Source organism: Sulfitobacter aestuariivivens, from assembly GCF_014763045.1.
GTDB classification, from domain to species: Bacteria; Pseudomonadota; Alphaproteobacteria; order Rhodobacterales; family Rhodobacteraceae; genus Sulfitobacter; species Sulfitobacter aestuariivivens.
In genome coordinates, this window is the sequence record NZ_JACTAG010000002.1 from 55,787 (window position 1) to 112,284 (window position 56,498).

Genomic DNA, 56,498 nt, shown 5'->3' on the forward strand with positions numbered 1-56,498 from the left:
ATAGTCCAGCAATTCATCGATCACCGTCTGGGTCGCAGCCTCATCATTGCCGGCCATGAAAACCAGCACATGATAGCCCCGCTCCTGCAAGGACTTGGACAATCGTTCGATGGCCTCGGGGTAAAACTGGTTCTGCAGATAGGCCACCACCAGACCGATGATACGGCTGCGCCCGGTGATCAGGCTGCGCGCCAGAACATTGGGCCGATACCCCAGCTCGCGCGCCACCTCGCGCACTTTTTCTGCCGTTGCCTTGCTGACAGAGGCACCCGGCGTGAACACCCGGCTCACCGCTGACCGGCTGACCCCGGCCTTTTCAGCCACATCAAGAGAGGTAATCTTGCTCATCAGCCCGCAGTCCAGCCTCCGTCGATCAACATGGACGTGCCAGTGATCATTGCGCTGGCATCGGATGCAAGAAACAGCGTCGCGCCCATGATGTCTTCCACATCAGCCACGCGCGGCAGTTTAATCTTGTCCATGATCCAGGCCAGCCGCTCGGGGTTGTTGAAGGTCTGCTCGGTCAAAGGCGTACGTACAAACGTGGGGCAGATCGTATTGATCCGCACGCCACTCTTGCCCCACTCGATGGCCATTGCCTTGGTCATGCCTTCCAGCGCGTGTTTGGACGCGCAATAGACGGCCCGGTCAACCCCGCCCACATGCCCCATCTGGCTGGAGATATGAATGATCGAGCCGCCTCTGCCCCCCTCAATCATGCCCCGCGCGGCGGCGGCGGACAGAAAGTAGGCGGCGCGCAAGTTGACGTTCATCACCGCGTCATAATCCTCGGGCGTGGTTTCAAGCGCAGGGGAATGACGCGCCAAACCGGCGGCATTCACCACGATATCAAAGGTGTCCTGACCCGTCAGGGCCGCCGTCATCGCATCAAGGTCCGTGATGTCCAACGCCAGCGGTTCCGACGACCAGCCCTGCCCGGCGATGGCACTGACGGCGCTCTGCAACACATCGGTCCGGCGCGCGGCGCACACCACTTGGCAGCCCGCCTCAGCCAGGGCAGCGGCGCACCCAAGTCCGATCCCTGAGGATGCACCAGTGACAAGCGCACGCTTGCCGGTCAGATCAAAGGACGGTGTCTGTGGCAATTGGGTCAAAATGCAAGCCGCCCCTTCAATTCGGAATAGTCGACCATGACATGGGTCTGAAACGCGTCACGTGCGCAAAGCATATCGTAGTACGCCTGCAAACCGAAAGGCACGTCGCGTGGCAAATCGATGGTGAAATAGCGAAACAGCAAATGGCCGGCCCAAATGTCCGCAAGACTGATCCGGTCCCCCATCAGCCACTTGTTGTCTCCGCGCTGGCGCATCGCCATGCCAAGCAATCCTTCATAGGTGCGAAAGTCGACCCTGACCTGATCCATATCCCGCTCCGCCTCCGGCGTCCGGTAGTAGCCCCAGAACACTGGCAGCAGGAACGCGCGGGACAGCGTTCCCTTCGCCCATTCAGCCCACATATCAGCCTGCGGCGTGACGCAGAAATCCGAACGGGGATACTGCGCCACCAGATAGCGCAGAATGGCCGCACTCTCGAACATCACCGTTGCGCCGTCTTCCAGTGTCGGGATCAGCCCCATGGGGTTCAGCGCGCGATATTCAGGGGCATCATTTCCACCAAACTTGCCGCCCACATCGCGGCGCTCGACAGTCAGACCAAGTTCAGCCGCCCCCCACATAACGGCCTGAACATTGGATGAACTTGCCCGGCCATGAACAATCAACGTCATAAGGCGCGACCCGTTTCTGGGTCAAATCCGGGGCGGGCCTTGTTGAACTCCCGCATCCGGGCAAGAACATCAACGTCGATCTGGTGGTACATCTGCAGCAGATCCACAAGCACCCAGTTCTCCCGGATCAATCCATCCTCTACCCGCCAGAAATCAAGGCTGCGCATCTCGATCTTCTTGCCCGTCGGCGCGATGCCCAGCCACCCGTCATGCGTGATGGACTGGTACATGTCAGGCCAGCCGGTGACAGCCGCAAAATTACGGTCTCCGAAGAAATGATAGGTGATCTCGTCCACATAAAGACCCCGATCCGGCATGCCGTTCAGAAACGGTATCTGGTGCCATTTGCGAAATCCTTCGATGCCACGCCCGGTGCCGATCCCCGACGGGCCGTACCAACTCATGCGCGGATGCCAAAAGCGATCCATCTCCATCACCTCAGGTCCTCCCTGTGACGGATGCCGCTTGAGGTGCTCCAGCATGTCGATGATGTGCTGACAGGTGGCGCGCCCCTGATCCGCATCATAGGGTCCCGGCACGATCCCGTCATTGGTCGCCGGTCCGGGAATATGCCACTCGCGCCCCAGTGACGGTACCATCGGCCAGGCTCCGGCCTGCATCATGACTTCAGGAATGTCCCACAACGCCTGCATCTCGACGATCTTGCCCTCCACGATGCGGTAAAACTCATGAAACCGTATGTGGACCAGATGACCGGTCGCCGGGATATCCAGCCACGGCGCGTGAAACGTACCGCAGTAGTAGCCGCCGCATCCGACCCAGTCATTTCCTTCGGGCGTCGGGCCGGCCATGACAATCGTATCGCGCCGTTCCAGATCAGGCACGGCACGCGCCAGCGGCGCGTAAACCGCATCGACGTAAGCCTCCACGCCAGAGATCGTCTCGAAAGGATAGGCCAGCCGAAACACCACATCGTCCGCACAAAGTTCGCGTAAAACCAGCCGTACCCGGTCAAGATCGAAATCATACATCGCCGCCCGCAATGGGGCCATTATCGCCTTGTGCTGTGAATGCAGATCCATCTTTTCTCTTTTTCTGGCCAGAATATTCCCAGAGAGCTCGAGAGACAGCGTCTCTCGAAGATCGGTGCGGCCCTCAATGGGCCGCGGCGATCTACTCCGCTGCCTCGCGCGCGGGCGCGCCCTCCCCGTAGGGTACGTTGATCCCGCCATACCGACGCACCCGGACATTGCACTGCTCGGCGTGGCCTACAAAGCCTTCCAGCATGCACAATCGAGAGCCGTAAGCCCCCATCTCAGCCGCGGCCGCATCCGTGGTGATCTTCTGATAGGAATGCGTCTTGAGGTACTTGCCAACCCAAAGCCCGCCTGTATACCGCCCCGCCTTCTTGGTGGGCAGCGTATGATTGGTGCCGATGACCTTGTCGCCGTTCGCCACATTGGTACGCGGCCCAAGAAAAAGGGCACCATAGCAGGTCATGTTGTCCAGAAACCAATCGTCCCGATCTGTCATGACCTGAACATGTTCCGAGGCGATGTCATCCGCGACCTGCAACATTTCGTCATAGGTGTCGCACACGATGACCTCTCCGTAATCCTCCCAACTGGTGCGCGCGGTTTCGGCGGTGGGCAGAATTTTCAAAATTCTGTCTACCTCCTGCATTGTTTCCTCCGCCAGTTTTCTTGAGGTGGTCAGCAACACACACGGGCTGTTGTAGCCATGCTCCGCCTGGCCCAAAAGATCGGTCGCGCAAAGCTCGGCGTCCACCGTTTCGTCCGCAATGACCATGGTTTCCGTTGGGCCCGCAAAAAGGTCGATACCCACGCGGCCAAAAAGCTGGCGCTTTGCTTCGGCCACAAACGCGTTGCCGGGGCCCACCAGCAGATGCACCGGGTCGATGGTCTCGGTTCCGATGGCCATGGCGCCCACCGCCTGAATGCCGCCCATGACGTAAATCTCATGCGCACCGCCCAGATGCATGGCGGCAATAACGGCCGGGTTCGGTTCGCCCTTGAAAGGGGGGGTGCAGGCGATGATGCGCGGCACGCCCGCGACACTGGCGGTCGCGACAGACATATGCGCGCTTGCCACCATCGGGAACTTGCCCCCCGGCACATAACAGCCCACCGATTGCACAGGAATATTCTTGTGACCTAGGATCACGCCGGGCTGCATTTCGATCTCGATATCGGTCATGCTGTCACGTTGCGCCTGAGCAAAGCGGCGCACATTTTCCTGCGCGTATTTGAGATCTTCCATGTCCCGCGGACTGACGCGTGCCATGAGCGCATCGATCTCGGACTGGCTGAGTTTGAAAGAAGGAGGGCTGTAGCTGTCGAACTTCTCAGACAGGTCGCGCACGGCTGCATCTCCGCGTGCGTCAATGTCTTTCAGTGTTGCCTCGACGACCGCACGGGTCTTGGCATCATCTTCCCCGCGCTCTGCGTCTGACTTGCCACGTTTGAGATACTCAATCGTCATATTGTCCTCACACCTGTTCAGGCCGCGGTGCGATTTCCTCGCCGCGGTCGTATTTTTCCCAGCCATGGCCATCAAAGACGTCCACGCCCAACTGCGCCAGCACATGGGGGAAGTCGACCATCACCCAGTTGTCTTCGATCTTGCCGTCGCTGACTTTCCAGAAATCCATATACCGAATTTCGATCCGCTTTCCGGTGGGGGCGACCCCCATGAAAGTGCCTGAATGCGTGGCTTCCTGCCGGCCAAAGGCAGCAGCCCATTCGCCCATGTACATCCGGGCTTCATCCACGCAGACCTTGTCGGAGAACGCGGCCTGAAAGGGGCGTTGCCAGTTGTCCTGAAACGCCTGCAGCCCTTTCTTGGTGCCGCAGCCCTGATTGCCCATCCACCGAAAGGTGTCGTGAAAGAACGCACCGATGCCATCGATCGTATGATCGTTCAGACCATCCACCATGCCCTCGATCACGGCGCGGGTTTCGTCCGTCTTGGTCATGTCCGTGTCGCGCGTGAGAACGGCTTGTTCGGGGCGGGAACCTTTCATGATAAACCTTGTCGTTCAGTTGGAAACTGAGGATTGGGGCTTGCCCCAGACCCCAGAATATTTTGGGCCAGAAGATGCAGCATGGCTTACCCTTTGACAGCCCCCGCCGTCAGCCCGCTGACAATCTGGCGCTGGAAAACCATCACCAGCAAGAAGAGCGGTGCGGTGATCGATACCGCAGCAGCCACCGCCTCGACCTGATCGGTGGTGGTCGTTTCGCGGTTGAAGTAGCCCGCAATCGCCGGGACCATTGTCTGATTCTGCGCATCCAGCAGCAGGGACGTCACCAGAAAGTCGTTGTACCCCAGCAGGAAGCTGAAGAGACCCGTAGTGATCACCCCCGGCCACATCACCGGCATGATCACACGCCGGAACGCCTGGAAATGGCTGCACCCATCGACACGCGCCGCCTCGTCCAGCTCGGACGGGATGTTCTGGAAAAAGCTGCGCAGCATCCAGATCGTGAATGGCTGGTTGATCGATACCAGCACCGCGATCACCGCCCAGGGCTGCCCGTACAAGGTCGGGGAAAGTTCGCCAAAGATCGGCCGCAGGATCTCAGCCGAGTTGATAAACCACGGCAAGTACCCCGCCACCAGAACCGAGTGCGGCAGCGCGCGGAAGATAAGCGCCAGGATCAGCAGCCAAAACGCCAGATCGGAACCCGACCGCGCGAGGCCGTATCCCGCCAGTGTCCCCACAGTCAGCGAGATGGTGACAACGCCGGCAGTGACCAGCATGGAGTTGAGGAAGTTGCGGTAAAATTCGTTCTCGCCCCAGACGGCCTCGTAATGCTGGGTGGTCAGACCCAGCACCGGTTCGCCCAACGGCCCAAGGATGCTGTTGATGGGCCCCAGAACAAGCGGCAGCGCCACAAAGAAAACGAGAATGAAAGCAAGCGCATAAACGGCAGCACCGACAAGCCATCCCAGCACGATAAGCCCTGGGGGCGAATATTGCACGACCATCTTTGGCAACCGGGTAAACGCCCAGCGCAGTGCAAAGAACAGCACCACCAGCCCGACGATGATATCGATGATGGACAACCCGTTGCCCTGTGCGCGTGTGACCGGGCCGACAAGCACGGCCCAAGGGCTGTCGGCAAAGGCGTCGCGCGGCGACTTGAAGCTCATCACCGTGATCCAGAAGATCGGAAAAGCGGCGACGAGACACCACAGCACGAGAAAGCCGTTGGACGCGAGTTTTAGACCCGTGGATTGTTGCAGAGCCTTTGGCGTGGACATCAGTGCGCCCCTCCTTTGTGGTCAAGCCAGGTGCGGCGCAGCGGCCAGATCAGCAGGATCACGATCCCGATCATAGTCAGCATGGCGGATGCGCTCGCGCGGCTGATCGCGCGGTTGCCGGCGTCATCGGGCACCAGGAAGTCATAGGTTAGCCACTGGAGCGAGATCACATGGGCCTGGCTGCGGAAACCGACGATTTCCTCGAAGACGCGATACACATCCATCAGATGGATGATGGAGATGAAAATGATCAGCGGCATCAGATGCGGGATGATCACATGGCGCAGGCGCTCCCAGCGGCTGGCCCCGTCGATGACCGCACTCTCGAGCGTGTCCATGTTCACTGTTTGCAGCCCGGCATAAAAGATCACAAAGGCGAAGGGCGCATTGTTCCAGACTCGGAAGAAATACATCAGCAACTCGATGGTCCAGGCCTGGGCGAACATGGAGATGTTGGTCTGGGTCCAGCGCTCCAGCAGCGATGTCAGAATGCCATCCCCCACAAAGAGCCAGTAGATCGCCAGCGACCCGATGACGGGCGTGATGATGAAGGGCAAAAGCGATATGAAGATCACCGGCCCGCGCACGGCGCGCACTGCATTGTTGACCGCCAACGCCAGTGACAGGCCCACAACCAGCACCAGCGGCAGCGTGAGCAGTGTAAACATCAGGGTAAAGCGCAGCGCCTTCCAGAAATCGATCTGCAGAATGTCGCCCCAGTTGCCCGAACTGATCGCATCACCAACCTTGTCGAGCTGCAGCACGTTTCGATAGCTTTGCAGACCGACCCATTCGGTCTGGGTGACGGTCTTGCCGTTCTCGTCCAACACCGGCACCGTCTTGACCTCGGTCACGCAGGTCTGACCAATAAACCCCGGCGTGCAGGTCTCGACCTCCTGCTGCTCAACGATGGGCTGGGTGATCTTGAAGCTCTCAAAAAACACCGACACCAGCGGCAGGGCAATGAAAATGAACATCATAAAAACCGAAGGCCCGACGAAAGCGGCGAATGTCTTTTTGTTCATGACTCAAATCCCCCTGTCAGACAGCCTCGGCGGTCTTGGCGGGCGGCTGACCGCATCAGCCCCCTGCAAAAAGCGCAGCGTGAGAAGGGCTGGCCGGAATGCCCGGCCAGCCCTGGTTGGTTTATTCCAGGATGCCCGCTTCCTTGGCAGACGTTGAATAGGCTTCCTCGATCGCCGCCAGCGTGGCGGCTGCATCGCGCTCACCAGTCAGATACGCGGGCAATTCATTGCCCAACGCGGTGTGCATCAGACCCATGCGCACGGTGGACGGATAGGCGGGCGGCGCCGGGTTGGCGGTGGCGGTGGCAATCGCCCCCTGCGCCATCTCGGTGGGTTCATAGCCCTTCACCAGCCAGATGGCAGCGTCATTGGCGCCCTTGACCATCTCTTCGTCCAGACCTTCCATCGCAACACGGAAAGCGGCATCCGCTTCCTCGTCAGAGATATTGGCCGCGATCACGATGCCGTCCCACCACAGCGTGGTGGCCGGTGCGCCGCCATCCATGGCAAGCGGGGCCGAAGCAGATTTGACCTTGCCGACGACCTGGCTTTCCGCCTCGTCGTTCATGGCACCGCCGCGCGAGGCCCAGAGGTTCGCCATGGCAATCTTGCCCTGCTGGAACTGCTGCTGCACATAGGTGGAATCGCTGACCAGCACTTCGGGATCGGTGTAATCAAGCGCCGCCTTCATCGTCTCCAGCGCAGCCATCCCGGCCTCGTTGTTGACAACGGCACTGTTGTCATCTGCAAAGAACGTGCCGCCATGACCGGGGTACATATTGACGAATTCCTGCGCGAGGTTCCAACCGGATTTCATGGTGGCCCCCAGAGGCACTTCGATGCCCGCTTCCTTGAGCTTGGCAGCCGCAGCATATACCTCGTCCCAAGTGGTGGGTACTTCGATGCCGTTCTCTGCCAACAAGTCCTCGCGGTACATCAGATGCTGGGTGTTCACCATCATGGCAATCGCCATGATCTTGCCATCGATGCGGATCAGCTGGTTGGGCTGCAGGTTCTGGCCATACTTCTCAACCAGATCGTCCAGCGGGCGAATGGTGCCGGCGTTGAGCAGCGGCGTCAGCGTGCCGTTGGACACCCCGCCGATGTGATATAGCGACGGATTGGCCTCGAAGGCGGCTGGCTGCTTGGTGCGGAATTCCTGATCCAGCTCGGCCTGAACGTTGCCGCATTCGGACATCGCGTCCGCGACCGCTTTCCAGGCTTCAAAGCCCGCCGACAGCATCTTGACCTCTGTTTGGTTTTCAAAAGCGCAGGCCGACCATGCTGTCGTGCCCATGAGGGATACTACCCCTGCCAGTGCTAGTTTCTTCAACATTGATGCAAACTCCCTGTTTTGCGTATTTGGCGGATGCATCTTGCAAGTCTGCATCCGGGTTTGGCCGCCCCGACGGGGCCAGCAGATCAATCGCGCGTCAGACACGTTCCCCCGAAGCGCGGTCGAATATGTGGCAGATGTCGGAAGGGACAGCGAAAGATATCTCGTCCCCGATCTCTGCACGAAATTCTTTGGTGGTCTTCACCGACACCAGCTGTCCACCGGCCTTGACCGCAAGCATCACGGCATCTCCCAACAGCTCGACCGTGTAGATGGGCGCGGTGATCTGGCCCTTCTGGCCAGCTTCCGCCAGACCCGCGTCTTCGGCGCGGAACCCCAGCGTCACTTCACCGTCAGCTGCGGAAAGCCCATTGATTTCAACGTTCTTCCCCGTGAATGTTCCGTCCTTGATGGTTCCGTCCATCAGATTCATCGCGGGCGATCCAATGAAGGACGCCACAAAGGTATTGGCCGGATTGTCATAGATGTCAGTCGGCGTACCCACCTGCTGCACCTTGCCCTGCTTCATGACCACGACCCGATCCGCCAGTGTCATCGCCTCGATCTGGTCGTGCGTCACATAGACGGTCGTTACTTTCAATTCGTGGCTCAGGTTCTTGATCTGTGCGCGTGTCGATACGCGCAGCTTTGCATCAAGGTTCGACAGCGGCTCGTCCATCAGGAACACTGATGGCGTACGTACAATTGCACGGGCAAGGGCCACACGCTGGCGCTGCCCCCCCGAAAGCTCTGCCGGTTTGCGATGCAGGAAATCGTCCAGCTCCACCATGGCCGACGCGCGGCGCACCCGCTCGTCATGCTCAGCAGGATCGGCCTTGCGCACCTTCAGCGGGAAGCGGATGTTTTCATAGACGTTCATGTGCGGATAAAGGCCGTAAGACTGGAACACCATCGCCACATCGCGGTCCTTGGGGTCCAGATCATTCACGACCTTGCCGTCGATCAGGATGTCCCCCTCGGTGATGTCCTCCAACCCCGCAATCATGCGCATGGTTGTGGTCTTGCCGCAGCCTGAAGGCCCCAGAAGAACCAGGAATTCACGATCCGCGATGGTCAGGTCGAAGCTGTCCACCCCGACAAAGCTGCCCCAGCGCTTGTTCACATTGCGCAGTTGAATTTCAGCCACGGATGTCCCCCCTCGTTGTGCCCCGACGCATCGGTGCCCCTTTACGGTGGGTCAATCCGCCGCGTTAAGCAAGAATTTTTTGCACACGTGTGCAAAAATTTCTGATGTTCAGAAAAGAATTTGTATAAACAATGGCTTGGTGCCGAGTTTTTGAGCGAGCACAAACCTCCGTTTCCACTCAGATCGGTCAAAGCGATTCGGTGTTTCCGCTGCTATTGGCGCAAGATCCCCTGTGCCGCTGCAACGATACCCTCGCGGGATGGCAACGTCGCACCGTAAGCCTTCCCGGTGGCAATAAAGCTGTCTTCGGCCGTCAGACGGGCCGCCGATGTAATGCCATTTTCGGCCATCAACGCCATCAACGCCTCGGCCTGACCACCGGTCCGGCGACATTCATCCACGATCAGAACCGGCCGGTCACCGATGGCATCCAGCAACGCGGCGTGCGGCAGGGGTGCGATCCACCGCAGGTCGATCACACGCGCTGCGATGCCCAGCGCCTCAAGGTCGTGCTGCGCCTGACGACTAAGGTAGTGGCCGTTGGCGTAGCTCACAATCGCAAGGTCCGCACCGTCGCCATGCACACCCACCGTATCCAGTGCAATACGCTCATCCGGCGCGGGATAATGGCGCATCCATTTTCCGTCGCCCGGCTCCAGCAAATCTCGCATCGGATAAAGCGCGATGGGTTCCAGAAACACCACCACGCGCTGCTCTTCCCGGGCAAGCCGCACACATTCCCGCAGCATCTTTGCCGCCTCGTCTCCGGAGGATGGGCAGGCGATGATGACGCCCGGTATGTCGCGCAACACCGCGATAGAGTTGTCGTTGTGAAAATGCCCGCCGAACCCCTTTTGGTACCCCAGTGCAGAGATGCGGATCACCATCGGATTGGTCCACTGACCGTTTGAGAAAAAGGGCAGCGTCGCCGCCTCTCCGCGCACCTGATCTTCGGCATTGTGCAAATACGCTAAAAATTGGATTTCAGGCATCGGAATGAAGCCATTATGCGCCAACCCGATGGCCAGCCCCAGAATGCTGGTTTCATCCAACAGCGTGTCGATCACCCGCGCCGGTCCAAAGCGGGAATGCAGCTTTTGCGTGACGCCATAGTTGCCGCCCTTGCGACCAACGTCTTCCCCCATCAAAAGTGTCTCGTCATGGGACAGCAGAATGTCATGCAAGGCCCAGTTGATCAGGCGCGACATCGGCTGTGGCTGATCGAGTTGCGCCGCATCGCTACCAAAGACTTCCCTGCGTCGCGCGACATCTGGCCCGTTTGTGGACGCACATATGCGCTTGGGCGGGATCAACGACGCCATGACCTCATCTGCTGTGCGCAGGCGCGGCACATCTGCCATCTCGCGCGCGGCCTCTGCGACATCGCCAAGCGCGCCTTGATGGATATCGCGCACCTCATCCGGGCTGGCGGCACCGGACCGGACAAGCCAAGCGGCGGTGTACAGCAGCGGATCGTGCGCCTCTTCCGCCTCGACCTCACTTTTTGGCAAATAGGACGTGACCACATCGGGCCCCGCGTGGCCGTACAGGCGCACCGTCTTGAGATGCAAAAACGCAGGTTTGCGGTGGGTCCGCACCCACTGCGCTGCCTCTTCTGCGACAACCATCGCCGCAAAGACATCGCGCCCGTCGGCTTCAAAATACCGCAGCCCCGGGCGCGCACTGACCGACGCCTTGACCCAGCCGGTCGGCGTCTTGGTCGAGATGCCGATGCCATTGTCCTCGCACACGAACAACAGCGGCAGCGGGATCCCCTGAACGCATGTCCAGCCTACTGCATTCAAGGCACCCTGCGCCGTGGAATGGTTCAGCGATGCATCCCCAAAACTGCACATTGCTATCGAATCCGGCGGCAGGACCGCATGTTCGGGCCTGTTGCGGCGCGCCAGCCCGATGCCATGGGCCGCGCCCACAGCCTTGGGCAAATGGCTTGCGATGGTCGACGTTTGTGGCGGGATCATCAAGGACCGCGAGCCCAGCACCTTGTGGCGCCCCCCACTGGTCGGATCGCCCGACGCACAGGCAAAGCTGAGCAGCATGTCGCGCATCATGCCTGCCTGCCCCGCTTTCGCGGCCCGCGCGATCTGAAACGCCGCATCGCGGTAGTGCAAAAAGGCGATGTCATCAACACGCAGCACCTGCCCCAGCGCCGCCATCCCTTCATGCCCCGAAGAGCCGATGGTATAAAACCCCTCGCCCCGCTTTTGCATCGCACGGCTTTCGATATCCAGGGCACGCGACAAAACCTGTGACCTGAACACATCCAGCGCCACGCCCTGCGGTAACGCGTCATGCTCACCACTGATTTCAGGAAAATCCTGCGCCGCCACACGGCTCAGAAAGTTTTCATGAACGATAGAAACGCGGTCCAAAGTGACGCCGCTCCAAAAAAGATTTCAGGCCTCCGGCGGGGATATTTCACGCCAGAAGATACAAGGAAATAGTATAACTGTATCTTCTGGCCCGAAATATCCGGAGGGGGCTTGGGGGAGGAAATCCCCCATTCCGAACTCTAGAAAAAGGCCTGCAGGCCCGTTTGCGCGCGCCCCAGAATCAACGCATGCACATCATGTGTGCCCTCATAGGTGTTCACCGTTTCAAGGTTCATCATATGGCGGATCACCTGGAATTCGCCCGAAATCCCGTTGCCCCCGTGCATGTCGCGGGCATTGCGGGCCACATCCAGCGCCTTGCCGCAGTTGTTACGCTTGACGATAGAGATCATTTCAGGGGCTGCATTGGCGCCATCCATCAAGCGGCCCACTTGCAGTGAAGCCTGCAGCCCCAGCGAGATTTCGGTCATCATATCGGCCAGCTTTTTCTGAAAAAGCTGGGTCTGTGCCAGCGGCTTGCCGAACTGTTTGCGGTCCAGACCGTACTGGCGCGCGGCGTGCCAGCAGAACTCTGCCGCCCCCATCGCCCCCCAGCTGATACCATACCGTGCGCGGTTCAGGCACCCGAAGGGGCCCTTGAGGCCCTGAACATGGGGCAACAGCGCGTCGTCCCCCACTTCGACGTCCTTCATCACGATCTCACCCGTGATCGAGGCACGCAAGGAAAGCTTGTTGCCCACCTTCGGGGCCGAAAGCCCCTCCATTCCCTTCTCAAGCACAAAGCCGCGGATCTTTCCGCCGTGCTCTTCTGATTTAGCCCAAACCACAAAGACATCCGCAATAGGCGCGTTTGAAATCCACATCTTTGAGCCGGTCAGCTTGTATCCATTCGCCGTCTTGACCGCCCGTGTCTTCATGCCTGCAGGGTCAGACCCTGCATCCGGCTCGGTCAAACCGAAACACCCGATCCATTCGCCAGAGGCAAGTTTCGGCAGGTACTTCTTGCGCTGCGCTTCGGATCCATACGCATAGATCGGGTACATCACGAGGCTGGCCTGCACCGACATCATCGACCGGTAGCCGCTGTCCACGCGCTCCACTTCCCGCGCGACCAGACCGTAGGACACATAGTTGCCGCCCAGTCCACCGTATTCTTCGGGAATGGTGACGCCAAGCAGTCCCATGTCTCCCATTTCGCGGAATATCGAGGCGTCTGTTTCCTCATTGGCAAAGGCGTCAATCACCCGTGGCTGCAGCTTCTCCTGCGCATAGGCATAGGCGCTGTCGCGGATCATCCGTTCGTCTTCGGTCAACTGATCCGACAGGCGGAAGGGATCGGACCAATCGAATGATCCCAGATCGGGGGCATCTTTGGCACGCAGTACGGGGGCTTCGGCGTTCATTGTGTCGTCCTTTCGTCATCGCGGTAAGGTTGGCGCAGTATTGCAAAAGCCGCCGGGAACTTCTATCGCTGCTTTTTCCTGCTCACATGAGAAAAACTCATATGATTGCCCCGCGCCGGTTCCTGCCTTCGATCTCTTCACTGCGTGCGTTCGAGGCCGTAGCGCGCCTTGGCAGCGCCACCCAGGCGGCACTGGAACTGTCGCTGACCCAAAGCGCTGTCAGCCGACAGCTCAAGGTGCTGGAGGAACAACTGGGTGTGGCCCTTCTAAATCGTCAAGGCCGCCAGCTTGGGCTGACCCAGGCAGGAAGTGACTATGTCGTGGATGTTCGCGATATCCTCAACCGGCTGGCACGGGCATCGGCGGCGGCGCGCAGTGACCGGACCGGGGGCCTGTTGAACCTGGCAATACTTCCGGCGTTCGGCATGCATTGGCTGGCCCCACGCCTGCGCGATTTCGCCGAGGCCCATCCGGAAGTCACCGTCAATCTCTCCACCCGGCTGGAACCCTTCGCGCTTCAATCCAGCCCCTTTGATGCGGCGATCCATTTCGGCCACGAAGATTGGCCCGGGGTCAGCTATCTGCCGCTGATGCCTGAAACCGTCGTGCCCGTCTGCGCGCCGGATCTGTTGGTTGCCCCCCTTGACGACCCGCGCGAGATGCTGCGCCTGCCGCTGCTGCATCTTGAGACACGCCCAAAGGGCTGGGGCCGCTGGCTAAGCGCTAATGACGTCGAAGACAACGTGCCCGAAGGGATGGTCTTTGACCAGTTCTCCACCATGGCGCAGGCGGCTGTGCACGGTCTTGGCGTGGCCTTGCTGCCCACCTTCACAGCGGAGCCTTATTTACGCAGCGGTGATCTGGTCCTTGCCTCTGAACAGACAACCCACAGCATCGGCAGCTATTATCTGGTCTGGCCTGCGGAGACCGAAACCAAAGCGGCGCTCAAGTGCTTTGTGACCTGGCTGAAAACACAGCTTGCCGGCTGAACGGGCTTTTCGGCAGAAGCGATACGCGCATCGTTGCGCAAAACGTCATCACAGCGGTTCGATCAGCTCAGGCCCGCTCGCGCGATTGGAGTTGACTGCGCGGTCCACACGGTGCCATTCCAGCACATCCTCTGCCGCGGCCTGCATCAGCGTGGCCGCTCCCTTGCCCGCCTCACCCAGCCACAGCGGCCAGTTGTCCGGTTCCACAATGACCGGCATCCGGTGGTGTATCGCGGACATGCCTTCATTGGCGCCGGTGGTCACGATCGCACAGGTGGGCAGACGGCTGCCATCCTCCTGCTTCCAGTCCTGCCAGAGGGCTGCAAAGGCCAAGGGCGATCCATCTGTCCGGGTAATGTACCAGGGATCGCGCCCGCCGTCGGCATCCTTGGTCCATTCATAAAACCCCGATGCCACGATCAGGCCGCGCCTTTCCCGTGCAGCCGCGCGAAAGGCGGGTTTTTCAGCAACGGTTTCTGCCCGCGCATTGATCAACAGCGGCCCGCCGTTCGGTTTCTTGTACCAGTGCGGGATCAATCCCCAGCGCATCGCAGACAAGCGGCGATCCCCGGTTTCGGTGCTGGTGATGATATGCACATCCGTCGTCGGGCAGACGTTGTAGTTTGGAACGAATGGCAGATCATTCGCAGGCGCGGCAGCAAATACCTGCACCATCGCGTCATGCGGCAACGTCACGGCCATGCGTCCACACATAAGCGGATCCTTCCCTTGGTGATATCAAAAGGACATAGGATATCCGCCCCACAGGTGCAAAGCCACCGCTTGCCCCGCCGCAACCCTTTCTGGCACACATGCCGTGACACGGGGCCAATTTGCCCGGGAGGTGTAGGCCAGATGATCAAGGATATCCTGCCAATCGGCGCATTGCTCTTAGGGTCTGCCTTCCTGCTTTTTGGGGGCGGCATTCACGGGCTCATCTTGCCCGTCCGGGGCACGATCGAAGGGTTTGACAGCCTGTCACTGGGCCTTTTGGGCACGGGCTGGGCGCTGGGATATGTGGCCGGGTGCATTCTGACGGCAGGCCTTGTGGCACGGGTGGGGCATATCCGGGCGTTCGGGGCGATGTGCGCCATCGCAGCCGTGACCGTGTTGTGCAACGCGATCATCGTCACCCCCTGGGCGTGGATCGCGCTGCGGGGCATCACCGGGTTCTGCTTTGCCGCAACCGCGATGATCGTCGAAAGCTGGCTGAGCGAACGCACCGATCCGGGCAACCGGGGCCGCATCTTTGGCATCTATACAATGGTCAACCTTGGGGCCAGCACGGCGGGCCAGTTGATGCTCACAATGGGCGATCCCGCGGGTTTCGTATTCTTTGCCCTTGGCGCGATCTTTTATTGCCTCGCACTGGTCCCAACCGCGCTAAGTTCCGTCACCACGCCTACACCGCTGGTATCCGTGCGTCTGAACCTGCGCGCGCTCTGGCGCAACTCACCAGTGGCCGTCTTTGCCGTCTTCTGGGTGGGGCTGTCAAATGCGTCTTTCGGAACGCTGGCGGCGGTTTATGCGCAAAACGTCGGGCTGGTTCTGGCCGCGGTAGCACTTTTTACATCGATCCCCATCCTAGCAGGCGCCATCATGCAAATCCCGGTCGGGTTGCTGTCGGACAAGATGGACCGGCGCCGCGTCCTGCTGGGCGTCGCCGTGCTGGCCCTGATCGCGGATGCCGCATTTCTGAGCTTCGCGCCTGAGGCCCGCATCGCCAACTTCGCGCTGGCCGCCCTGTTGGGTGGGTCGATCTTTGCGATGTATCCGGTGATCGTCGCCCATGCAAATGATCACGCCGAACCCGGCACCGCGATCCAGATATCCGGCGGGCTGTTGCTGATCTTTGGCATCGGCTCAATCGTCGGCCCGCTGGTCGCGGGATGGGCGATGGGCAGCATCGGCAGCCGGGCGCTTTACGGGGTCACGGCCCTCGCGCACCTGATGATCATCGCCTATACACTGTGGCGCATGCGCCAGCGCGACGGCGTAGCGACGGCGCATAAATCCACCTTTCAGCCGATCAACGCAGGCCGCACATCGAACCTGCAAACCGCAGAGCTTAGCCAATCGGGGCCAGCACCGTCTGCCAGCCCCGAAAAAGCACCCTAAAGCACTTTGCAAAAGATCACTTTGTCATCGCCCGCAGCCCAGTAGTCGCGAATACGGGCCTCTTCGTGATATCCCAGCCCCGCATAGAAACCGCGTGCCTGCGCGAAATCCTGCGTGCCCGACGTCTCGACGATCAGCAACCGCACGCCGTCACCGCGCAATCGCGCCTCAGTTACCGCAACAAGGCTGGCACCAACGCCCTGCCGCTGCAGATCCGCCCGCACGCCCAGGGCCAGCATGTTCCAAACACCTTCCGCCAAAGGTTCCGGTCGGGTAAAGCTCAAAGCCACCGGATCGCCGGCCCGGGCCGCCGTCAACCAAAAACCGCCCTCCGGCGCTGCCAGCATATCCGGCAGCATATCAGGCGGAAAAAGTTGGGTGTCCTCCAACACGACGGTCAGTCCGGGAATGTCGTCAGATGTGGTGGGGCGTATTTCTGTCGTTGTCATATCGTATCCTATCTGTTGTCCATTTGTGCGCGCACGCAGGTGATGCCCAGCCGCGTAACCCGGTAAGGGCGTCCGCCGGTGGACTTGATAAAGCGCCGTTTTCTCAGGCGGTCGAAAAGATCGAGGGAGCAATCGCTCAGCACATGACCGTCGCGGGTGATGCAGGTCACATCCTGCACCTTGCCGCTGGGCAGGCGTTCGAAATGGATCGCACCCCCTTGGGCGAGCACATGCAGCACACGCTGCTCGCGTTTCGAGATGTTCATTGGTTCGTCTCATGTCTTGAAAAAACACATCAAGACCGCCCGGCGATCGCGCGGGTGGTCTTTTTTGTGATCAGACCAACAAAGTGGTCCTTTTAGGCGCGCACACGCTCAGACATGAAATCTCCGTCACCCACAGGATAGATCGGGGTGGTTTGGTTGACCTAGCGTTCGGCGGCGCCGGGGTCAATCGCGTCACCAGTCTGCGCCATCGACGTGAGGCTTTTCACCAACACCTCGAATGCGGCAGCACCGATCTGGCTGCGCACCTCCGCTTCGATCTCGCGCTTGACGGTGTCGGCGACGCGGGCGGCCGCCTGCCCCTTGTCCGTCAGCACCACGCGTTTGCGCCGCGCGTCGTCACGGTCCGCAACCCGCGCAACCACGTCGTCGGCGACCAGATCGTCCAAATGCTGCTGTACCGCCTGCTTGGTCAGCCCCGACTTTCGGACCAGCACATTCTGCGCCACCCCGTCTGCGCCGATGTATTGAACCAACGCCCCCCGTGCCTCGACCATCCACGGACAGCCACGCGCGGCCATCGCAACGTTGAAACGGTCTTTCCAGGCCGCAAACGCCTGATGAAGGTGCCATCCCAGATGATCGATTGGGTCTCGTTTGCTCATCGCATGTCCATTTAGTCAAGTCGCTTGACGAATCTTCTCGTGCTGCTATTAGTCAAGATACTTGACGAAACGGCGTCAGGCAACATGACCAAGCTGACGCCCTCCATATTCCAAACGAAAGGACACGCCCATGGGACTCTTGGAAAATATCGTGCTGAGCGTACTGATGCTTGGCAACACACACTACGTCGACGTCGGCCAGAAGACAGACGCGGTGATCTATTACCCCTCAGCCACCCAGGCCCACATGACCCTCCCGGGTCAGGACCCCTGGACCGGCGCACTGACAATGCTGGAAGATGGCTATCATGTCGCCTGGAAAAATGGCCCTGAGGGAAACTGGCAGATCCGCCATGCACAGGGGGTCTTCACCTATGTCGGACCCGATGGGAACGACGCGGGTACGATCACCAAGATCGTGCCGGGCAATCCCGAAGGCTACTGAAACGACAAGGGCGCGGCCCCTGGCCACGCCCTTTCATTCACTTCTTCTGCAGGCTTACTTGACCGTGATGCGCCCATCGGTAAATGGCTTGTAAGGCGCATTCTCAGCCAGATATTCCGCCGTGACATCCGCCAGATCGGGGCCGAAGTCATAAGGGTTCATGGCAGACTTGAACATGTCGTAGCCGTCGCCGCCGTTGCGGACATAGTTGTTTGAGACAACACCATAGACCTTGGCCGGATCAACCGCCTCACCCCCGATCATCACATCACTGACACGGCTGCCGGCAGGCTGGCTGCCGTCAAAGGCAAAGGTCATGCCCGCAACCTGCGGGAAACGGCCTGCGCCCTCTTCCACTTGGCTCACACCGTTCTCCAGAGCGGCGACAAGTGTCTCGCCCGTCACCTGGAAGGTCGACAGCGTGTTCTGGAACGGCAGCACGGTCAGCACCTCGCCCATAGTCACTTCGCCTGCATCGATAGAGGCGCGGATGCCCCCGCCGTTCTGGATCGCGACATCAATGCCCTGATCGGCCACCCGTGCCAGCATCGCATCGGCAATCAGCGTCCCCATTGAGCATTCCTGCGCCCGGCAAACCTCGCGGTCACCGCCCAGCGGCTCATCGATCGAGGTCACGACCTTGTTGCGGATCTCCTCCAGCGGGCCAGCCGCTTCGGCGATGCGCGTCACCGTGCCTTCATCCTCGGTCACGGCAGCGTCCATGATGATGGGCTCGCCCGCCGCTTCCGTGATGTTGCCCTCGTCATCGAAGGTCACATTCAGCTCCCCCAGAAACTTGCCATAGGCATAGGCCTGCACGATCGCCGTATTGCCCACCATCGTGGGGTAAGGGCCGGCCGCGCGATCACTGGTGTTGCTCAGCAATGTGTTTGAGTGGCCGCCGACAATCACATCCACCCCGGTGGTTTCCGCCGCAACCTTCTGGTCTGTGGCATAGCCAGAGTGGCTTAGCACGATGATCTTGTTGACACCCTCGGCCGTCATCTTGTCGACCTCGCCCTGCACAGCAGCAACCGGATCCGAGAAGGTGATGTTATCACCGGGGCTGGCCAATTCATGCGTGTCCTCGGGCGTGAGGCCAATCATACCAATCTTTTCGCCACCGCGTTCGATCACAACGGACTTGGCGATCTGATCTGCCAAAAGCGGCTCACCCGAGATATCGGCGTTCGACATCAGAATCGGGAATTCCACCGCATCCACAAAACCACGAAGCACTTCGGGACCATCATCGAACTCGTGGTTGCCGACGGTCATGCCGTCATAGCCCATCTGGTTCATCATCTCGGCGGCCAGCTTGCCCTTGTAGTAGGTGTAGAACAGCGTGCCCTGAAACTGGTCGCCGCCGTCCACAAGAATGGAATTGTTGGTGCGGCTGCGTGCGTCCGTAATGGCGGTCATCAGACGCGCAGAGCCGCCGAAACACTTGCCCTCTCCATTATCTTCGGCAGAGCAGGGTCCGTCATACTTCGAGATCGGCTCGAACCGGGCATGGAAGTCGTTGGTGTGCAGGATGGTCAGGTTATAATCCGCGGCGGCCATGCCCGTCGTCAGGGCAAGGGCGGCAGAGGCGGTCAGGAATCGTTTCATCGGTTTTCCCCCGTTGGAAAGTTATGCAGGCATCGTGGCGCGCCCGGTGCGGGGAGTCAAAGCGGATGTGGCCCGGTTGACGCAACGACGGACCTCATACGCAGTGATGCGTCCAACAAAGTGGCAGTGCCAAATGCAGTTTTACCTTGCAACACCGGATGCACTGCTCGTGCATCAAGCCGTCAGGGCATATCCGGGGGAACCGCTGTCTTCTCGACTTGTCGACTTATTTTGAGCTAAATTTCCTTCAGGAGTGCTTAAGACGATGAACCAAGGCCGCCAGGAACGTAGGCTGACGACAATACTTTCATTGGACGTCGTTGGGTATTCCCAACTGATGAGCAAGGACGAGAGCGGCACGGTGGCAACGCTCCAGCACTTGCGGCGATCTGAAATCAATCCCCGTGTCGACACGTATAATGGGCAGGTCATCAAACTTGTCGGCGACGGCAGCATCATCGAATTCAGCAGCGTGGTCGATGCCGTCAGCTTTGCAGTAGACGTGCAGCACGCCCTCGCAAGATCGCAATCCAAAAAGCCAGAACAGGACCGGGTCCTCTTTCGCATCGGCATCAATGTGGGCGACGTCATCGTCGATGACAAAGAGATATACGGCGATGGCGTGAACGTGGCTGCCCGGATCGAAGGTCTGGCAGACACCGGGGGGATATGCGTGTCTCAGACGGTCTATGATCATGTGAAAGACAAACTCGACCTGACCTTCCAGCCAATGGGCCCCCAGCAGCTGAAAAACATCCCCGTTCCGGTGCGGGTTTATCGGATAGAGCTGGACAGCCGTTCCCGCCACCTGACTACATATCCGGCGGTGACAACTGCCGATCCTGCTGCTGAACCGTCGAAGCCAAGGCGCTACAGCTGGGTGGCAGCAGCCCTGTTTGTAGTCTTGGCTCTCGCAGTCCTTGCATATGTGTTCCGGCCAGACGGCGCGTCCAGACCGGTGGTTGCCGTTCTGCCCTTCCATGACATCAGCCCACAAGACCAACGCGGTCTGCTGAGTGACCCGCTCAGCGATGGGATCCTCGCCTATATCGCCCGCTTTCCCGAACTGACGGTGATCGCCCGCGGCTCCAGCTTTCGATATCGCGACACGGACCGCGATCTGCGTGAAATCGGTGCGCAGCTTGACGCAGACTATCTGCTCGAAGGCAGCCTGAATTTCGATGGGCAAAGGATCATCGTGAACGCCGCACTGGTCGATGTCAGCAAGAATACGCAAGTGTGGGCGGATCAGATCACGGACGATATTGACGATCTGATGGTCTTGATCGCCGATATCGGTCAAAGGGTCGCCTACCAGGTAGAGGACTATCTTGGTCAGGTGCGCGTCGCGCAGCCAGGACCATTCAAGGCGGATGCGCTGCTGATGACCATGAAAGCACGACGCGCAACGATGCGCGGTCTGTCAAAAGAGAGCAACGACGCTGTCATTCAGATGAACCGCGAAACAATAGAGCTATATCCCGACGAAGCCTGGGGCCACCTGGCGATGGCCTTTGCACTTCGCACCCAGGTCCGCTTTGGGTGGGCAGATGATCCCGAAAAAACGCTTGCCCAGGCCGTCCGTCATGGAGAAACCGCCGTCAGGCTCGATCCGGGCAATTATTCGACCTACTTCGCGCTGGGCCGGGTGCGGTTGCAGCAGGGTGACCATCCCCGCGCAATCGAAGCCCTCGAAAGGGCCCTGTCGCTCAATCCGTCCACAGCCGATGCCCTGAATGCGCTCGCACAGGCGCATTTCTATCAGGGAAGAAACGAAAAGGCCCTCGAAATCCTCGCTGAATCGGCCCGTATCGACCCGCTGCCCTCATTTGTGCATTCGTGGATATTGGCGTGGGTGCTGTGGCAGGATGAGCAATGTGAAAAGGCCAGCGAAGCTTTCGGCAAGATCGCGTCACCGCCGCCTGCATCCCAGAAACTTGCCTCGGTGATCGAAACGTGCCTTGGCAATACAGAGGCAGCGCAGGCAGCTCTTTCTGCCTTTCTGGAGGCGACGCCGGACTGGACAATCGCAAAGGAAACCAAGCTGCAAGAAAACGTCTGGACCTATGAAACCGGTCGCGAACGCTGGATCGAAAATCTCGCTGAGGCCGGACTGCCAAGCGGCTGATCACCCGGTTTCTTCTGCTCATTGCCCGTCCAACGCCGTAACCCAGGATCCCTGTGCGAAACGCCGGACCCACCCCTTGCCTGCACCGATGAAACCGCTTGACCCCACCCCGCACCAGATGCATCACCCTGACATGTTGATCTTCAAAATATTCCGCACCGAAGAATGGACCGCCCTGCGCAAGGACGGCGTGACCGATGGCGCGCCGATTGATGTGGCCGATGGGTATGTGCATTTCTCCACCGCCGCGCAGGCCGAAGAAACCGCGGCCAAGCACTTTTCGGGTCAGGATGGTCTGTACCTTTTGGCCGTGGATGCCGGTGCATTGGGCGATGAACTGAAGTGGGAGGTATCGCGCGGCGATGCGCTGTTCCCACATCTCTACCGCAAACTGCACCTCAAAGACGTCGTTTGGGCCCAGCCGCTCCCCTTGGCAAACGGCGTCCACCAGTTTCCCGCAGGTCTGGCAGAGGCCGAGGCGTGACCGGGTACATCGACCCCGAGCGCGCGCAATTCGATGCCTTCAAGGCGCTGAACCGTGATCAGCCGATCCAGATGCTGAATCTCGTGGCATTCAATGACCGCGCCGCCTACCCCAGCGATCACGCGTTGGCCGATACCGGCCTTACTGGCGCACAAGCCTATGCCAACTATGGCGCTGAAACCGCACCGATTCTGGCCCGCGTTGGCGGCAGCATCGTGTGGCGGGCCCGGTTCGAGACGACGCTGATCGGCCCCACCGATGAGGTCTGGGATGCAATGTTCATTGCGCGCTACCCCACAGCACACGCCTTCCTTGCGATGGTGTCGGACCCCGCGTACCAAAAGGCAGTCGTGCACCGGCAGGCCGCTGTGCGCACCTCCCGCCTGATCCGATCCGAAGGCCTGACACCCCTGGAAAGCTTTGCATGAGCGCGCTGATCGAACGGCTGGGCCTGATGGCCCTGCACAGTGTCGATCCTGAAACGGCACATGGGCTGGCGGTGCGTGCCTTGCAGGCGGGCCTCGCACCATCCCCCGGCCCCATCAGCACCTCCCGCCTCACGACGCAGATCGCTGGGATCGACCTGCCCAACCCGGTGGGCCTCGCCGCCGGCTTTGACAAGAACGCCACTGTCATCGCCCCCCTGTCGCGCGCAGGCTTTGGCTTTATAGAAGTGGGGGCCGCCACGCCCCTGCCCCAGCCCGGCAATCCCAAACCACGCCTGTTTCGCCTGACCGAAGATGCCGCCGCCATCAACCGCTTTGGCTTTAACAACGAAGGGGCTGACGCCATCGCCGCAAGGCTTGCGACCCGTGGCGCGGGCGTGCCCGTGGGGCTTAACCTTGGCGCCAACAAGACCAGCACGGACCGGGCCGCCGATTTTGCAAAGGTGATGGTCGCCGCGCGCGATCACGTGGACTTTGCCACCGTCAACGTATCCTCCCCCAACACGGAGAAACTGCGCGATCTGCAAGGCAAGGCCGCCTTGGCCGGTCTCCTTGAAGGGGTCATGGACGTGCGGGGGGCCACGCCGGTCTTCCTCAAGATCGCGCCTGACCTCAGCGACGCGGAAATCGCAGATGTCGCAGAAGTCGCGGCGCACGCGGGCGTCGCGGCAATCATCGCCACCAATACCACGCTGGACCGCGACGGTTTGACCAGCCCCCACGCGGGCGAAACCGGAGGGCTCTCCGGCGCGCCGCTCTTTGAGAAATCCACCCGGGTGCTGGCGCGGCTGTCTGCACAAACGGATATCCCGCTGATCGGCGTGGGCGGCGTCGGATCGGCAGCACAGGCCTATGCCAAGATATGCGCCGGGGCCTCGGCGGTCCAGCTTTACACAGCACTGGTCTTTCAGGGCATGTCGCTTGTCTCCGAAGTCGTAAACGGCCTTGAAACGCTCTTGGCCCGGGACGGGTTCGCACACGTCAGCGACGCCATCGGCTGCAAAAGGGACGACTGGACATGATCACGATCTGGCACAATCCGCGCTGCTCCAAATCGCGCCAGGCACTTGCCCTGATCGAAGCGGCAGGCATAGACGTGACGGTGCGCAAATATCTCGAAGACGCGCCCGGGGTGGCAGAGCTTGAAACGGCGCAGCAGGCCCTCGGTCTCACCAGCGCCATCGACATGATGCGCACCGGCGAAAAGGTGTTCCGGGAACTGGGCCTGTCCAAAGACACCCCTGATACCGATTTGCGGAGTGCCATGGCCACGCACCCCATCCTGATCGAACGGCCCATTGTCTTCAATGCAGGCAATGCCGTGGTCGGCCGCCCTCCTGAGGCCGTAAAAGCCCTGCTCTAGGGTCGGGCCCGGCGGTTCATTGCCGCACCGGGGCCGCTGCCGCCTCCAACGCCGGGTATTTCCAGGCCAGTGTCGCGGCCCGCACCACAAAGGAAATCATCAGCGCAATCCACAGCCCGTGATTGCCCAGCGCGGGAACCAGCACAGCGGCGCAAGCCACATAGACCGCGAAAGAAATCGCCATCATGTTGCGCATATCCTTTGTCCGCGTGGCACCGATAAAGATGCCATCGAACATGAATGCGGCAACGCTGATCACCGGCACGGCAACGATGTACGGCAGGAACACACGCGCCATCGCCTGTACGTCTTGCGCCTTGGCCATCGTGTCAATCAGTGCGGGACCCGCGACCAGAAAGAACAGCGACAACAGCGCAGAGACCGCAAAGGCCCAGCCAGAGGCCACAATCGCCGCGCGTCGCAAGACCGCACGCCGCCGCGCGCCCATCGCCTTGCCCACCAGCGCTTCGGCGGCAAAGGCAAACCCGTCCAACCCGTAGGCGGTAATCATGAAGAACTGAACCAGCACCTGATTGGCAGCCAGCGTCACATCCCCCATCGACGAGCCGATAAACAGAAACGAGATAAAGATCCCTTCCAGCAGCAGCGACCGCACCAGAATATCGCCATTCACCCGCACCATATGCAGCCAGCGCGCGCCATCGAACACGCGGTCCCATGTGCGCCACAGCACATCCCTGAAAACTGCCCGGCAGAACCACAGGCCCATCGCCGCTCCGCTCCATTCGGCCAGAAAGGTCGCGATGGCCACGCCCTGCACACCCCAGCCCAGCCCCAGCACAAACCACAGGTCCAGTACGATGTTCAGCCCGTTCATCCAGACCTGTATGACCAGAACTGCACGGGTACGTTCCTGCGCGATCAGCCAGCCGGTGATCGCAAACAGTGCAATGGCCGCTGGTGCTGACCAGACGCGAATGGTCATGTACTGACGCGCGAGGGTCTCGACCTCCGCCGACGCGGGCGACGCCTTGAAGGCCAGCCAGAATAGCGGCACCTGCAACAGCATCACGGCCAGCCCCGCCCCCGCCCCGATCAGCAAGCCACGGGTCAGCAGCGCCGCCACTTCGCCGTCATCCCCGTTGCCTGCCGCCTGCGCCGTCAGCCCGACGGTCCCCATGCGCAGAAACCCAAAGACCCAATAGAACGCTGACAGCAGGATCGCCCCCAGACCCACCGCCCCAATCGGCGCGGCAAGGCCCATCTGTCCGACCACACCGGTATCGACCGCTCCAAGGATCGGCACGGTGGCGTTAGACAAAACGATCGGCAGCGCAATATTGAGGACACGCTTGTGGGTAATCGCCGCGCGCGCGTCAGCGTTGCTTTGATCCACCGCCAGCCGTTCAGTTTGCGTCAGATCACCCGGCATCGACGGGCTTGCGCTGCGGCATCACGAAATGCCCCGTCGCCTGCGCGTACAGACGCGAGCGGTTGTCCTGCCACCCTTCCACATGCACGCTGGCATACCGTCGGCCTGACCGATTGATCCGCGCCCGCGCGTAAGCGTCACGCGGCAAGCCTGAGCGCAGGTAGTCGACGGTAAAATCAATGGTTTTCGGCAGACGCGGCAAATGATCGGCATCCAGCGTTTTCACATCCAGTGTCCCGCTTTCCATGTCTTCCCAGATCAGGCCCCAGCTCAGCGTGATGATGGCGGTCACCTCAAGAAACGCCGCAGTGGCTCCGCCATGCAGCGCAGGCAGCAACGGGTTGCCGATCAGCGTTTCCTTGAATGGCAGGATACCGGTCAGTTCATCGCCCCGCCTCTCGAACTGAATGCCCAGAAACTGAATGTAGGGCACATCCTCCACCAGCGTGCGCAGCACCTTGTCGCGGCGCTCTTTGACAACCTGCATCGGCTCAGGGCGCGGGCGCGTGTTCATAGCTTGCCCTCCACCGTGAAGGTGCCTGTGGCGGTCGCCACCGGGTTTTCGGCGTCCGCATCGGTGGCCGTGGCGCGCACAAAGGCCACCGACCGGGTCACATGGTAACAGGTCGCTTTGGTTGTGATCCGCTCGCCCGGCTTGGCCGCGCGCAGGTATTCAATGCGCAGATCCATTGTCGCCGTGCCTGCTGGATTGCTTGGATGGCTCATCACCGCCGCACCGCAACAGGTGTCCATCAGCGCCGACACCGCCCCGCCATGCACAACGCCTGTCTTGGGATCACCCACCAGCTTTTCGTCATAGGGCATCGCGATCACGGCCACCCCGCCGCCAAGTTCTTCCAGCTCCATCCCCAGCGCGATCGAGTGGGGCAGCGCCTCGATAAACTGACCGGCGGCTTTATTCTTTTCGCTCATGATGGCATTCCATTGGGAAATTTTCACCTTTATCTGCGCGGGCTTCGCAAAGGGCAAGGTCATGCGTTGCGCTTGCGTCCCCGCCCGCATAGCTTATCCCGCAAGGAGAGAGACCGATGGCCGAAGACCGCCTCACTTTCAAAGAGATGTGTGCCGAGTTCGATGTGACGCCCCGCACATTGCGTTACTACGAATACATCGAACTGTTGCAACCGGACCGTGAGGGCCGCGCGCGGTATTATGGCCCGCGCGAACGCGCACGCATGACGCTTATCCTGCGTGGTCGCAAATGGGGCTTCGCGCTTGAGGATATCCGCCAGTGGCTGCTGATCTACGAAAACGAAGGATCAGAGGCGCAGATGCAGACCTGGGTCGAAATGTCGGGCTATCAGATCAAAGAACTGGAAGACCAACGCGCGCAGCTCGATGAAGCGATCGAAGAGCTGAAAAAACTCCGCGCGGATACAGCCGCATCCCTGAAATAGCCGTCTGATCCGCGCGCAAACAGGCCTGCAATCCCATTTACACCCGCAGGATTCGCGACACTAACCGCCGAAACTATGGGAAAAAGAGCACACTTTCCGCCTGCAACCCATGGCTGAAGCGCTTGCACCCCAAATGCGCCGCTGACCCGCTCCTTTCCCCCTGACGCTGGTGTTTCCCCACGCTTTCAGCACCTTACCTGCGCTGCACCTACGTCACCCTCGCAAGTGACGTGACGTCTCGGTTACGTCAACGTCAACGCTTGTTGTAAAAAATCTCAAAGCGCCACACATCGGGCTCAGAAGTTGAACCCGAAGACGAAAGTTGTGACATGACAACCGAAACCATGACCATCCGCCAGATGTGTGACGCATTCGACGTCACCCCGCGGACATTGCGCTTTTACGAAGCCAAGGAACTGCTGTTCCCGATCCGGGAAGGCCAGAAACGCCTTTTCACCAAGCGCGACCGTGCGCGTCTCAAGCTGATCCTGCGCGGCAAGCGCTTTGGCTTCAGCCTCGAGGAAATCCGCCAGTTGCTGGACCTTTATCATATGGGTGACCAGCAGCAGACGCAGATCCTGCGCTCTTATGAAATCGCCAAGGAACGCCTTTCCGACATGGAAACGCAGCGTGACGAGCTGAGCGAAGCCATTGACGATCTGCGTGGCCAGATCAAATGGGGAGAGAAGATGATCGCCTCCATGCAGCAAAACCGGAGTGCCGCAGAATAGGCGCATATCCCACCCCGACAAAAACAGAATTCAACGACGGAGATCCAGATGCCCAGTTATACAGCCCCCACCAAAGACATTCAGTTTATCCTGCATGACCTGCTGAAAGTCACTGAATCGGAGACCCCGGGCTACGCCGATCTGGAAGCCGACTTTACCGCAGCGATCTTTGAAGAAGCGGGCAAGCTGACCTCCGAAGTCCTGACCCCCCTTAATGCGGTCGGCGACAAGGAAGGCTGCAAACTGGAGAATGGTATCGTCTACACACCAAAGGGCTTCAAAGAAGCCTTTGGTCAGGTGAAAGAAGGCGGCTGGACCGGTCTCGACATGCCCGAGCAGTACGGCGGCCAGAACATGCCGGTCGTCATCGGGTCTGCCGTGGGTGAATTGTTCTCCTCGTCGAACCAGGCGTTCACCATGTATCAGGGACTGACCCATGGTGCGGCATCGGCCATTCTCGCACATGGCACAGATGCGCAGAAAGACACCTATCTGCCCAACATGGTGTCCTGCGAGTGGACAGGCACGATGAACCTGACCGAACCGCACTGCGGTACCGATCTGGGCCTGATGCGCACCAAAGCCGTCCCGCAGGACGATGGCAGCTACAAGATCACGGGTCAGAAGATCTTTATCTCCGCCGGTGAACACGACATGGCCGACAACATCATTCACCTGGTGCTGGCCAAAATCGAAGGCGGCCCCGAAGGCATCGCCGGTGTCTCGCTCTTCATCGTGCCCAAGTTCATGGTCAACGAAGACGGTAGCCTCGGCGAACGCAACGGCGTCTCTGTCGGCTCCATCGAAGAAAAGATGGGCATCCACGGCAACTCTACCTGCGTGATGAACTATGACGACGCGACGGGCTTCCTGCTGGGTCAGGAACACAAGGGCATGCGCGCCATGTTCACCATGATGAACGAAGCGCGTCTGGGCGTTGGCATGCAAGGCCTGAGCCAGGCCGAAGTGGCCTATCAGAACGCGTTGGAATACGCCAAGGACCGCCTGCAGGGCCGTGCCGTCACCGGGGCGGAACATCCTGACAAGCCTGCCGATCCGCTGATCGTGCACCCTGATATCCGCCGTTCTCTGATGGATCAGAAAAGCTTTGCCGAAGGCGCGCGCGCATTCATCCTGTGGGGTGCCACCATGATCGATGCCTCGCACCGCAATGGCGACGAAGCCGCCGAAGGGCTGGTGTCACTGCTGACGCCCGTGATCAAGGGTTTCCTGACCGACGTCGGCTACGACATGACCGTCAAGGCCCAGCAGGTTTATGGCGGGCACGGCTACATCGAAGAATGGGGCATGTCCCAGTTCACGCGCGACGCCCGGATCGCCATGATCTACGAAGGCGCCAATGGTGTTCAGGCTCTCGACCTGGTGGGCCGCAAACTGGCCCAGGACGGCGGCAAGCACGTGATGGCGTTCTTTGATCTGGTCAAAGGCTTCATCAAGGAAAACGCCGGTCAGGATGACGCTTTTGATGTCGACTTCCTTGAGCCCCTGAAAGCGGCCTCCAAGGACCTGCAATCGGCGGGCATGTATTTCATGCAAAACGGCGCCAAGAACCCCAACAATGCGCTGGCAGGGTCCAACGACTTCATGCACATGTTCGGTCATGTCTGCCTTGGCCTTATGTGGGCCAAGATGGGTCTGGCCGCCAAGGCCGCACTGGCTGGCGGGGCGTCTGACACCGCGTTTTACGAAACCAAGCTGGCAACGGGTCGCTACTACATGGCCCGCCAGTTGCCCGCGACCACGCTGCACCTCAAGCGCATCGAATCCGGTGCGGACACCGTCATGGCACTGGAGGCCGCAAACTTCTGATCGCATGGGAGGAGGCGATGAATACGCTGCGCGAACTTGTGTTGATGCTGTCCACGTTTATGTGGATCGGTGCCGGCACCTGGATCATCACAGCACTCATCGCCTCCGACACCTCAATTTCCGGAGACCAGGCCGCTGAAATGGCCCCCTCCACCTCTTACTTTGTGTTTGGCATTGGCGTTGCAGTTTTCATCCTCGTCACTGTCTTTTGGAAAAAGAAGAAGGAGCCCTGATGCCTGAGCGCGGCCCCCTGAAATCCCGGATCTCCGCCCTTGTGGTGGCCGCTGGATTGCTTTTTCAGGCCGCGACGCTGCACGCTCAACAAACGGCCATCCTTCCAGAACCACGCGCCCTGACCGCCTTTGCCGCCGCCGACGGTTATGCAGACATGACCCCGGATCGCTACGGCACCCCGGCCAGCCCGAAAACCGATGAGCTGGGCCTCTACCTGCTGCTGCGTATGTTCCGCACCACCTGCATGGGCCTTGAACGCGGCAAAAGCCTGGCAGACGTGATGCCGAAAGACTTCTTTGTCACCGGATCAAGCCGCTATCTCCTCGGGCCGGATGCCACGCCTAAGGGAGAGACCATCGTGCTCTCTTCCACCGGCGACATCGCGCTGGACGAAGACAAAGGCCACCCCGCCATCTGGATCGAACCCAAGGCGCAATCAGTCGTGTGTTCGGCCCAGTGGCGCATGCCCACACAGATCACGCCAGAGCAACAGGCAATCTACGCCGGGTTTCTGTCTGATTGGGTGCCGTTTGAACTGGCCCTTGTCCGTGCGACCCGCCCCATTGACGGGACCGATCCCGGCGTGACCGCACTGATCGAAGGCGATCGCCCCTGTGGCGACGCATGGTGCCCGGTGTCGATCCTTTACAGCCTTCGCCGCGGGGATATCAGCCTGAAAACGGTGCTGAACACCGCCACAATCAACGGAATGCCCTGATGCCCAAACGCTTCCGCCTGACCCGCCGCTTCCCGGTCGCCATGACCGAAGACGGCTATCGCCGCCTCAAGAAATTCAGCGCCGATGCGGGATTGGACGAAGGCGAGGCGCTGTCGTTTCTCTTTGAGAATTTCAACAGCGTGATGAACGAAGAAAACCTGATTGCACGGCTGCGGCTGTTCAATTCCGAAATAGACAGCAGAAAACGGTGACCGCGGTGAAAGACATGACACAGACCTCCTCAAGCTGGATGACAGAAGAACACCGCATGATTGCGGACATGACGGCGGATTTCATCAACACTGAATGGGCGCCCAAGTTCGAGAAATGGCGCAACCAGGGCGAGATGGATCGCGAAACCTGGAATGAAGCGGGCGAACTGGGTCTGCTGTGCCCCTCCCTTCCCGAAGAATACGGCGGGCCAGGCGGTGATTTTGGCCATGAGGCCGCGATTCTCATCGAGATGAGCCGCGCCAATCTCGCGTCATGGGGCCATCCAATCCATTCCGGCATCGTCGCCCATTACATCCTCGCCTACGGAACCGAAGAGCAGAAAAAACGCTGGTTGCCCAAGATGATCAGCGGCGAACTGGTCGGTGCGCTGGCCATGACCGAACCCTCCACCGGGTCGGACGTGCAGGCGATCAAGACCCGCGCCGTACGCGATGGCAATGCCTACCGCCTGTCGGGGCAAAAGACCTTCATCACCAACGGTCAACACGCCAATCTGATCATCGTCGCGGCCAAGACAGACCCGTCACTGGGCTCAAAGGGCGTCTCAATGGTGGTGCTCGAAACCGACGGTGCCGATGGTTTCCAGCGCGGGCGCAACCTTGAAAAGATCGGACTGCACGCCGCCGACACCTCCGAGCTTTTTTTCGACAACGTCGAAATCCCCCCCGAAAACATCCTCGGCCAAGAGGAAGGCCGCGGCTTTTACCAGATGATGCAGCAATTGCCGCAGGAACGTCTGATCATTGCCTGCGGCGCAGTGGGTGCCATGGAAGGCGCGGTTGAACGCACGGTCGCCTATTGCAAGGAACGCGAAGCCTTCGGCGGCCCGCTGACCCAGTTCCAGAACACAAGGTTCCAACTGGTCGAATGCAAGACCAAGACCATGGTCGCGCGCGCCTTTCTGGATGAATGCATCTCGGACCATCTGCGCGGCGAGCTCAGCGTCGAAAAGGCCGCAATGGCAAAGTACTGGATCACCGACACCCAGGGCGAAGTGCTGGACACCTGCCTGCAGATGCACGGCGGCTACGGTTTCATGGCCGAATACGACATCGGCCAAATGTGGTCGGACGCTCGTGTCCAGCGCATCTACGGCGGCACGAATGAAATCATGAAGGAACTGATCTCGCGCAGCCTCTGACGGCAACGCGTGCTTAAATCAAGGATTAGGTATTTGAAAAAGGGTGAAATTGGGGGCTGTCGTTCTTCCGTTTCACCCTTTGGAAATACCTCCCGGGGGTCCGGGGGTGGGAAACCCCCGGGTCCGCCATCGAAAAAAGGAGCGACCCATGACCATCAAACTCCACTGCTTCGGCGAAAGTGGGAACGCCTACAAGGCGGCCCTCGCGCTTGAGATGTCCGGCCTTGATTGGACCCCGGTTAAGGTCGATTTCTTTGGCGGCGAAACCCGGTCCGAAGAGTACAGGACAAACATAAATCCCATGGGCGAAGCGCCAGTGATGATCGATGACGACGTGCGCCTGACACAATCCGGCGTGATTCAGGACTACGTCTCTGAGATGTCAGGCCAATTCGGCGGCAAAGACGCGACCGAGCGCCGCGAGATCCTGCGCTGGGTTCTTTGGGACAATCACAAGCTCAGCTCGAACGCCGGGCTGACGCGTTTCTTGATGAACTTCCTGCCACTGGAGAAGCAACCCAAAGAGGTTATCGGTTTCATGCAGGGCCGCCTCAAGGCCGCCTATGCGGTGCTGAATGACCACCTTGAGGGCCGCAACTGGATTGTGGGGGATGGCGTCACCAACGCCGATCTGAGCTGCTGTGGATACCTCTACTATCCTGAACCCTTCGGCTTTGACCGCACCGAATGGCCACACATCGACGCCTGGCTCACACGCCTGTCCGAACAACCCGGCTGGAAAGCCCCCTACGATCTGATGCCCGGCAGTCCTGCTGACCGCGCCTGAAACAACGATAAACCGGAGTACACCAATGACCGAAGCCTACATCTATGACGCCCTGCGCACCCCGCGCGGCAAGGGTCGCAAGGACGGCGCCTTGCACGAAGTGACCGCCTTGCGGCTCTCTTCGCAGACACTGAATGCTGTCAAGGAACGCAACAACCTGGAAGGCCACGCCGTCGAGGACGTGATCTGGGGCAATGTCACACAAGTGATGGAGCAGGGCGGCTGCCTTGCGCGCTCTGCCGTGCTGGCCTCTGATCTGGATGAACGCATCCCGGGCCTTGCGATCAACCGTTTCTGCGCCTCTGGCATGGAAGCCGTGAATTTGGCCGCCAACCAGGTCAAGGGCGGCGCAGGCGACGGCTATATCGCCGGTGGCGTCGAAATGATGGGCCGTGTCGCCATGGGTTCGGACGGGGCGGCCATTGCCGTTGATCCGACCCTCGCGATGGAGCAATACTTTGTGCCCCAAGGCATCTCCGCCGATATCATCGCGACCGAGTACGGCTATTCGCGTGATGACGCTGATCAGCTGGCCGTTGCCTCCCAACAGCGGGCTGAGGCGGCGTGGAAAGACGGGCGGTTCGACAAATCCGTGATCACCATCCGCGATCAAAACGGTCTGACGATCCTGGATCACGACGAATACATGCGCCCCCAGACCGATATGCAAAGCCTCGGCGCGCTCAATCCCGCGTTCCAGCAAATGGGCGAGGTGATGCCAGGATTTGATAAGGTCGCTTTGCTGAAGTACCCGCATCTGGAAAAGATCCAGCACATCCACCACGCAGGCAACTCGTCTGGCATCGTGGACGGCGCCGCAGCCGTGTTGATCGGCAACAAGGAATTTGGGGAAAAGCACGGGCTGAAACCCCGCGCCCGGATCCGCGCCACCGCCAAGATCGGCACCGACCCCACCATTATGCTGACCGGCCCCGTCCCCGTCACTGAAAAGATCCTTGCCGACAATGGCATGAGCATCGGTGACATCGATCTGTTCGAGGTGAACGAAGCCTTCGCAAGCGTCGTCATGCGTTTCATGGACGCCTTTGATGTGGACCATGACAAGGTCAACGTGAACGGCGGCTCCATCGCGATGGGTCACCCGCTGGGTGCCACTGGTGCGATGATCATCGGCACGCTGCTCGATGAGCTTGAGCGCGCGGACAAGGAAGTTGGCCTTGCCACGCTCTGCATCGCCTCCGGTATGGGTGCTGCCACCATCATCGAGCGGGTGTAAATCTGATGCGGCAGGTGAACGGGCAAACAGCACAGCAGATCGCGGAAGTATCGCTTGAGATCACGGGCAAGGCCCTGCTCAGCGATGATTTCGCGACCTTTGCCGCCTGCTTTCACCTGCCCCACAGCATTGAAACCCCCGATCACAAGCGTGTCCTCAACACGCCCGAGGACCTCAGGTCGATGTTCGACGCCGTTGCCGAAGACTACCGCCGCAAGCGTGTCACCGAACTGGTGCGCTATTGCGAGGTCGCCGCTTTCGAAAGCGAGACGCGGATCAAGGCCACGTACATGTCGCACATGCTGGCGGGGGATCAGCGGGTCCATGACCCCTTCCCCATCTTCTCGGTGCTCGAATTCATCGATGGCCGCTGGCAATGCGTCTCCAGCCAATATGCGGTCGACACAAACACAACAGTTGGGCGCGCGATAGCCGCATCCGCCCAGGACGACTGATCAGACAGGAAAACCAAATGACCGATTTCACAATGAAAACCGACGGCGACGGTATCGCCACCATTACTTGGGACGTCGCAGACAAGACCATGAATGTCATGTCTTTCGAAGGGCTTCAGGAACTTGACGCCCTCATCGACGAGGCGCTGGGGGACGAGGCCGTCAAAGGCGTGATCATCACCTCTGGAAAGGAGGGCAGCTTTGCCGCCGGTATGGATCTCAACCTGCTAGGTGCGATGCGCGAAAGCGCGGGCGACGACCCGGCCAAGGGCTTCTTTGAAGGCATCATGAGCACCCACCACCTGCTGCGCAAAATCGAGCGGGCGGGCATGGACCCCAAGAAGCTGAAGGGTGGCAAGCCCATCGCCTCGGTTCTGCCCGGCACTGCCGCAGGCATCGGGCTGGAACTGCCGCTGGCCACACACCGCATCTTTGCCGCTGACAATCCAAAGGCCCGCATCGGCCTGCCGGAAATCAAGGTTGGCATCTTCCCTGGTGCGGGCGGCACTACCCGTCTGGTGCGCAAACTGGGCGCGATGGCAGCCTCCGGCTATCTGCTGGAAGGCAAGATGGTCCCCCCTGCCGCCGCCGCAAAGGCCGGCCTGATCGACGAGGTCAGCGATGATCCGATGGCCGCCGCGCGCGACTGGGTGCTGAATGCCACGGACGCCGATCTGGTCAAACCCTGGGATGCGAAGGGCTACAAAATGCCCGGCGGCGCACCTTATCACCCCGCTGGTTTCATGACATTTGTCGGCGCTAACGCGATGGTCAACGGCCAGACCAAAGGTGTCTACCCTGCGGCCAAGGCCCTGTTGTCGGCAGTCTATGAAGGTGCGCTCGTGCCCTTTGACACAGCCCTCAAGATCGAAGCGCGCTGGTTTACAAATGTCCTGATGAACCCCTCATCCGCCGCGATGATCCGGTCGCTCTTTATCAACAAGGAAGCGCTGGAAAAAGGCGCTGTGCGCCCCACGGGCATCCCCGATCAGCGCGTCAAAAAGCTTGGCGTTCTGGGCGCGGGCATGATGGGCGCGGGCATTGCACTGGTCAGTGCGCAGGCGGGCATCGAGGTCGTGTTGGTTGACCGCGATCAGGAAGCCGCGGACCGTGGCAAGGATTATTCGGCCAAGTACATGGACAAAGGAATTGCGCGCAAAAAGGCCACGCCGGAAAAGAAAGAGGCATTGCTCAACCTCATCACCGCAACCCCCGATCTGGACGCGCTCAAGGGTTGCGATCTGATCATCGAAGCGGTGTTTGAGGATCCCGAGGTCAAAGCAGAAATGACCAAAAAGGTGGAAGCGATCATTCCCGAGGACTGCATCTTTGCCTCCAACACCTCGACGCTGCCGATCACCGATCTGGCGCAGGCCTCCTCGCGCCGCGAGCAGTTCATCGGCATCCACTTCTTCAGCCCTGTCGAACGCATGCTGTTGGTGGAAATCATCAAAGGCAAGGAAACCGGTGACCGTGCGGTGGCCAAGGCGCTGGATTATGTGCGCCAGATCAAGAAGACCCCAATCGTCGTCAACGACGCGCGGTTCTTCTATGCCAACCGCTGCATCATCCCTTACGTCAACGAAGGCGCGCGGATGATCACCGAAGGTGTCGCCCCGTGGCTTGTCGACAACGCAGCCGCGATGCTGGGCTTCCCAGTCGGGCCGATCCAGCTGACGGATGAAACCTCCATCGATCTGGGGGCCAAGATTGCCCGCGCCACCAAAAAGGCCATGGGCAACGCCTATCCCGCCTCTGGTGCCGATGATCTGATCTTCTGGATGGAAAAAGAAGGCCGCATGGGCCGCAAGGCTGGCAAGGGCTTTTTCGACTATGACGAAAAAGGCAAGCGGATCGGTTACTGGAAAGGCATGCAGGACAAATATCCGCTGTCCGAAGGCCAGCCGGATGTGCGCGAAGTCCAGGACCGCCTGATGTTCGTTCAGGTGCTCGAAGCGGTCCGCGCGCTGGAAGAAGGTGTGCTGATGGACATCCGCGAAGGCGACGTGGGCGCGATCCTGGGCTGGGGCTTTGCGCCATGGTCCGGCGGCCCACTCAGCTGGCTCGACATTATCGGCACACCCTATGCCGCAGAACGTTGCGACCAGTTGGAGGCCGAGTTCGGCGAACGCTTCAAATGCCCTGACCTGCTGCGCGAGATGGCCGAAAAGAACCAGACGTTCTATGGCCGCTTTGGTCCGAAGGCCGCAGAAGAGGCCGCCTGAAACAAGTAATACGCACCATCAAAGGGGCGCCTCGTGCGCCCCTTTTTCTTTGCCAGCTATCCGGCGAGGTTCGGATGTCCATAGGCTTCCGGATAGGGCATCGGATGGTGCGGCCCGAGGGGCACGACCCCATTCCACGACCGCCCGAAATATCCCTGCCGGCAATGCAACAATGATCCGCTTTCTGCCACGCCTGGCAGGCTGTGTACCCGGCACAGCCACCGCCACAAATGCGGAAAATCCAGAACGCGTGCGCCATTCAGCTTCATCCGCACGTAATAGACCGGGTCGTGCCGATAAAGCGTCGGGAAAAGCCGCAGATCTGCCTCGGTGAACCGATCGCCCGTCAAAAAGGGCCGGTTATCAGCCGCCAGCCGCTTCTCCAGCCCGTCCAGCGTGTCGAAATACCGCTGAAACGCCGCAGCATAAACTGATTGATCCGATGAAAAACCGGCCTTGTACGCGCCGTTGTTGATCCCGACATAGATGACTTCGTTCAGCGCATCGATCTCATCGCGCACCGCAGCATGCGCGGACCCGGACGGATAAAGATCGGGCCGGGCATCGTCTGCAATTTCACTGCCAAGCGCACGGGCCTGTGCGTTCAACATGCGCACGATATCGGCACTTTCATTGGTGACGATCCGCTTACTCTTTTTGTCAAATAGCACCGGCACGGATTTCTCTTCTGACCCTTCGGCCTGATAGATCTGCCGCACCAGACGCATCGCCTGCCCTGTCGCCGTCTCGACCGTGCACTCCGGCAGTGTCTGCCCCGTCAGGCTGGCGGTGCGATCCGGATTGAACTCCCAATGATTGGGCCCCTCGGGATCATCTTCAGAGGTCCGGTTGGGAAAAGCCACATCCATGGTGATGCTGCCGGTCAATCCCAGCACGCTGCGCGCCAGAGTCACGCGGTGGCACCACGGACAGTTCAGCGCGACATGCAAATGGTACCGACCCGGCTCAGCGGGAAACGCCGCGTCCTCTCCGATGACCGAACGAAACCCGCTGACGCCGCGCACGAACTCTCCGCTGGCCCGCCGAGCTGCCGCATCCTTTTGAGATTCCTCGACCGATTTGTCTGCCATTCATCACGACCCATTCTGACGGACCGGCGATTTTCGCTGCTCCCTATTTACAAGTGTCTCAAAAACCGCGCGGTACCGCCAGATGCCGCTGTGCAGACACCCTGTTCACAGATGCACGGACCAGCCGTTTCGCCCCAAAAAGACCAGATCAAGAAAACCACTTGCAACGAATCTCATAACGCCCTTCAATTGTCTTACATTTAGACCACCACGACGGTTCGCCCCATTTCAGCGGTTCAACCGGCCAGCGATAGGCCGGGATAACGACACAAATACCGACGCGACACCGACGTAATACCGACGTAATACCGAAAGCCCTTGGGAGGATATTTTCATGAACCTGCGACCCGATCCCACGTTTCATCCAACTGCACAGCTTGCCATGCAGGCCCCGGTTGAAAACTATGCATTTACCGTGATGCTCAGCCCTGATGGTGAACAGTCCGACGGGATTGCCGTCGTTGACGTGAACCCGAAATCCGACAGCTACGGCCAGATCGTGCACAAGGTCATTGTCCCCCATAAGGGCGATGAATTTCACCACTTCGGCTGGAACGCCTGTTCGTCTTCGCTGTCGCCCCTGACCGGTCACGCCTTTCTGGAACGGCGCTATCTGATCGTGCCCGGTATCCGGTCCAGCCGCATCTACATCATCGATGTGAAGGACCCGCTGAAGGCGAAGATCCACAAGACCATCGAACCCGAAGAAGTCTTTGCCAAGACCGGATATTCCCGCCCCCACACGATCCATTGCGGGCCCGAAGGCATCTATGTCTCGACACTTGGCGGCGGCGGTGAAGACGGCACGGACGGCCCTCCGGGCATCTTCATTATGGACTGCGAAACCTTTGAAATCATTGGCCGTTACGAGATGGATCGGGGCGAGCAGGACAAGCACTATGACTTCTGGTGGAACTTGCCACAGGACTACATGGTCAGCTCTGAATGGGGCCTGCCACCTCAGTTCGAAGGCGGCATCGTGGCCGAGGATCTGCTGAGCAACAAGTACGGCCACAAGATTCATTTCTGGGATCTGCGTGCGCGCAAAAATATTCAGACCATCGACCTGGGGGAAAACCACCAGATGGCGCTGGAAATCCGGCCTGCCCATGACCCGGCCAAAGCCTATGGCTTTTGTGGCGTGGTTGTCGACACCACCAATTTGCAGGGCTCAATCTTTACCTGGTGGCGTGATGACGACGGGAAATGGCAGGCCAGGAAAACCATCACCATCGACCCACGCCCCGAGGATGCCGACAACCTGCCGGAGTTGCTCAAGGGCTTTGGCGCCGTGCCACCACTGGTCACCGATATCGACCTCAGCCTCGATGACAAATACCTCTATGTCGCCTGTTGGGGCCTGGGCGAGATGCATCAATACGATGTCTCCGACCCGATGAACCCCGTCCTCGCCGGCAAGGTCGAAGTCGGCGGCATCGCGCGTGGCGCGGCACACCCCAACGGCAAGCCCTTTGCCTATGGGCCGCAGATGGTCGAAATCAGCCGCGACGGTAAACGCGTCTACTGGACGAATTCGCTCTATTCCACTTGGGATGATCAGTTCTACCCCGATGACGAAGGCGGCCAGATGGTCATGGCAAACAATGACGAGAACGGCTTTCATCTGGACAAGGACTTTTACGTCGATTTCCCTGAAGGGTTACGGTCCCACCAGATCCGGCTGGAGGGGGGCGATTGCTCTACCGACAGCTTCTGCTATCCGAACGTCTAAGTCTTGGACGATCCGGCCTCAGTGGCGGCCCTTTGGGGGGCCGTCATTTTTTCTGGAATTTACCATGGCGTGAATCCCGGCATGGGCTGGCCGCTTGCGGTGTCGGCAGCCCTGTTTGAGCAAAAGACCGCAGCCCTATTGCGCGCGCTGGTGGCGCTGGCTGTCGGTCATTTTCTGGCAATGACGGCAATTCTGTTGCCGTTTTCCATGATGACGGCGCTTGTCGAATGGGAGCAGCATTTGCGCATCGGCGCCGGTCTGCTCGTGATTGCATTGGGGTTTTATCTACTGATCAACCGAAGGCATCCGCGCTTTCTGGCGCGGGTGAAACCGACACGCCTGGCGCTGTGGTCCTTTCTGGCAGCCATGGCCCATGGCGCCGGCTTGATGCTGGTGCCGATCTATCTGGGGCTTTGCGCGATCGACGAACTGGACGCCGGTCATCAGGCGGCAGGCGCGCTGATGGCCAGCAATATGGGCACTGCGGTTTTGGTGGCTGTGGCACATACGGCGGCGATGACCCTGGCGGGTGGCGCACTGGCTGCGGGCATGTACTTCTGGCTGGGTCTCAAGTTCCTGTCAAAAACCTGGTTCAATCTGGATGTGGTCTGGGCGTTGAGCCTTGTCCTTGTCGGTCTTTTCGGAATCTGGAGCGCCGTTTAGATCCCCATGCAACAAATGGACTTTCCCGCTTCCACGAGCTGACCCAAAGACAAAAGGGCCACCGCGCGGCGACCCTTTTATCAGACTTGGGGCAGACTTTTGCCGATCCCCCTCCAAAGGGACAGGCAAAAAAAGTCGTCAGTGCGCAGCCATCCGGCCACCCCCTGCACCGCCCGTCGCAAGCATTCTGTCTTCCATCACCATACATTCTGCCAGCCACGCTGCATCGCGCGGTCCGAGCACGTCATAGCAGGCCGGGGTTCCGTCAATCAGTGTATCAAGTGCGATAACCGGTGCCGGGCAATGCACCAGCGCACCGCCGTCTGCGTAGATCACCTGCTCTTTTTCAAAGTACACTGCGATCAGTTCAATCTGCTGAGCAGGTGCGGCGCGGGTAATGCCCCGCACGCCATCCAGACTGTGCGCAGGGATTACGGCAAATGGATCGCCAAAAACATCCGAAGCCGCGTCGCTTTCCACCAGCACCCCCTGATCGGCAAGCAAAGTCATTTCCTGCCGATTGCCCAGCGCACCGACAGGTATGGTCACCGGCCACAGGGCGGCATCGGTATGAGGGGCATCCGTCCAGAAGGTCATGCGACGAATTTCAGTGATTTCCTGCATGCCGTTGTCAAATGTCAAAACTTTGTCGCCAATTGCCAGCGCTTCGATCGGACGCCAGCCAAGGTTTGATGCAACGACTGTGCCAGCCATCAGGCCATGCGTTTGGGTCGCAAGGCCCCCATCGTAGGCGCCCGTCATTTCCAATGCACGGCGGTTGATCCCATTCGTGCGATTGTTCCATCCAAACATAACATCCATCCCCCACGTGACGCGTCCTGGCAGGGACGCTTTGCAGCCAATAAGGTCAGTTGGATCGATTCTCGTGACCCTGCTTAGTCAGGAAAATGGCACGATTGCGGCATTGTTGCGGCCTTGAATAACAATGCTCAGCCTTCAGCAGAAATTGAACCTAAACAGAGACCAATACCGAGTGATCTATCGGTCAATTATCGAAATTTAACCGGCTACTCAAAGGTGTAGCGAAATGTCTCGATGTCTTCTGCACAGCAGTCTGCCACGATATCGTGCAGATGGTCGGTGTAATATTGCCTATAGTCTGGTGCCCGATCCGACTGATTGACCTTCGGCAGAGAAATCTCGAAACCAAGGTGCGCCATGAGGGGCCGGGCATCGGCCGCGAAATGCTCCAGCCTGATGCAGCACGCTGCATGTTCTTGCCCGGTCGCATCCGTCAGGTAGCGTCGCGCAGGCCAGTTTTTCAGAGTGCCTTGTGTGTGGCGCGCCCGCAGGAACCCGGCAAAGTCTGTGGCCTTGGCCAGCTCCACCGCCGGGTGATCAAAGCTTTGGTCGCGCAGCCAATGATAGTAACTGACAACCCGGTCCCACGGATTGCGAACTAGCGTAAAACAAAAGAACCCGGCCAGTTCATCTGCGCTGAGCAACCCGTCAATGTCGGACAACGTGCTGTGTTTCCAGAGCCTGCCGCGCGTCTTCACATCTTTCAGACGCCTTTTGCGCTTGCGCGCCTTGGGCGTGTCGCCGATCAGGATGTCATCTTTCATCGCACGGGCCTCAAGCGCCAGCGCAAGAGAGGTGCCACCGGTTTTCGGAATATGAACAAAGATGAAACTGCGGCCGCGGCTGATGATCATGCAGCGGTCCCCGGCACTGGGTCTGGCACAGGCGGCGCGGATCGCAGGGCGATGATCATCCCCGCTGCTGCAATGAAGGCCATACCCATCAACCCCAGCATCGGCACCGTTTGCCCCCAAAGCACCCAGGCCCAGAAACTGGCAAAGACCAGCAAGGCGTACTCGAACACCGCGACCTGGCTTGCCTCGCCCAGAAGATAGCCCCTGAAGATGAGACCGATGCCGATCAGGGATCCAACCGCCTGCACCCCGAACCAAAAGAGCATTTCGGCATCAAGAGGGCCCCAGCCCCGCAGGACAAATCCCGCATGGCCAGTCGGGGCACCCTCCCACGGGACCATGAAGACGCCGATAGCGCCGAAGATCCCGAGCATCCCGAAAAAACCTGCTGTCAGGGTCATCGTGGTTTCCCCTTCACACCAGGCCCGCGTGGCCACCGCACCGATGGCATAGAGCAACCCTGCGAAAACCGGCAGAAACGCAACCGGATCAAGTGCCGCGGGATCAGGCCGGATGACCAGCAGCGCCCCGACAAAACCCAGCGCCACAGCGCCCCATCGGAAGGGCCCGACCCGCTTGCCTTGAAAGACGACCGATATCACAACCACAAACAACGGAGAGGTGAACAGCCCTGCCACAACCACCCCGATGGGCATGATGGACAGACATCCAAAATAGATCAGCATCGCACCTGCCTGAAACAGGCTGCGACCCACGACGGCCCATGGGCGTTTGGGCCGCAGAGAGCCAAAGCCGATCATGACGATCAGTCCCAGCAGACCAATCGCCATCACGGACCGGACCATATGAAACTGCCAGAGCGACCCGCGTTCTGATATGTAGGGCACGAAGTTATCCGTCAGCCCAAGGGCAAACATTCCGCCCAGCACGCTGAGCGCGGCCAGCCCCGGTCGCACCACGTTTGTCGTCATCAAAGGCCCTGCGTTCGCTTTTTGCGCTTCAAAAGATCGTCTTTCATCGCAATACTCCCCTTTTATAGCGACTTATCGGCAAGGAGAAAGCGACATGGGCTGGATGCAAGACGAGACAGGCCTGGAAAAATGCGCTGCCAATCATGTGCCGCTGACGCCGTTGTCGCACCTGCAGCGGGCTGCGCTGGTATTTCCGGATCATCCTGCAGTCATCTACGGTAAGCACCGGGTCAATTACGCCCAATACCACGCGCGCTGCTCACAATTGGCCGCCGCCCTTATCAACATCGGCGTGGCGTCGGGTGATGTGGTCGCGACCCTGATCCCCAATCTGCCCGCGCAGGCCGAAGCACACTTTGGCGTGCCTGCTTGTGGTGCCGTACTCAATACCATCAACACACGGCTCGACATTGGTACGGTGGCCTATATCTTTGATCACGGCGGCGCCAAGGTTGTTCTCGTGGACACCCAATTCATGGATCTGGCGGAAGCAGCCTGCGCGCAGATGGATGGCACACCGCCCAAGATCATTGAGGTTGCCGATGCCGGCGCAGGGTATCCCGCGACAGGAAGGCACCCGGAATACGAAGACGTGCTTGCCGCCGCAGACGCCACCATTGAGTGGGTCATGCCCGAGGATGAATGGGAGAGCCTTGCGCTTAACTACACATCCGGCACGACGGGGCGGCCAAAGGGTGTGGTTTATCACCACCGCGGGGCCTACCTGATGACAATGGGAACGGTGATCTCATGGCGGATGGTCATGCATCCGGTGTATCTGACCATTGTACCGCTTTTTCATTGCAACGGCTGGAACCACACGTGGATGATGCCGATGCTGGGGGGCACCATTGTTTGCTGCCGCGATATATCAGCAGCAGCCGTCTACGATGCCATCGCGGATGAAGGTGTCACGCACTTTGGCGGTGCACCGATTGTTCTCAACACTATCGTCAATGCGTCCGAGGCCGACCGCCGTGTGTTTGATCACACGGTCGAGGTGTTTACGGCTGGCGCACCCCCTGCGCCTGCAACCCTCAGCAAGATCGAAAAGCTTGGTTTCAATGTGACCCAGGTTTACGGGCTGACCGAAACCTATGGGCACGTCACCGAGTGCCTCTGGCAACCCACCTGGACAGGCAAAGAGGGGTCCGATCGCGCGGCAATCAAGGCGCGGCAGGGCGTGGCCATGCCGATGATGGAAGACATCACCGTGCTGGACGCGGATATGGCGCAGGTTCCCAAGGACAGCAGCACGCAGGGTGAAATCATGATGCGCGGAAACGCCGTGATGAAAGGGTATCTCAAGAACCCCGATGCCACCGCTGAAGCCTTCAAGGGCGGCTACTTCCACTCGGGCGATATCGCGTTGCAACATCCGGACGGATACATCCAGATCGCCGATCGCGCCAAAGACATTATCATTTCTGGTGGCGAAAACATCTCGAGCGTCGAGGTAGAAGGCGTCCTGATGGGACATCCGGACGTGAACCTTGCTGCCGTCGTGGCCAAGCCCGACGAAAAATGGGGTGAAGTGCCCTGTGCTTTCGTGGAACTCAAACCGGAGGCAAGCGCCGACGAGGCCGCGCTGATCGCATTCAGCCGCGAAACCCTCGCCGGATTCAAAACGCCCAAAAAGGTCGTCTTTCAGGAGCTCCCAAAGACCTCGACGGGTAAGATCCAAAAGTTTGAGTTGCGCAAAATCGCGGCTGCGCTCTGAAAATTCTGGTCTGTTCGGCCTCAGGGATGCCAAAGCAGCACGCCCAGCGTGCATTTGGGCGGGCTCACCCTTGCCACAGACACCAATGAAAGAAATCGCGGCAAAACTGCACCCTTCGTATCCCTTCGGCCCATTGCCCCACATCCGGACTTTGATACACTGCGGAAAAACAACAGGCCCCTCTTCGCGCAGTCATGACCGCCCTCAGCAAATATGACCGACTTGAATCCGTGGCGCTTTGGCGTGCAACAGCGGACGGGCAGCGGCGCGAGGTCGTGGTCTCCATCGGCGACGCGACGCTGGTCATCAAGGACATCACTGACCGGGCACTGACCCATTGGTCGCTTGCGGCGGTCGAACGCGCCAACCCCGGGAACAGACCGGCAGTCTATTTCCCTGACGGCGATCCGGGCGAAACACTTGAGTTCCCCGAAGACGAGACCGAGATGGTCGATGCTATTGAAACCCTGCGGCGCGCCATCAACCGCGCGCGCCCCAAGCCCGGGCGGCTGCGCGGGTTGGGCCTGGCCACATCACTTGCTGTTGTCGCGGCCGTAGCGGTTTTTTGGCTGCCAGGTGCAATGCGCGATCACACCTTAACGGTAGTCCCTAACGTGAAGCGGGCAGAGATTGGCAGCGCGCTCTTGTCGCGGATCGAGCGCGTCTCAGGACAACCCTGCCGTAACAGCGGCGGCCTCAAGGCGCTGGCGCGCCTGTCTGACCGGCTGGGTGTCGGCACACTTGTCGTATTATCCGACATGACCCGGCCAAGCTTGCATTTACCGGGCGGGATCATCGCGCTCAACCGCAGCCTGATCGAAGACTTTGAGGAACCGGATGTGGCCGCAGGCTACGCCCTGACCGAAGCGGCCCTGCGCGACGCCAAGGATCCGCTTCGCGATCTGATCGAAGTCACCGGTCTGCGGGAAAACTTTCGCCTTTTGACGACTGGCGAGCTGGCCCCCTTCGCCCTTGATGGCTATGCCGAACATTTGATGACGCGGGCGGCAAAAACCCCGGCACTGCCCCCACAACTTGCCCAATTCGAACGGGCGTCCTTGCGCAGCACCCCGTATGCCTATGCGCTCGACATCACTGGCGAAACCACACTGCCGCTGATCGAAGGTGATCCGATGAATGGTCGCCTGACCGAACCCCTGCTGAGCGATGCGGACTGGTTGCGCCTGCAAGGCATCTGCGGCGGGTGATCCGGTGTTCCAGTTTGCCACACGCCTTGTTCTGTCTCCGCTTCTGATCGCTCAAGCCCTTGGGGTGCGCCGCATTGCGCAGATCCTGCCCGAGGCCACAGGCCCCCGCGACGGCGTCACCGGCACCGGCGAGGCCTTGAGACTGCGGATCATCGGAGACAGTTCCGCCGCCGGTGTGGGTGCATCCATTCAGGACGAGGCACTGTTGGGGCAATTGACCAGTCATCTTGGCAAACAGTTTGAAGTGTCCTGGCATCTCGACGCAATTACCGGAGCCACGACCCGCAGTACCCTTGAACGGCTGAACTCAGCCACGCCGACAAGAACGGATATCATTGTGCTGGCCCTCGGCGTCAACGATGCCACGCGTCTGATCCCGCCAGCGCGCTGGCTCAAACGTCACCGTGCGCTTCTGGACCGCCTGCGTACGCTTTATCAGCCAAGGCACATATACCTCTCCGGCATGCCCCCGCTGGGGCGTTTTCCCCTATTGCCGCAGCCCCTGCGATGGACGCTGGGCCAGCAGGCCACCGCCATCGACAATGTCCAGATCCGCCACGCGGCGCGCGTAGATGATCTGACACACGTTCCCTTTGATCTTGACCTTGATCCCGACCTCATGGCCTCGGACGGGTTTCACCCCAATCCAAGGCTTTACGCGATCTGGGGGGAAGGCCTGGCAAATCGGATCCGGTCGGACTGGCCAGGGCTGAATTCACAATGACCTGTTACTTCCGGACAAAGGCATCCGCATAGCCCGCGCCGCGCAGACGGGAAACGGCCCGTCGCAGCTTGTTTGCGCGGGTGAATGGGCCAGCTTGCACAGAGGAATAGGTCTTGCCAGCCTTGCGATACGTGCCGATGCGCGCCGGATAACCCATTCGCGCGATCCGCTGTGCGGTACGCTGCGCGTTGGCAGGGTCCCCGAAGATACCAATCTGCACATATCGACCCGCCACCTTGGTCTGAGCCGGTGCTTTGGGCGGCTCGGACGCTGGGGCTGAACGTGTCGAATAGGTCGGCTGGCGCACGGTCGTGCGTTTCACCCCGGGATTTCGGATGATCCGCTTGGCGACCTTTCCGTCACGCTGGACGATGGACACCTCACCCAATTCGCGGCTCTGGGTCGCAAGATCGAGGTAGGGATAGACCAGCGGGACCGTCGCGGTGACATCGCGGCCCGTGGACTGGTTGATCAGGCGACGCGGTACCGTCTGCGTCCAGATAAGAAGCATATCCTGACGGCCGGCAAGGTTCTGCTCCGCCCGTCTCGGGTTAAGACGATCATCGTCCCAGGCAGTCTTGTACCCTTTGGGCACGGTGACGTTCGTCGTATTGAGCCGATTGATCGCGACGTGCTTGGGCACGATGCGGGTATGTGCATCGACCCGCGTCACGGCTGTGTGTCTGCGCGCCACACCTGTCTGAGGCACAGACTTTTGACTGCGAAGCCCCGCAATCGGCTCTGTCTGAGGCCCACAACGAACCGGGGCGTGGCGGCTGTTCTGCAGATAGGGTTGCGCAACGTCGGAGGCCTCGGGACAGGCTGTCGCGCCGTGCCGTTTCGGGCGCGCCACAGCCTGAGCGGGTCGCTGAGCCGTGGCGGCAACGCGGGGCTTGGCTGCGGTCTGGCGTACCACGGTTGGCCGGGGTGCCGGCGCGGGCAAGGTGTTGCGCGCAGGCTTGGCCGACGCGAGCTGTGGCGAATCGATCGTGATCTGTTCAGGTGCCACCGCTGGCGGTGCAACCGGTGTGGGGGCAGCGGCCGTTTCCGATGGGGCGAGCGACGGTTTGAACCCGCAAACGGTCTTTCGGTCCCGCGTCACACGCGGCACCCATGATACATCCCCGTCAATACCTGCGCGGATGAAAACACACCCTTTGCTGTCGACGTATTGCTTGCCTTTGTAGGTTGCGGGCGGAAATTCGGCGGGCTGTTGCTGCCTGATCTGCGCCTCACCGACAGAGGTGCCCAGCGTCGCTGCCAACATGATCGCGCCCAAATACCCAGCCAGCTTCATAACGCGTCCCCAAACACAAGATGTTCCGCCAAAGATGCATGAGCAAACATCATGTGTCCAGCAACGCGATCAAGAAAGGTCCCGCAAGACCGTATTATTTCGTCCCAAACATCCTGTCACCGGCGTCGCCAAGGCCCGGCACGATATATCCGACATCGTTCAGCGCCTCGTCCACTGCCGCTGTGACGATGGGCACATCAGGATGCGCCTCTTTCATGCGGGCGATTCCCTCCGGCGCGGCAAGCAGGCAGAGAAAGCGAATGTTGGTGGCTCCCGCCTCTTTCAGCAAATCAATCGCCGCAACAGACGAATTGCCCGTCGCCAGCATTGGATCTACCGCGATGACCAGACGGTCATCCAACCCTTCCGGCACCTTGAAGTAATATTGCACCGGCTGAAGCGTTTCTTCATCCCGGTAAAGCCCGACGAACCCCACCCGCGCTGACGGGATCAGTTCAAGCACGCCGTCCAGCAGCCCATTGCCTGCGCGCAAGATCGAAATCAACGCAAGCTTCTTGCCATCCAGTGTTGGCGCATCCATCTGCCGCATCGGTGTGTCGATGCGTTTCGTTGTCATCGGCAAGCCACGTGTGACCTCGTAGGCCAACAGCTGGCTGATCTCGCGCAGCAGCTGACGGAAGACGGCGGTGGGCGTCTCCTTGTCACGCATGATGGTCAATTTGTGCTGCACCAACGGATGATCCACCACGGTCAGATGTGTGTCGCTCATTTCGCTATTCCTCTGTCGTCGCCAAGTCTGCTGCATGCACGGTACGGGCTCAATCACGCCCGTGCTTCATCTTTCCCATAAACTCAATTCTACCAGATCACCCGGGCACCGGTACCTGCAAATGCTGCGCAACCAGATGCGCCACATCCTCAAATCCAATGAGGCCAAGGTTCCCGGCCCCGGTTCCTGCCACCAGCACGGGAACCCGTTCTCTGGTATGATCCGAACCTACCCACGTGGGATCGTTTCCATGATCTGCCGTGATCAGCATCATGTCACCATCCCGCAATCGTCGCAGCAGGCTGCCAAGTTCGCGATCAAACCACTCCAACGCGCTTGCATAGCCCGATACATCGCGGCGATGGCCGTAGAGGCTGTCGAATTCGACAAAGTTCGCAAAGGTGAGGCTGCCGTCAGCGGCGGTATCGATGAGATCGGCAAGATGCGTCATCAGTTCGGCATCAGAACCTTTGCGAACCTCATCAATGCCCGTCATGGAAAAGATATCGCCGATCTTGCCCACGGCATACACGTGACGGCCCACGTCCTGTACCCAGTTTGTCAGCACAGGTGCGGGCAATTCGATCGCAAAGTCCTTGCGGTTTGCGGTGCGGCTGAAACCCTCTTCTGCGGTCCCGGTGAAGGGGCGCGCAATCACCCGGCCCACCTTCATCTTGTGCAGCATTGGGGCAATGGCTGAACAAAGCGCAAGCAACCGGTCAAGACCGAATGTCTCTTCATGGGCCGCGATCTGAAACACTGAGTCAGCAGAGGTATAGCAAATGGGCCATCCGATTTCGCAATGCTCAGCGCCCAGGCGCGCAATGATCTCTGTGCCCGATGCGTGGCAGTTTCCAAGAATCCCCTCCGTTCCCGCAGCCTCGGCCGCTGCCTGTGAAACCTCCGGCGGGAAGGCAGGCTGGGCATCGGGGAAGTAGTGCCAGGCCCAGGGCACCGGCAGCCCGGCCAGTTCCCAATGCCCCGAGGGCGTGTCCTTGCCCTGTGATACTTCAGTTGCGGCTGCCCAATGTCCCGCGGGCAAGTCCGAGGGCATTTCGTCGCCCGTTGCCAGCGCCATGGCATGTTGCATGCCCAGCCGGTTCAGATGCGGGATGATCAATGGCCCTGTGCGGCCGACTTCGGCCTTTCCAGCGGCACAGGCAGCTTGAATATGTCCCAGGGTGTTGGCACCGGTATCTGGCACCTCACCGTTAAAGAACTGGTCAGCATCCGGCGCACCACCGATGCCGACACTGTCCATCACAACGAGAAAGGCACGGGGCATCAGCCGACCCTCTCCAGGATCAGGTCCGGTACATCTGGTTTGCCATCGCCAATGCGAATGGCGGAACGCACTGCTGCTGCTGCCTGATCTGCGTCTTCAGACCGCGCCGCGTGAATCACCGCAAGTGTCTGACCGCGGGCCACATTCTGGCCCAATCGGATTACGTCGGAAAGTCCCACAGCCGGGTTGATCTGGTCGCTTTCAATCACGCGCCCGCCTCCAAGGGCCACCACAGCCAGACCCAGCGCCTCACCATCGATGTGTTGGATGTGTCCTGTTTGTGGTGCTGCCACTTCGCGGATCACATTGGCCTCGGGCAAAAAGCGCGCCCAATTCTCCACAAAGGCGACGGGACCGCCCATTGCGGCAAGCATCTTGCCAAATGTCTCAGCCGCCGCACCGGAGGTGATGGCCGTGACAATGGCGTCTGCCCCGGCCTGCACGTCTTGTGACAGGCCACCATTGGCCAGCAACACACCCCCCAACGAGGCCGCGACCTCGACAATCGGACCTGTGGGCTGGTCAGTCAGCACACGCATGATCTCGGCCACTTCAAGCGCATTGCCCAGGCTTGGCACCAAAGGTTGGCTCATGTCGGTGATCACCGCTGTTGTCCGGCACTTGGCGGCATTCGCGGTCTTTGTCAGCGCCTCGGCCAGCGCGCGGGCCTCGTCCATGCTCTTCATGAACGCGCCGTTGCCCACCTTAACGTCCAGCACCAGCCCATCCAGACCGGCCGCCAGTTTCTTGGACAGAATGGAAGCCGTAATCAAATCGAGCGAATCCACCGTCGACGACACATCCCGCACCGCATAAAGCCGCTTGTCGGCCGGTGCGATATCAGCGCTGGCGCTCACAATTGCACACCCAACCGTGCCGACGATCCTGTTCAACTGTTCTGGATCAAGATTGGTAGACAGGCCGGGAATGGCCTCAAGCTTGTCCAGCGTGCCACCTGTATGTCCCAGACCCCGGCCCGAAATCATCGGAACATATGCCCCACAGGCGGCCAGCGCGGGCGCCAGGATCAGCGACACGCAATCTCCGACTCCGCCGGTCGAATGCTTGTCCAGGACGGGGCCATCCAGATCCCATTCCAGCACGCGACCTGAATCGCGCATGGCCAATGTCAGGGCCACGCGACCCTCATCGGTCAGACCGTTCAGGCAGATACCCATTGCAAAAGCCCCGGCTTGCGCGTCGCTGATACCCCCATCGGCAAGGGCCTGAGCGATCCATCCGAGATCTTCTTGGCTGAGGGCCTGTCGATGACGCAGCTTTGCGAGGACGACGCGCGCATTCATGCCTCAGTCCTCCAGAAAATCAGCGCCGAATGCACCGGGAAGCAGGGCGGCAAGCGTTGTCTTTTCCTCAGCCCCCGTCATTGTGGCCATGGTCACAGGGGTTGCTCCCCCGCCAAACTCAGCAAGCTTCTGGCGACAGCCCCCGCAAGGCGGAACAGGCATATCTGCCCCGGCAATCACATAGGCCTCAGCGATTTCCGTCTCACCTGCGGCAACCATCGCGGCGATCGCACCTGCCTCGGCACAGGTGCCTTCGGGGTAAGCCGCATTTTCGACATTACATCCGACAAATACAGCGCCCGACGGAGTACGTAGTGCGGCGCCCACTTTGAACTTTGAATACGGAGCATGCGCATTCTGGCGCACCATTATTGCCAATTCACGTAAATCAGTCGCCATAAAGCCCCCTTTCGCATATCTATAGAAAACTATGTGCGAAGTTACGAGCGGCAAAACGCGCCCGTTCGCCCCCATTTGCTGTTTCGAAATTGTGATGGGTGGCAGCGGAGTTGAAAGTAGTTTAGCACTAAACTAATTTCTGGCAGGAGCTTTGCACGATGTCCGACACGACCAATGCACGACAGGCAGCCCTCGATTACCACGCCCTTCCGCGACCGGGAAAGCTTGAGGTCCGCGCAACCAAACCGTTAGCTAACGGGCGTGATCTGGCGCGTGCTTACAGCCCGGGTGTTGCCGAGGCCTGCCTCGAGATCAAGGAAGATCCAGCCAATGCCGCCCTATACACGTCGCGGGGCAATCTGGTGGCTGTTGTCACCAACGGTACTGCGGTGCTGGGGCTTGGCAACATTGGCGCGCTGGCGTCCAAACCGGTGATGGAAGGCAAGGCCGTTCTGTTCAAGAAATTCGCCAGTATCGATTGTTTTGACATTGAGGTCGATCAGGCCGATCCAGAGAAACTGGCCGATATCGTCTGCGCGCTTGAGCCGTCCTTTGGTGCGATCAACCTGGAAGACATCAAAGCCCCCGATTGCTTTACTGTTGAACGGATCTGCAGGGAACGGATGAACATCCCGGTTTTCCACGACGATCAGCACGGCACAGCCATTGTCGTGGGGGCGGCCGCTACCAACGCGCTCTTCGTCGCCAAGAAAAAGTTTGAAGACATCAAGGTCGTCTCGACCGGCGGCGGGGCTGCGGGCATCGCGTGCCTCAACATGCTGCTCAAGCTCGGGGTCAAACGCGAGAACGTGTGGCTGTGCGACATTCAGGGGCTGGTCTACGAAGGCCGCACCGAAGACATGAACCCGATCAAATCCGAATACGCGCAGAAAACAGATCTACGCACCCTTGATGACGTGATCTCCGACGCCGATCTCTTTCTGGGCCTGTCCGGCCCCGGCGTCTTGTCGCCTGAGATGGTCGCCAAAATGGCCGATGCGCCGATCATCTTTGCGCTGGCCAACCCAACGCCTGAGATCATGCCGGAACTTGCGCGCAGCGTTGCACCCAGGGCGATCATTGCTACCGGGCGCTCGGATTTTCCCAATCAGGTCAACAACGTTTTGTGTTTTCCCTTCATTTTTCGCGGCGCGCTGGACGTCGGCGCGACCACAATCAACGACGAGATGCAGCTGGCCTGCATCGAAGGGATCGCCGCCCTTGCGCGCGCTACCACCTCAGCCGAGGCGGCAGCGGCCTATCAGGGCGAAGAGCTGACGTTTGGTCCCGAATACCTGATTCCCAAGCCCTTTGACCCGCGCCTGATTGGTGTGGTTTCTTCCGCGGTTGCACAGGCGGCGATGGAAACGGGCGTCGCCACGCGACCGATCGAAGACCTCGACGCCTATCGGCAGAAGCTTGACAGCACCGTCTTCAAGTCTGCCCTTTTGATGCGGCCGGTTTTTCAGGCTGCGCGGGTCTCGCCCCGTCGCATCGTCTTTGCCGAGGGCGAAGACGAACGTGTGCTGCGCGCCGCGCAGGCGATTATCGAAGAAACCATTGAAATGCCGATACTGATTGGTCGCCCGGAAGTCATTGAAAAGAGGATTGAAAACGCTGGCCTGAACCTGAGGTTGGGTCAGAATGTCGATCTCGTAAACCCCGAGAACGACCCGCGCTACCGCGACTATTGGGAAACATACCATGATCTTTTGTGCCGCCGGGGGGTGTCCCCCGACATCGCCCGCGCGATTATGCGCACCAACACGACCGCGATCGGTGCTGTTATGGTACATCGCCAGGAAGCCGATAGCCTGATCTGCGGCACGTTTGGCGAATTTCGCTGGCATTTGAATTATGTCGAACAGGTCTTGGGCCGCGATGGTCTGAAACCTCATGGCGCGCTCAGTATGGTAATCCTAGAAGATGGTCCGCTCTTTATTGCGGACACGCATGTGCATCTGCATCCCACCCCCGAACAAATTGTCGAAATTGCCGAAGGGGCCGCGCGCCATGTGCGCCGTTTCGGGATCGAGCCAAAGATCGCCTTTTGCTCGCAATCGCAATTCGGCAACCAGGGCGACGGCACTGGTGGGCGCCTGCGCGGCGCGATCCGGATGCTGGACGAGATGAAGGTGGATTTCTGCTACGAGGGGGAAATGAACATCGACACAGCGCTTGATCCTGAATTGCGCGCCCGCCTCTTGCCGTCAAATCGGATGGACGGTGCGGCAAATGTGCTGATCTTTGCCCACGCCGATGCGGCATCTGGCGTGCGCAACATCCTCAAGATGAAAGGCGGCGGTCTTGAAGTCGGGCCAATTCTGATGGGCATGGGTAACCGCGCCCACATCGTGTCCCCATCGATCACAGCGCGCGGATTGCTGAACGTGAGCGCCATCGCGGGCACCCCGGTGGCACACTATGGGTGACGTCAAAACCGCAGATTGAAAACCCGGCTCAAACCCAGACGAACGGTCCACTGATCCTCTGATCCGGCTTGGGTGATCGGACTGTCCGCTGCTGCGTTTTGCAGCATTTCGTACCGCACGGCGCCTTCCAGCGCCCAACGATCATCCAGTTCGTAGGTTGCCTCAACCTCAAAGCCTGCGCCCAAGAGCCCCCCTTCGGCGTTATAGGCGCCAAAGGATGACGCTGCCGCCTCAGCCGCAGTGATGCCAAAGTAGGTCTGTGCATATTCGGTATTGCCGATGTTCAGACGCGGACCTGCGGTGATGGTCAGCCTGTCGTCAGGCCGGAAAATCAAATCGCCGCCCAGCGTGCCGGTGACACCGTGATGGCCGCCAAAGCCATGGCGCACCTCACCGAAAACCTGCCAATTGACCTCTCGGTAAATCACGCCGAACCCCAGCTCAACCGCAGCGTCGATATCCTTTAATCCGGCCAGTTCCGGGTTATCAGCACTGTCGCGGTCTCCGATGACGTTGAATGCGCCGCGAAAGCCAAGGCCTGTCACGGTCTCGCCGCGCACACCGTTGCCGCTGTTGATGGGGCCCCATTGCAACGCGCCAAAGGTGAAACCCAAATCGGGCGATGCGCGATAATTGCTTGAGCCCGGATACTCAGGCGCGGCCGCGATACCGCCACGCAATGCAAAGTTGAAAACACGGTCCTGCGCATCGGCGGTCTGAACGCCACCGGCCAGCATGGCCGCGGAAAGTACCACAAGTGTCGGGATGCGCATTAAATTTCTCCAAAAACGGGCAGGATGCCGGTCCCTATGCATCTAGCGGCTTTGGACGCAGGGTCCACTGATTTTTGCGCCTAGACACCCAAAGGTGATTTACGCAGGCGTGATCTTGCGTGAAAATTTCTTTGCAGATCGCAGCATTGCCGAGTGCATCAGGCTTGCCCGCGACCGCTGTGCTGCTTAACCAAGGGGCATATCGGGAGGACAGACCATGGGATATCACGAAACCTACGCATCCTGGCAAGACGATCCAGAGGGCTTTTGGCTCAAGGCAGCAGAGGCGATTGACTGGGATGTTGCTCCGACACAGGCGCTTTTCGATCGCGGCGACAACCTGTTTGAATGGTTCGCCGATGCCCGCGTGAACGGCTGCTACAATGCCGTCGACCGCCATGTGGAAAACGGACGTGGTGATCAGGTGGCGATTATCCACGACAGCCCCATCACCGACACCAAAACCAAAATCACCTATGCCGAAATGCAGACCCGGGTTGCCGCCCTCGCCGGCGCAATGGCAGCCCAAGGGGTCACCAAGGGCGACCGCGTCATCATTTATATGCCCATGGTGCCCGAAGCGCTGGATGCAATGCTTGCCTGCGCGCGCATCGGCGCGGTGCATTCCGTAGTTTTCGGCGGGTTTGCCGCCAACGAACTGGCCGTGCGCATTGATGACTGCACGCCCAAAGCCATACTCGCGGCGTCGTGCGGATTGGAACCGGGCCGCGTGGTCGCCTACAAACCACTGCTCGACGGAGCGATTGAGATGGCATCGCACAAGCCCGACGTCTGCCTGATCCTGCAACGAGAACAGCAAACCTGCGATCTTGTCCCGGGGCGCGATCTTGACTGGCATGCGGCACAAGAAGGTGTCGCGCCTGCCGAATGTGTGCCGGTCGAAGGAAATCATCCTGCCTATATCCTATATACATCCGGCACGACGGGCGCGCCAAAGGGTGTCGTACGCCACACAGCCGGGCATCTCATCGCGCTGAACTGGACGATGAAGAACATCTATGACGTGAACCCCGGCGATGTCTTCTGGGCGGCATCGGACGTGGGCTGGGTCGTGGGGCACTCCTACATCTGTTACGGGCCGCTGATCCACGGCAACACCACTGTCGTGTTCGAAGGCAAACCCATCGGCACGCCGGATGCCGGTACCTTTTGGCGCATCATAGAAGAACACAACGTGCGCAGCTTTTTCACCGCACCGACAGCCATTCGCGCCGTAAAACGCGAAGATCCCAAGGGCGAATTTATCACGAAGTATGACCTTAGCGGACTACGCGCACTTTATCTGGCGGGCGAACGGGCCGACCCCGATACAATTCTCTGGGCGCAGGAAAAGCTGGGCAAGCCCGTCTATGATCACTGGTGGCAGACCGAAACTGGCTTTACGATTGCGGGCAACCCGGCGGGGCTCGAAGCGTTACCCGTCAAAATCGGATCGCCCACCGTGGCAATGCCCGGCTATGATGTGCAGATCCTGGATGAAGCTGGTCATCCCCAAAAGGCCGGGGAGTTGGGCGCCATCGCTATCAAGCTTCCCTTGCCCCCGGGCACGCTGCCGACACTCTGGAACGCCGAAGACCGCTACAAGAAAAGCTATCTCACCACGTTCCCCGGATACTATGAGACAGGTGATGCCGGCATGATGGACGATGACGGGTATCTCTACATCATGGCGCGCACCGATGACGTGATCAACGTTGCAGGCCACCGCTTGTCCACCGGTGCCATGGAGGAAGTGCTTGCAGGCCACCCGGACGTGGCAGAATGCGCGGTGGTCGGCGTCAGCGATGCACTCAAGGGCCAAATGCCGCTTGGCATGGTGTGCCTCTCCAAAGGCGTGAACCGCCCGCACGAGGAAATCGCGGCGGAATGCGCCAAACGGGTCCGCGACCAAATCGGACCCGTCGCCGCCTACAAGCAAACCTTGGT

56 protein-coding genes (2 of these 56 running past the window's edge) are annotated in these 56,498 nt (G+C 59.9%); 26 read left to right on the forward strand and 30 right to left on the reverse strand.

Going from position 1 to position 56,498, the window contains the following annotated elements; translation table 11 throughout:
• From H9Q16_RS09975 to H9Q16_RS10030, 12 genes are all read right to left on the reverse strand, one after another.
• Nucleotides 1–348: the 5' portion of a LacI family DNA-binding transcriptional regulator gene (locus tag H9Q16_RS09975; protein ID WP_191075290.1), read on the reverse strand. It extends 669 nt beyond the left edge of the window; the window shows 348 of its 1,017 coding nt (coding positions 1–348); its start codon is at nt 346–348; its stop codon lies off the left edge, out of view.
• Nucleotides 348–1,115, reverse strand: coding sequence for an SDR family NAD(P)-dependent oxidoreductase (locus H9Q16_RS09980; RefSeq protein WP_191075291.1), 768 nt, complete (start codon nt 1,113–1,115; stop codon nt 348–350). Before H9Q16_RS09980 ends, H9Q16_RS09975 begins: the two co-directional genes overlap by 1 nt.
• Nucleotides 1,112–1,747 carry a glutathione S-transferase family protein gene (locus H9Q16_RS09985; protein WP_191075292.1) on the reverse strand — a complete coding sequence of 212 codons (636 nt, stop codon included), beginning with the start codon at nt 1,745–1,747 and terminating at the stop codon, nt 1,112–1,114. Before H9Q16_RS09985 ends, H9Q16_RS09980 begins: the two co-directional genes overlap by 4 nt.
• Complete coding sequence (locus H9Q16_RS09990; protein WP_216859397.1) at nt 1,744–2,790, reverse strand: ester cyclase; 1,047 nt, start codon at nt 2,788–2,790, stop codon at nt 1,744–1,746. Before H9Q16_RS09990 ends, H9Q16_RS09985 begins: the two co-directional genes overlap by 4 nt.
• A 91-nt stretch (nt 2,791–2,881) precedes the next feature.
• Nucleotides 2,882–4,210: a histidinol dehydrogenase gene (hisD, locus tag H9Q16_RS09995; RefSeq protein WP_191075293.1), complete on the reverse strand. Its 1,329-nt coding sequence runs from the start codon at nt 4,208–4,210 to the stop codon at nt 2,882–2,884.
• A gap of 7 nt (nt 4,211–4,217) precedes the next feature.
• A complete protein-coding gene (locus H9Q16_RS10000; RefSeq protein WP_191075294.1) occupies nt 4,218–4,751 on the reverse strand; it encodes an ester cyclase in 534 nt (177 codons plus the stop codon).
• Between the two features lie 86 nt (nt 4,752–4,837).
• Nucleotides 4,838–5,995, reverse strand: a complete 1,158-nt coding sequence (locus H9Q16_RS10005) for a carbohydrate ABC transporter permease (protein WP_191075295.1) — start codon at nt 5,993–5,995, stop codon at nt 4,838–4,840.
• Nucleotides 5,995–7,020, reverse strand: a complete 1,026-nt coding sequence (locus tag H9Q16_RS10010; RefSeq protein WP_191075296.1) for a carbohydrate ABC transporter permease — start codon at nt 7,018–7,020, stop codon at nt 5,995–5,997. The genes H9Q16_RS10005 and H9Q16_RS10010 overlap by 1 nt, the downstream gene beginning before the upstream one ends.
• A gap of 121 nt (nt 7,021–7,141) precedes the next feature.
• Nucleotides 7,142–8,317, reverse strand: a complete 1,176-nt coding sequence (locus H9Q16_RS10015) for an ABC transporter substrate-binding protein (protein WP_246455701.1) — start codon at nt 8,315–8,317, stop codon at nt 7,142–7,144.
• 136 nt (nt 8,318–8,453) lie between these two features.
• Nucleotides 8,454–9,503, reverse strand: a complete 1,050-nt coding sequence (locus H9Q16_RS10020) for a sn-glycerol-3-phosphate ABC transporter ATP-binding protein UgpC (protein WP_191075298.1) — start codon at nt 9,501–9,503, stop codon at nt 8,454–8,456.
• A 212-nt stretch (nt 9,504–9,715) separates the two neighbouring features.
• A complete protein-coding gene (locus H9Q16_RS10025; protein ID WP_191075299.1) occupies nt 9,716–11,896 on the reverse strand; it encodes a thiamine pyrophosphate-dependent enzyme in 2,181 nt (726 codons plus the stop codon).
• 140 nt (nt 11,897–12,036) lie between these two features.
• Nucleotides 12,037–13,260, reverse strand: a complete 1,224-nt coding sequence (locus H9Q16_RS10030; RefSeq protein ID WP_191075300.1) for an acyl-CoA dehydrogenase — start codon at nt 13,258–13,260, stop codon at nt 12,037–12,039.
• A 101-nt stretch (nt 13,261–13,361) separates the two neighbouring features.
• Between H9Q16_RS10030 and H9Q16_RS10035 the strand changes: the two genes are divergently transcribed.
• The gene (locus H9Q16_RS10035) at nt 13,362–14,249 is read left to right on the forward strand and encodes a LysR substrate-binding domain-containing protein (RefSeq protein WP_191075301.1); all 888 of its coding nucleotides are present in this window, start codon (nt 13,362–13,364) and stop codon (nt 14,247–14,249) included.
• 48 nt (nt 14,250–14,297) lie between these two features.
• Here the strand turns inward: H9Q16_RS10035 and H9Q16_RS10040 are convergent, their stop codons facing one another.
• Nucleotides 14,298–14,963: an SOS response-associated peptidase gene (locus H9Q16_RS10040; protein WP_191075302.1), complete on the reverse strand. Its 666-nt coding sequence runs from the start codon at nt 14,961–14,963 to the stop codon at nt 14,298–14,300.
• Between the two features lie 141 nt (nt 14,964–15,104).
• On the opposite strand from H9Q16_RS10040, the gene H9Q16_RS10045 reads away from it, so the two are divergent.
• A complete protein-coding gene (locus tag H9Q16_RS10045; protein ID WP_191075303.1) occupies nt 15,105–16,367 on the forward strand; it encodes an MFS transporter in 1,263 nt (420 codons plus the stop codon).
• Here H9Q16_RS10045 and H9Q16_RS10050 read toward each other — a convergent pair.
• From H9Q16_RS10050 to H9Q16_RS10060, 3 genes are all read right to left on the reverse strand, one after another.
• Complete coding sequence (locus H9Q16_RS10050) at nt 16,364–16,816, reverse strand: GNAT family N-acetyltransferase (protein ID WP_191075304.1); 453 nt, start codon at nt 16,814–16,816, stop codon at nt 16,364–16,366. The genes H9Q16_RS10045 and H9Q16_RS10050 overlap by 4 nt on opposite strands.
• Before the next feature lie 8 nt (nt 16,817–16,824).
• Nucleotides 16,825–17,082 (reverse strand): YjhX family toxin, encoded by a 258-nt coding sequence (locus tag H9Q16_RS10055; RefSeq protein WP_191075305.1) that lies wholly within the window; start codon nt 17,080–17,082, stop codon nt 16,825–16,827.
• A gap of 161 nt (nt 17,083–17,243) precedes the next feature.
• Complete coding sequence (locus H9Q16_RS10060; protein WP_191075306.1) at nt 17,244–17,705, reverse strand: MarR family winged helix-turn-helix transcriptional regulator; 462 nt, start codon at nt 17,703–17,705, stop codon at nt 17,244–17,246.
• 130 nt (nt 17,706–17,835) lie between these two features.
• Here H9Q16_RS10060 and H9Q16_RS10065 point away from each other — a divergent pair, with 130 nt between their 5' ends.
• A complete protein-coding gene (locus tag H9Q16_RS10065) occupies nt 17,836–18,150 on the forward strand; it encodes a hypothetical protein (protein WP_191075307.1) in 315 nt (104 codons plus the stop codon).
• Nucleotides 18,151–18,204: 54 nt separating this feature from the next.
• Here H9Q16_RS10065 and H9Q16_RS10070 read toward each other — a convergent pair whose 3' ends face one another.
• Nucleotides 18,205–19,761, reverse strand: coding sequence for a bifunctional metallophosphatase/5'-nucleotidase (locus H9Q16_RS10070; protein ID WP_191075308.1), 1,557 nt, complete (start codon nt 19,759–19,761; stop codon nt 18,205–18,207).
• Nucleotides 19,762–20,026: 265 nt separating this feature from the next.
• On the opposite strand from H9Q16_RS10070, the gene H9Q16_RS10075 reads away from it, so the two are divergent.
• The 5 genes from H9Q16_RS10075 (at nt 20,027) to arsC (ending at nt 24,182) form a co-directional block, all read left to right on the forward strand.
• Nucleotides 20,027–21,889: an adenylate/guanylate cyclase domain-containing protein gene (locus H9Q16_RS10075; RefSeq protein ID WP_191075309.1), complete on the forward strand. Its 1,863-nt coding sequence runs from the start codon at nt 20,027–20,029 to the stop codon at nt 21,887–21,889.
• Between the two features lie 133 nt (nt 21,890–22,022).
• Nucleotides 22,023–22,373, forward strand: coding sequence for a DUF952 domain-containing protein (locus H9Q16_RS10080; protein WP_191075310.1), 351 nt, complete (start codon nt 22,023–22,025; stop codon nt 22,371–22,373).
• Complete coding sequence (locus tag H9Q16_RS10085) at nt 22,370–22,801, forward strand: DUF1330 domain-containing protein (RefSeq protein ID WP_191075311.1); 432 nt, start codon at nt 22,370–22,372, stop codon at nt 22,799–22,801. The genes H9Q16_RS10080 and H9Q16_RS10085 overlap by 4 nt, the downstream gene beginning before the upstream one ends.
• A complete protein-coding gene (locus H9Q16_RS10090; protein ID WP_191075312.1) occupies nt 22,798–23,841 on the forward strand; it encodes a quinone-dependent dihydroorotate dehydrogenase in 1,044 nt (347 codons plus the stop codon). Before H9Q16_RS10085 ends, H9Q16_RS10090 begins: the two co-directional genes overlap by 4 nt.
• Nucleotides 23,838–24,182, forward strand: coding sequence for an arsenate reductase (glutaredoxin) (gene arsC / locus H9Q16_RS10095; protein ID WP_191075313.1), 345 nt, complete (start codon nt 23,838–23,840; stop codon nt 24,180–24,182). Before H9Q16_RS10090 ends, arsC begins: the two co-directional genes overlap by 4 nt.
• 16 nt (nt 24,183–24,198) lie before the next feature.
• Here the strand turns inward: arsC and H9Q16_RS10100 are convergent, their stop codons facing one another.
• From H9Q16_RS10100 to H9Q16_RS10110, 3 genes are read right to left on the reverse strand one after another with little or no spacing between them, the layout of a single operon-like run.
• Entirely contained in the window at nt 24,199–25,575 is a 1,377-nt protein-coding gene (locus tag H9Q16_RS10100) for an MATE family efflux transporter (RefSeq protein ID WP_191075314.1), read from the reverse strand.
• On the reverse strand, nt 25,565–26,089 hold the full coding sequence (locus tag H9Q16_RS10105; RefSeq protein WP_191075315.1) for a PaaI family thioesterase: 525 nt from the start codon (nt 26,087–26,089) through the stop codon (nt 25,565–25,567). The genes H9Q16_RS10100 and H9Q16_RS10105 overlap by 11 nt, the downstream gene beginning before the upstream one ends.
• Nucleotides 26,086–26,508, reverse strand: coding sequence for a PaaI family thioesterase (locus H9Q16_RS10110; RefSeq protein WP_191075316.1), 423 nt, complete (start codon nt 26,506–26,508; stop codon nt 26,086–26,088). The genes H9Q16_RS10105 and H9Q16_RS10110 overlap by 4 nt, the downstream gene beginning before the upstream one ends.
• A gap of 116 nt (nt 26,509–26,624) precedes the next feature.
• Between H9Q16_RS10110 and H9Q16_RS10115 the strand changes: the two genes are divergently transcribed.
• The 11 genes from H9Q16_RS10115 to H9Q16_RS10165 all read left to right on the forward strand — a co-directional run bounded on the left by H9Q16_RS10115 (nt 26,625) and on the right by H9Q16_RS10165 (nt 36,585).
• Entirely contained in the window at nt 26,625–26,993 is a 369-nt protein-coding gene (locus tag H9Q16_RS10115) for a MerR family transcriptional regulator (RefSeq protein ID WP_191075317.1), read from the forward strand.
• A gap of 329 nt (nt 26,994–27,322) precedes the next feature.
• Nucleotides 27,323–27,724 (forward strand): MerR family transcriptional regulator, encoded by a 402-nt coding sequence (locus tag H9Q16_RS10120; protein ID WP_191075318.1) that lies wholly within the window; start codon nt 27,323–27,325, stop codon nt 27,722–27,724.
• Between the two features lie 48 nt (nt 27,725–27,772).
• Nucleotides 27,773–29,554 (forward strand): acyl-CoA dehydrogenase C-terminal domain-containing protein, encoded by a 1,782-nt coding sequence (locus H9Q16_RS10125; protein WP_191075319.1) that lies wholly within the window; start codon nt 27,773–27,775, stop codon nt 29,552–29,554.
• A gap of 17 nt (nt 29,555–29,571) precedes the next feature.
• Nucleotides 29,572–29,787, forward strand: coding sequence for a hypothetical protein (locus H9Q16_RS10130; protein ID WP_191075320.1), 216 nt, complete (start codon nt 29,572–29,574; stop codon nt 29,785–29,787).
• Entirely contained in the window at nt 29,787–30,506 is a 720-nt protein-coding gene (locus H9Q16_RS10135) for a hypothetical protein (protein WP_191075321.1), read from the forward strand. The genes H9Q16_RS10130 and H9Q16_RS10135 overlap by 1 nt, the downstream gene beginning before the upstream one ends.
• Nucleotides 30,506–30,718: a hypothetical protein gene (locus H9Q16_RS10140; RefSeq protein WP_191075322.1), complete on the forward strand. Its 213-nt coding sequence runs from the start codon at nt 30,506–30,508 to the stop codon at nt 30,716–30,718. Before H9Q16_RS10135 ends, H9Q16_RS10140 begins: the two co-directional genes overlap by 1 nt.
• A 14-nt stretch (nt 30,719–30,732) precedes the next feature.
• Complete coding sequence (locus H9Q16_RS10145) at nt 30,733–31,881, forward strand: acyl-CoA dehydrogenase family protein (RefSeq protein ID WP_191075323.1); 1,149 nt, start codon at nt 30,733–30,735, stop codon at nt 31,879–31,881.
• Between the two features lie 148 nt (nt 31,882–32,029).
• The gene (locus H9Q16_RS10150) at nt 32,030–32,668 is read left to right on the forward strand and encodes a glutathione S-transferase family protein (RefSeq protein WP_191075324.1); all 639 of its coding nucleotides are present in this window, start codon (nt 32,030–32,032) and stop codon (nt 32,666–32,668) included.
• Nucleotides 32,669–32,693: 25 nt separating this feature from the next.
• A complete protein-coding gene (locus H9Q16_RS10155) occupies nt 32,694–33,905 on the forward strand; it encodes an acetyl-CoA C-acetyltransferase (RefSeq protein ID WP_191075325.1) in 1,212 nt (403 codons plus the stop codon).
• 5 nt (nt 33,906–33,910) lie between these two features.
• A complete protein-coding gene (locus tag H9Q16_RS10160; RefSeq protein WP_191075326.1) occupies nt 33,911–34,360 on the forward strand; it encodes a nuclear transport factor 2 family protein in 450 nt (149 codons plus the stop codon).
• A 17-nt stretch (nt 34,361–34,377) separates the two neighbouring features.
• Entirely contained in the window at nt 34,378–36,585 is a 2,208-nt protein-coding gene (locus H9Q16_RS10165) for a 3-hydroxyacyl-CoA dehydrogenase NAD-binding domain-containing protein (RefSeq protein ID WP_191075327.1), read from the forward strand.
• 56 nt (nt 36,586–36,641) lie between these two features.
• On the opposite strand, the gene H9Q16_RS10170 is transcribed toward H9Q16_RS10165, so the two are convergent.
• Complete coding sequence (locus tag H9Q16_RS10170) at nt 36,642–37,676, reverse strand: glutathione S-transferase C-terminal domain-containing protein (RefSeq protein WP_191075328.1); 1,035 nt, start codon at nt 37,674–37,676, stop codon at nt 36,642–36,644.
• Nucleotides 37,677–38,010: 334 nt separating this feature from the next.
• Here H9Q16_RS10170 and H9Q16_RS10175 point away from each other — a divergent pair, with 334 nt between their 5' ends.
• Nucleotides 38,011–39,408 (forward strand): selenium-binding protein SBP56-related protein, encoded by a 1,398-nt coding sequence (locus tag H9Q16_RS10175; protein ID WP_191075329.1) that lies wholly within the window; start codon nt 38,011–38,013, stop codon nt 39,406–39,408.
• 3 nt (nt 39,409–39,411) lie between these two features.
• Nucleotides 39,412–40,071 (forward strand): hypothetical protein, encoded by a 660-nt coding sequence (locus H9Q16_RS10180; RefSeq protein WP_191075330.1) that lies wholly within the window; start codon nt 39,412–39,414, stop codon nt 40,069–40,071.
• Between the two features lie 138 nt (nt 40,072–40,209).
• On the opposite strand, the gene H9Q16_RS10185 is transcribed toward H9Q16_RS10180, so the two are convergent.
• The 3 genes from H9Q16_RS10185 to H9Q16_RS10195 form a co-directional block, all read right to left on the reverse strand.
• On the reverse strand, nt 40,210–40,884 hold the full coding sequence (locus tag H9Q16_RS10185; protein WP_191075331.1) for a Hint domain-containing protein: 675 nt from the start codon (nt 40,882–40,884) through the stop codon (nt 40,210–40,212).
• 215 nt (nt 40,885–41,099) lie between these two features.
• The gene (locus H9Q16_RS10190) at nt 41,100–41,747 is read right to left on the reverse strand and encodes a sulfotransferase family 2 domain-containing protein (protein WP_191075332.1); all 648 of its coding nucleotides are present in this window, start codon (nt 41,745–41,747) and stop codon (nt 41,100–41,102) included.
• Nucleotides 41,744–42,679 (reverse strand): DMT family transporter, encoded by a 936-nt coding sequence (locus H9Q16_RS10195; protein WP_191075333.1) that lies wholly within the window; start codon nt 42,677–42,679, stop codon nt 41,744–41,746. Before H9Q16_RS10195 ends, H9Q16_RS10190 begins: the two co-directional genes overlap by 4 nt.
• Before the next feature lie 94 nt (nt 42,680–42,773).
• On the opposite strand from H9Q16_RS10195, the gene H9Q16_RS10200 reads away from it, so the two are divergent.
• The 3 genes from H9Q16_RS10200 (at nt 42,774) to H9Q16_RS10210 (ending at nt 46,331) form a co-directional block, all read left to right on the forward strand.
• Complete coding sequence (locus tag H9Q16_RS10200; RefSeq protein ID WP_191075334.1) at nt 42,774–44,399, forward strand: AMP-binding protein; 1,626 nt, start codon at nt 42,774–42,776, stop codon at nt 44,397–44,399.
• A 194-nt stretch (nt 44,400–44,593) separates the two neighbouring features.
• Nucleotides 44,594–45,607 carry a hypothetical protein gene (locus H9Q16_RS10205; RefSeq protein ID WP_191075335.1) on the forward strand — a complete coding sequence of 338 codons (1,014 nt, stop codon included), beginning with the start codon at nt 44,594–44,596 and terminating at the stop codon, nt 45,605–45,607.
• Complete coding sequence (locus tag H9Q16_RS10210; RefSeq protein ID WP_191075336.1) at nt 45,567–46,331, forward strand: SGNH/GDSL hydrolase family protein; 765 nt, start codon at nt 45,567–45,569, stop codon at nt 46,329–46,331. Before H9Q16_RS10205 ends, H9Q16_RS10210 begins: the two co-directional genes overlap by 41 nt.
• A gap of 4 nt (nt 46,332–46,335) precedes the next feature.
• On the opposite strand, the gene H9Q16_RS10215 is transcribed toward H9Q16_RS10210, so the two are convergent.
• The 5 genes from H9Q16_RS10215 to H9Q16_RS10235 form a co-directional block, all read right to left on the reverse strand.
• Nucleotides 46,336–47,628, reverse strand: a complete 1,293-nt coding sequence (locus tag H9Q16_RS10215; protein WP_246455704.1) for an SPOR domain-containing protein — start codon at nt 47,626–47,628, stop codon at nt 46,336–46,338.
• Between the two features lie 94 nt (nt 47,629–47,722).
• Nucleotides 47,723–48,358, reverse strand: coding sequence for a uracil phosphoribosyltransferase (upp, locus tag H9Q16_RS10220; RefSeq protein ID WP_191075337.1), 636 nt, complete (start codon nt 48,356–48,358; stop codon nt 47,723–47,725).
• A 97-nt stretch (nt 48,359–48,455) separates the two neighbouring features.
• Nucleotides 48,456–49,643 (reverse strand): phosphopentomutase, encoded by a 1,188-nt coding sequence (locus H9Q16_RS10225; protein WP_191075338.1) that lies wholly within the window; start codon nt 49,641–49,643, stop codon nt 48,456–48,458.
• Nucleotides 49,643–50,947, reverse strand: a complete 1,305-nt coding sequence (locus H9Q16_RS10230) for a thymidine phosphorylase (protein WP_191075339.1) — start codon at nt 50,945–50,947, stop codon at nt 49,643–49,645. Before H9Q16_RS10230 ends, H9Q16_RS10225 begins: the two co-directional genes overlap by 1 nt.
• A 3-nt stretch (nt 50,948–50,950) precedes the next feature.
• The gene (locus H9Q16_RS10235; RefSeq protein WP_191075340.1) at nt 50,951–51,346 is read right to left on the reverse strand and encodes a cytidine deaminase; all 396 of its coding nucleotides are present in this window, start codon (nt 51,344–51,346) and stop codon (nt 50,951–50,953) included.
• A gap of 158 nt (nt 51,347–51,504) precedes the next feature.
• On the opposite strand from H9Q16_RS10235, the gene H9Q16_RS10240 reads away from it, so the two are divergent.
• Nucleotides 51,505–53,778 (forward strand): NADP-dependent malic enzyme, encoded by a 2,274-nt coding sequence (locus tag H9Q16_RS10240; RefSeq protein ID WP_191075341.1) that lies wholly within the window; start codon nt 51,505–51,507, stop codon nt 53,776–53,778.
• 2 nt (nt 53,779–53,780) lie between these two features.
• Here H9Q16_RS10240 and H9Q16_RS10245 read toward each other — a convergent pair whose 3' ends face one another.
• A complete protein-coding gene (locus H9Q16_RS10245) occupies nt 53,781–54,551 on the reverse strand; it encodes a MipA/OmpV family protein (RefSeq protein WP_191075342.1) in 771 nt (256 codons plus the stop codon).
• Between the two features lie 217 nt (nt 54,552–54,768).
• Here H9Q16_RS10245 and H9Q16_RS10250 point away from each other — a divergent pair, with 217 nt between their 5' ends.
• On the forward strand, nt 54,769–56,498 hold the 5' portion of the coding sequence (locus tag H9Q16_RS10250; RefSeq protein WP_191075343.1) for an AMP-binding protein. The gene runs 160 nt beyond the window's last position; only the first 1,730 of its 1,890 coding nucleotides appear in the window; the start codon lies at nt 54,769–54,771; the stop codon falls past the right edge of the window.

Excerpts from the sequence above, each read along its gene's own strand:
- H9Q16_RS10115 (WP_191075317.1), top strand. The coding sequence starts at position 26,625 with ATGGCCGAAGACCGCCTCACTTTCAAAGAGATGTGTGCCGAGTTCGAT.
- H9Q16_RS10045 (WP_191075303.1), top strand. The coding sequence starts at position 15,105 with ATGATCAAGGATATCCTGCCAATCGGCGCATTGCTCTTAGGGTCTGCC.
- H9Q16_RS10235 (WP_191075340.1), bottom strand. The coding sequence starts at position 51,346 with ATGGCGACTGATTTACGTGAATTGGCAATAATGGTGCGCCAGAATGCG.
- H9Q16_RS10140 (WP_191075322.1), top strand. The coding sequence starts at position 30,506 with ATGCCCAAACGCTTCCGCCTGACCCGCCGCTTCCCGGTCGCCATGACC.
- H9Q16_RS10120 (WP_191075318.1), top strand. The coding sequence starts at position 27,323 with ATGACAACCGAAACCATGACCATCCGCCAGATGTGTGACGCATTCGAC.
- arsC (WP_191075313.1), top strand. The coding sequence starts at position 23,838 with ATGATCACGATCTGGCACAATCCGCGCTGCTCCAAATCGCGCCAGGCA.
- H9Q16_RS10100 (WP_191075314.1), bottom strand. The coding sequence starts at position 25,575 with ATGCCGGGTGATCTGACGCAAACTGAACGGCTGGCGGTGGATCAAAGC.
- H9Q16_RS10105 (WP_191075315.1), bottom strand. The coding sequence starts at position 26,089 with ATGAACACGCGCCCGCGCCCTGAGCCGATGCAGGTTGTCAAAGAGCGC.
- H9Q16_RS10145 (WP_191075323.1), top strand. The coding sequence starts at position 30,733 with ATGACACAGACCTCCTCAAGCTGGATGACAGAAGAACACCGCATGATT.
- H9Q16_RS10090 (WP_191075312.1), top strand. The coding sequence starts at position 22,798 with ATGAGCGCGCTGATCGAACGGCTGGGCCTGATGGCCCTGCACAGTGTC.
- H9Q16_RS10225 (WP_191075338.1), bottom strand. The coding sequence starts at position 49,643 with ATGCCCCGTGCCTTTCTCGTTGTGATGGACAGTGTCGGCATCGGTGGT.
- H9Q16_RS10055 (WP_191075305.1), bottom strand. The coding sequence starts at position 17,082 with ATGAACATCTCGAAACGCGAGCAGCGTGTGCTGCATGTGCTCGCCCAA.
- H9Q16_RS10185 (WP_191075331.1), bottom strand. The coding sequence starts at position 40,884 with ATGTTTGGATGGAACAATCGCACGAATGGGATCAACCGCCGTGCATTG.
- H9Q16_RS10190 (WP_191075332.1), bottom strand. The coding sequence starts at position 41,747 with ATGATCATCAGCCGCGGCCGCAGTTTCATCTTTGTTCATATTCCGAAA.
- H9Q16_RS10070 (WP_191075308.1), bottom strand. The coding sequence starts at position 19,761 with ATGAAACGATTCCTGACCGCCTCTGCCGCCCTTGCCCTGACGACGGGC.
- H9Q16_RS10155 (WP_191075325.1), top strand. The coding sequence starts at position 32,694 with ATGACCGAAGCCTACATCTATGACGCCCTGCGCACCCCGCGCGGCAAG.
- H9Q16_RS10150 (WP_191075324.1), top strand. The coding sequence starts at position 32,030 with ATGACCATCAAACTCCACTGCTTCGGCGAAAGTGGGAACGCCTACAAG.
- H9Q16_RS10210 (WP_191075336.1), top strand. The coding sequence starts at position 45,567 with ATGCGGACTGGTTGCGCCTGCAAGGCATCTGCGGCGGGTGATCCGGTG.
- hisD (WP_191075293.1), bottom strand. The coding sequence starts at position 4,210 with ATGACGATTGAGTATCTCAAACGTGGCAAGTCAGACGCAGAGCGCGGG.
- H9Q16_RS10015 (WP_246455701.1), bottom strand. The coding sequence starts at position 8,317 with ATGGGCACGACAGCATGGTCGGCCTGCGCTTTTGAAAACCAAACAGAG.
- H9Q16_RS10060 (WP_191075306.1), bottom strand. The coding sequence starts at position 17,705 with ATGAGCAAACGAGACCCAATCGATCATCTGGGATGGCACCTTCATCAG.
- H9Q16_RS10205 (WP_191075335.1), top strand. The coding sequence starts at position 44,594 with ATGACCGCCCTCAGCAAATATGACCGACTTGAATCCGTGGCGCTTTGG.
- upp (WP_191075337.1), bottom strand. The coding sequence starts at position 48,358 with ATGAGCGACACACATCTGACCGTGGTGGATCATCCGTTGGTGCAGCAC.
- H9Q16_RS10170 (WP_191075328.1), bottom strand. The coding sequence starts at position 37,676 with ATGGCAGACAAATCGGTCGAGGAATCTCAAAAGGATGCGGCAGCTCGG.
- H9Q16_RS10165 (WP_191075327.1), top strand. The coding sequence starts at position 34,378 with ATGACCGATTTCACAATGAAAACCGACGGCGACGGTATCGCCACCATT.
- H9Q16_RS10010 (WP_191075296.1), bottom strand. The coding sequence starts at position 7,020 with ATGAACAAAAAGACATTCGCCGCTTTCGTCGGGCCTTCGGTTTTTATG.
- H9Q16_RS10175 (WP_191075329.1), top strand. The coding sequence starts at position 38,011 with ATGAACCTGCGACCCGATCCCACGTTTCATCCAACTGCACAGCTTGCC.
- H9Q16_RS10035 (WP_191075301.1), top strand. The coding sequence starts at position 13,362 with ATGATTGCCCCGCGCCGGTTCCTGCCTTCGATCTCTTCACTGCGTGCG.
- H9Q16_RS10230 (WP_191075339.1), bottom strand. The coding sequence starts at position 50,947 with ATGAATGCGCGCGTCGTCCTCGCAAAGCTGCGTCATCGACAGGCCCTC.
- H9Q16_RS09985 (WP_191075292.1), bottom strand. The coding sequence starts at position 1,747 with ATGACGTTGATTGTTCATGGCCGGGCAAGTTCATCCAATGTTCAGGCC.
- H9Q16_RS10200 (WP_191075334.1), top strand. The coding sequence starts at position 42,774 with ATGGGCTGGATGCAAGACGAGACAGGCCTGGAAAAATGCGCTGCCAAT.
- H9Q16_RS10240 (WP_191075341.1), top strand. The coding sequence starts at position 51,505 with ATGTCCGACACGACCAATGCACGACAGGCAGCCCTCGATTACCACGCC.
- H9Q16_RS10130 (WP_191075320.1), top strand. The coding sequence starts at position 29,572 with ATGAATACGCTGCGCGAACTTGTGTTGATGCTGTCCACGTTTATGTGG.
- H9Q16_RS10080 (WP_191075310.1), top strand. The coding sequence starts at position 22,023 with ATGTTGATCTTCAAAATATTCCGCACCGAAGAATGGACCGCCCTGCGC.
- H9Q16_RS10030 (WP_191075300.1), bottom strand. The coding sequence starts at position 13,260 with ATGAACGCCGAAGCCCCCGTACTGCGTGCCAAAGATGCCCCCGATCTG.
- H9Q16_RS10110 (WP_191075316.1), bottom strand. The coding sequence starts at position 26,508 with ATGAGCGAAAAGAATAAAGCCGCCGGTCAGTTTATCGAGGCGCTGCCC.
- H9Q16_RS10135 (WP_191075321.1), top strand. The coding sequence starts at position 29,787 with ATGCCTGAGCGCGGCCCCCTGAAATCCCGGATCTCCGCCCTTGTGGTG.
- H9Q16_RS10195 (WP_191075333.1), bottom strand. The coding sequence starts at position 42,679 with ATGACGACAAACGTGGTGCGACCGGGGCTGGCCGCGCTCAGCGTGCTG.
- H9Q16_RS09990 (WP_216859397.1), bottom strand. The coding sequence starts at position 2,790 with ATGGATCTGCATTCACAGCACAAGGCGATAATGGCCCCATTGCGGGCG.
- H9Q16_RS10125 (WP_191075319.1), top strand. The coding sequence starts at position 27,773 with ATGCCCAGTTATACAGCCCCCACCAAAGACATTCAGTTTATCCTGCAT.
- H9Q16_RS10050 (WP_191075304.1), bottom strand. The coding sequence starts at position 16,816 with ATGACAACGACAGAAATACGCCCCACCACATCTGACGACATTCCCGGA.
- H9Q16_RS10000 (WP_191075294.1), bottom strand. The coding sequence starts at position 4,751 with ATGAAAGGTTCCCGCCCCGAACAAGCCGTTCTCACGCGCGACACGGAC.
- H9Q16_RS10160 (WP_191075326.1), top strand. The coding sequence starts at position 33,911 with ATGCGGCAGGTGAACGGGCAAACAGCACAGCAGATCGCGGAAGTATCG.
- H9Q16_RS10215 (WP_246455704.1), bottom strand. The coding sequence starts at position 47,628 with ATGAAGCTGGCTGGGTATTTGGGCGCGATCATGTTGGCAGCGACGCTG.
- H9Q16_RS10005 (WP_191075295.1), bottom strand. The coding sequence starts at position 5,995 with ATGTCCACGCCAAAGGCTCTGCAACAATCCACGGGTCTAAAACTCGCG.
- H9Q16_RS10065 (WP_191075307.1), top strand. The coding sequence starts at position 17,836 with ATGGGACTCTTGGAAAATATCGTGCTGAGCGTACTGATGCTTGGCAAC.
- H9Q16_RS10040 (WP_191075302.1), bottom strand. The coding sequence starts at position 14,963 with ATGTGTGGACGCATGGCCGTGACGTTGCCGCATGACGCGATGGTGCAG.
- H9Q16_RS10245 (WP_191075342.1), bottom strand. The coding sequence starts at position 54,551 with ATGCGCATCCCGACACTTGTGGTACTTTCCGCGGCCATGCTGGCCGGT.
- H9Q16_RS10075 (WP_191075309.1), top strand. The coding sequence starts at position 20,027 with ATGAACCAAGGCCGCCAGGAACGTAGGCTGACGACAATACTTTCATTG.